This is a genomic window from Bradyrhizobium manausense (assembly GCF_018130615.1).
GTDB classification, from domain to species: domain Bacteria; phylum Pseudomonadota; class Alphaproteobacteria; order Rhizobiales; family Xanthobacteraceae; genus Bradyrhizobium; species Bradyrhizobium manausense_A.
This window is the reverse complement of record NZ_JAFCKB010000005.1, coordinates 227943-285613: the sequence shown is the minus strand read 5'-3', so window position 1 is coordinate 285613 and position 57671 is coordinate 227943. Positions and strand designations below refer to the sequence as shown.

The window sequence follows — 57671 nt, the reverse complement described above, 5'->3', positions numbered from 1 at the left end:
CCACATCCGCCTGTCGTTCAATCTCTCCGCCCATGACGTCTGCGCGGCCGAAGGCATCTTGCCGCTGATCGCCATCATCGAGAAGAGCGGCCTGCCGCCGCACCGGATCGATTTCGAGATCACCGAGACTGCCGTCACCTTCGATTTCGTACGCGCGCAACAATCAATCGCGACGCTGAAGGCCATGGGCTGTGGCATCTCGCTGGACGATTTTGGCACCGGCTATTCCTCGCTGAGCCACGTGCACCGGCTGCCGCTCGACAAGATCAAGGTCGACCGCAGCTTCGTCGCCGACATCAACGAAAACCCGGTCAGCCACAAGATCATCAAGTCGCTCGCAGGCCTCTGCGACGACATGGAGATCGCCTGTGTGGTCGAGGGCGTGGAGACGCGCGCCCAGCTCGATACCCTGCGCCGCCTCGGCTGCGACTTCATCCAAGGCTATTATTTCGCAAAGCCGATGCCAGGCAGCGCGATTGACGAGTATCTCGCCAAGGAACGCGAGCGCCTGGACGGCGACGCCGCACGCGCGGCCAAGGTGGTCGCCTGAGGCCGCGCTACTTCGAAAGGCTCGGCAGGTCGAGCCCCTTGTCACGGGCGCAGTCGATCGCGATGTCGTAGCCCGCGTCCGCGTGGCGCATGACGCCGCTGGCCGGATCGTTCCACAGCACGCGCTCGATCCGCTTGGCGGCCTCCGGCGTGCCGTCGGCGACGATCACCATGCCGGCGTGCTGGGAATAGCCGATGCCGACGCCGCCGCCGTGATGCAGCGAGACCCAGGTCGCGCCACTGGCGCAATTGAGCAGCGCGTTGAGCAAAGGCCAGTCGGACACCGCGTCCGATCCATCCTTCATCGCCTCGGTCTCGCGGTTCGGGCTCGCCACCGAGCCGCTGTCGAGATGATCGCGGCCGATCACGATCGGCGCTTTCAACTCGCCGCGCGCGACCATCTCGTTGAAGGCGAGGCCGAGCCGATGGCGATCGCCGAGGCCCACCCAGCAGATCCGCGCCGGCAGGCCCTGGAACTTGATCCGCTCCCTGGCCATGTCGAGCCAGTTGTGCAGATGCTTGTCGTCAGGCATCAGCTCCTTGACCTTGGCATCGGTCTTGAAGATGTCCTCGGGATCGCCCGACAGCGCGGCCCAGCGGAACGGTCCGACGCCGCGGCAGAACAAGGGGCGGATATAGGCGGGCACGAAGCCGGGGAAATCGAAGGCATTCTTCAGGCCCATGTCCTGCGCCATCTGGCGGATGTTGTTGCCGTAGTCGAGCGTCGGAATGCCCTGGGCATGGAAATTCAGCATGGCCTGGACGTGCTCGACCATCGACGTCTTTGACGCGCGCTCCACCGCCTTCGGATCGGAGGCGCGCTTGGCCTCCCAATCAGCCAGCGTCCAGCCCTTCGGCAGATAGCCGTTGATCGGATCATGCGCGCTGGTCTGGTCGGTGACGATGTCCGGCTTGACGCCGCGACGCACCAGCTCCGGGAAGATCTCCGCGGCGTTGCCGAGCAGGCCGACCGAGACGGCTTTCTTGGTCTTCGCGGCGTCCGCCATGATCGCGAGCGCTTCGTCGAGCGTTGCGGCTTGCCGGTCGAGATAGCCGGTGCGCAGCCGCATCTCGATGCGGCTCGGCTGGCATTCGACCGCAAGCATCGACGCACCAGCCATGGTCGCGGCCAGCGGCTGCGCGCCGCCCATGCCGCCGAGGCCCGCAGTGAGAATCCATTTTCCGGCGAGGCTGCCGCCATAATGGCGGCGGCCGACCTCGACGAAGGTTTCGTAGGTGCCCTGCACGATGCCCTGGCTACCGATATAGATCCACGAGCCCGCCGTCATCTGGCCATACATCATCAGGCCCTGGCGATCGAGCTCGTTGAAATGATCGAGCGTTGCCCAATGCGGCACGATGTTGGAGTTCGCGATCAGCACGCGTGGTGCATCCGCATGGGTGCGGAAGATACCGACCGGCTTGCCGGACTGAACCAATAGCGTCTGGTCGCTCTCGAGCTTGCGCAACGCGTTGGTGATGCGGTCGAAGCTCTCCCAATCACGCGCGGCGCGGCCGATGCCACCATAGACGACGAGCTCGCTCGGGCGCTCCGCGACGTCAGGGTCGAGATTGTTCATCAGCATGCGCAAGGGCGCTTCCGTCAGCCAGCTCTTGGCGCTGATGTCGCTGCCGCGCGGAGCACGGATGGTGCGGTCGTTGTCCAGTCGGCGGTTCATGAGAAAACCTCTTCAGGCAAGTCTGGTTCAGTCAAGTTTTGGAAACGGATCAGCCGGGAGCTTGGCGAGCGCCGCAGCCGGCAGCGCGTCGGCTTCGACCAGCGCCGCAGCCCTGCCGAGATCGCCGGCCATGTATCGATCGTCGCCGAGTGCGGGCACCTGTTCGCGAAGGGCCGCGATGACGGCGATGAGCGGCGCGCTGGTCGCATGCGGCGCGCGTAGCGTGATGCCTTGGGCTGCGACCAGAAGCTCGATGCCCAAGATGGCGGCGAGATTGTCGGCCATGTCCGAAAGGCGCCGCGCGGCATGCGCGGCCATCGAGACATGGTCCTCCTGGTTGGCGCTGGTCGGCGTCGAGTCGATTGAGCAGGCCGCAGCGCGCTGCTTGTTCTCGGCATAGAGCGCGGCCGCCGTCACCTCGGCGATCATGAAGCCGGAATTGATGCCGGGGTCCGGCGTCAGAAATGGCGGCAAGCCAAAATTGAGCGCGGGATCGACCAGCGTCGCGATGCGCCGCTCGCTGATCGCACCGACCTCTGACAATGCCAGCGCGATGGTATCGGCGGCGAAGGCCACCGGCTCGGCGTGAAAATTGCCGCCCGAGACGATCTCGCCACTCTCGACCAGCACCAACGGATTATCGGTGACGGCATTGGCCTCGACGATCAGCGTGCGCGCGGCTTGCGTGATCAGATCCAGCGCCGCGCCTGCGACCTGGGGCTGGCAACGCAGGCAATAAGGATCCTGCACGCGCTCGTCGCCTTCGAGATGCGACAGACGGATATCGCTGCCATCGAGCAGCGCAGTCAGCGTCGCGGCAGCTGCGACCTGCCCGGGTTGACCGCGCAGTGCCTGAATCTCGGGGCGGAACGGCGCAGTCGAGGCCATCGCGGCATCCACCGACAGTGCGCCGGTGACGAGCGCGGCGCGGGCGAGGCGAAATGCGCGCAACACGCCGGAAATGGCGTAGGCGGTCGAGAATTGCGTGCCGTTGATCAGCGCGAGGCCCTCTTTGGGGCCGAGCGTCAATGGCGCAAGGCCGGCCGCCGCCAACGCTTCGGCCCCGGACACGGTCTTGCCGTCGATGATAGCCTGCCCCTCGCCGATCATCACCGCCGTCATGTGCGCAAGCGGCGCGAGGTCACCGGAGGCGCCGACCGAGCCCTGCTGCGGCACCAGTGGATAGACGCCCTGCGCCAGCATGGCCTGCAACTGCTCGATCACCTCGCGGCGTACGCCCGAGGCCCCGCGCCCGAGCGAGATGATTTTCAATGCCATCATCAGCCGCACGATCGGCTCGGGCGTCGCCGGCCCAACGCCACAGCAATGCGAGACGATCAGGTTGCGCTGAAGCAGCGCGGTCTGGTCCGGCGGAATGCGCTTTGACGCCAGCTTTCCGAATCCGGTGTTGATGCCATAGACGGGTGCAGCAGCCTGAGCGGCCTTCGCGACGATCTCCGCGGCCGCCTCGACGCGCGGCCAGAACGCGGCATCGAGCACGACGGACGTGCCTTCGAGTACGCTGGCGAGATCGTCGAGGCTCACCGATCCCGGCTTGACGACGATCGCTGCGCCTGGCTCCGTCACTGGCCCCTCCAGACACGGCGGTGCAGCGGATTGAAGCCGATGCGGTAGACCAGTTCGGCGGGACGTTCGATGTCCCAGATCGCGAGATCGCACCATTTCCCGGCCTCCAGCGTGCCGGTCTCATCGAGCATGCCGAGCGCCCGCGCGCCTTCGCGGGTGATACCGGCGAGGCATTCGACGACAGTCATCCGGAACAGCGTCGCACCCATGTTCATGGCAAGCAGCAGCGAGGTCAGCGGCGAGCTGCCCGGATTGCAGTCGGTCGCGAGCGCCATGGGGACGCCGTGCTTGCGGAACGCCTCGACCGGTGGCTTTTGCGTCTCGCGAATGAAGTAAAACGCGCCGGGAAGCAGCACGGCGACCGTACCAGCTTTCGCCATTGCAGCCGCGCCGGCCTCGGCCGTGTGCTCGAGATGATCGGCGGAGAGCGCTGAAAATTTTGCGGCGAGCGCAGCGCCGCCGAGGTTCGAGAGCTGATCCGCATGGAGCTTGACCGGCAAGCCCAGCCCCCTCGCGGTTTCGAACACCCGCGCCGTCTGCTCGGCCGAGAACGCGATGCCCTCCATGAAGGCGTCGACGGCATCGGCAAGGCCGGCTTTCGCGACGGCGGGCAACATCTTGTTGCAGACGAGGTCGATATAGCGGTCCTTGTCGCCATCAGCCTCGACCGGCAACGCATGTGCGCCGAGAAAGGAGGTGCGGATCGCCACCGGCCGCTGACGAGCGAGGCTGCGCGCGGCGGAGAGCTGCCGCATCTCGGTCTCGGCATCGAGGCCATAGCCGGACTTGATCTCGATCGTGGTGGCGCCCTCGCCGATCAGCGCATCGAGCCGCGGCAGCGCACTTGCGACCAGTTCGGCCTCGCTCGCCTTGCGCGTTGCGGCGACCGTCGAGACGATGCCGCCGCCGGCACGCGCAATCTCCTCGTAGCTCGCGCCCTTCAGACGCAGCTCGAATTCATGCGCGCGGTTGCCGCCATAGACGAGATGGGTGTGGCAGTCGACGAGGCCCGGCGTGATCCAGCGCCCCTCGCAATCGATCCGCTCGATGGCATCGGCATCGACAGGAAAATCTGCCGCCGCACCGGCATAGACGATGTGGCCGCCGCGCATGGCGATCGCGCCATGCGCGATCTCGCCGAGATCGGGACGGTCGGCCCGCATCGTGGCGAGCCGGGCGTTATGCCAGATCCGGTCGAAGCGCTCTGCCATGCCAGTGTCCCTTCGCGAAGTCCCTGCGCCCTGGGATGCTTGACTTATATGTCTAGACATATAATCGTATGGCGGTTCTGTCCAGCCGGCGTGTCATCATGTCCCGACTGCATTTCGCCTCCGCGCTCCTGCCCTCGGGCTGGGCCAATGACGTGCAGGTGGTGATCACCGCCGGCGCGATCGCGGCGGTGACGCCGGGCGTGGCACCTGCCGCCGGCGACGAGCGCCACGCCATCGCGCTTCCCGGGCTTGCGAGCCTGCACAGCCACGCCTTTCAGCGCGGCATGGCGGGGCTCGCCGAGCTGCGCGGCGATTCGACCGACACATTCTGGACCTGGCGCGAGACGATGTATCGCTTCGCGCTGGCGATGACGCCGGACGATGTCGCCGCTGTCGCGACGCTGCTGTATGTCGAGATGCTGGAGCGGGGTTTTACCCGCGTCGGCGAGTTCCACTATCTGCATCACGATCGCGACGGCTCGCATTACGCCAACCTCGCTGAGATGGCCGCGCGCATTGCGCAGGCCGCCGAAGCCTCCCGCATTGGCCTGACGCTGCTGCCGAGTTTTTATGCGCATGGCTCCTTCGGCGGCGCCGCGCCGCACGACGGCCAGCGCCGCTTCATCTGCTCAGTCGATCAGTTCGCCGCGCTGGTGGCAGCGTCACGCAAGGCGATCGCTGCGCTTCCGGGCGCCAATATCGGCATCGCGCCGCACAGCCTACGCGCGGTCGCGCCGGACGAGCTCGCGGCGATCATTCCGCTCGCGGACGGCGGCCCGGTGCACATTCACGCCGCCGAGCAGGTGAAGGAAGTCGAGGATTGCCTCGCCTGGTCGGGGCGGCGTCCGGTGCAATGGCTGCTGGATCACGCGCCACTCGATCAGCGCTGGTGCCTCATTCACGCGACCCACACCACGGATGAGGAAGTCAGCGCATTCGCAAAGACCGGTGCGGTCGCCGGCCTCTGTCCCATCACCGAAGCGAGCCTCGGCGACGGCATCTTTCCGGCGCGCGAATTTCTCGCTGCCGGCGGCGCATTCGGCGTCGGCACCGATTCCAACGTGCTGGTCGGCGTCGCCGACGAGCTGCGCCAGCTCGAATACGGCCAACGACTGAAGCACCGCCAGCGCAACGTCCTCTCCAGCGGCGCCGGCCGCTCGACCGGGCGCGCGTTGTTCGACCACGCGCTCGCAGGCGGCGCGCGGGCGCTGGCGCAGCAGATTGCGGGGCTCGCCCCCGGTGCGCGCGCCGATATCGTCACGCTCGACGCCGCGCATCCGTCGCTGGCGGGACGTGCGGGCGATGCCGCGATCGACGGCTGGATCTTTGCGTCGGGCGGCAGCGCGATCGATTGCGTTTGGGCCGGCGGCAGCAAGGTCGTGGAAGGCGGACAACACAAATTGCGCCAGACCGCGCGCGAACGCTTCAACGCCGCGATGCGGAGGCTCGTTGCATGAGCCTCGCCACCGATGCAGCAGACAAGCCGACGCTCTACAAGCGCATCCGCGCCGACATCGAAAAACGAATCCTGACGGGCGAATGGCCGCCCGGCCATCGCATTCCCTTCGAGCACGAGCTGGTCGCACGCTACGGCTGCTCGCGCATGACGGTGAACAAGGCGCTGTCGGAGCTTGCACAGGCGGATTTGATCGAGCGGCGACGCCGCGCCGGCTCGTTCGTGCGGCGGCCGCAGCATCAGTCCGCGGTGCTCAAGATCGCGGATATCCGCGCAGAGATTATCGCGCTTGGGCGCACTTACGGCTATGAGCTGATCGGCCACAAGCTGCGCGCGGCGACGGCCGCCGACCGCGAACGTCTTGGCGTCAAGAAGGCCGGCAAGGTGATCGCGATCTCCTGCCGCCACAGCGCCGACAACGTCCCGTTTGCGGTCGAGGACCGGCTGATCGATCTGTCCTCCGTCCCGGACGCTGCGACCGCGGATTTCTCGCGCGAGCCGCCCGGCTCGTGGCTGCTTCATCATGTCCCTTGGACAGAGGCCGAGCACACGATCAGCGCCATTGTGGCGGATGATCGGACGGCGGCGGCGCTCGACATCGCAATCGGCGCGCCATGCCTCGTGATCGACCGCTATACTTGGCGCAGCGCACGCACGATCACAGCGGTGCGACTGCTTTATCCCGGTGACTCTCACCGCCTTGTCGCCCGATTCAAGGGAGGTTGAGACGATGATGTCGGCACAAATCGTGCAACGCTTCGGGCAACGGTCCGTAGGGGCCGACAGAGATCAACAGGACGTCAAACCATCGATCGGCAAGAGGACGACAATCATGCGTAGTTCGAAAGTATTTGCGACAATCATTGCTCTCGCGGCCTCCACCCCTGTGCTCGCCGACGACGTCAAGGTCGGCATCGGCATCTCCGGATGGACCGGCTTCGCGCCGCTGACGCTGGCGAAGGAAGCCGGCATCTTCAAGAAGAACGGCCTCGACGTCACCATCAAGAAGATCCCGCAGAAGGACCGCCACCTCGCCATCGCTTCCGGCGACGTGCAGTGCGCGGCGACCACGGTCGAGACCTGGATCTCCTGGAACGCCAACGGCGTCGCGACCAAGCAGATTTTCCAGCTCGACAAGAGCTTTGGCGCCGACGGTATGGCCGTGCGCAACGACGTCGCGTCGATCAAGGAGCTCAAGGGCAAGACGGTCGCGGCCTCGGCGCCCGGCACCTCGCCCTATTTCGCGCTGGCCTGGATGCTGAAGAAGAACGGGCTCACCGTGAAGGACGTCACCGTCGTGAACCTCGAGCCCGCCGCGGCCGCGCAGGCCTTCGTCTCCGGCCAGAACGACGCCGCGATGACCTATGAGCCGTATCTGTCGACCGTGCGCGCCGCGCCCGACAAGGGCAAGATCATCGCGACCACGTTGGATTATCCGATCGTGATGGACACGTTCGGCTGCACGCCGAAATTCCTGAGCGAGAATCCGAAGGCGGCGCAGGCGCTGGCCAACAGCTATTTCGAATCGCTCGACATGATCGCCAAGGACCAGGCCAAGTCCTATGAGATCATGGGCGCCGACGTGAAGCAGACCGGCGAGCAGTTCGGCAACTCGGCAAAATATCTGCGCTGGCAAGACAAGGCCGCGAACCAGAAGTTCTTTGCGGGCGACTTCCTCGCCTTCAACAAGGATGCGGCCGAACTCCTGCTCGAAATCGGCATCATCAAGGCTGCGCCGAAGGTCGAGGACCTCTACGACGCCAGCTTCATCAAGTAGATCCCCAACAGGCCACCGGTCCCGCCGTACGGCGGGACCGGTGCGAGATCGACCATTCGGATAGATAATTGATGCGTCCCCTGGATTCCGTGACATCGAAGCAGCGGGTGGCCTACGGCCTCGCGTTCTTCGTGCTGTTCGTCGCTCTCTGGTCCTGGGCGACCTTCGGCGGCCATGTGTCGAAAACCTTTCTCGCCAATCCGCTGACCATGGTGCAGGAGGGTTATGATCTCCTGGCCAAGCAGGGCTTCCTGTTCGACATCGGCATGACGATCTGGCGCGTCGTCGGCGGCTTTGCGCTCGCGGCGATCATCGCGGTGCCGCTCGGCCTGCTGATGGGCGCCTACAAGCCGGTCGAAGCCTTCCTCGAGCCGTTCGTCTCCTTTGCGCGCTATCTGCCCGCCTCCGCTTTCATTCCACTCTTGATCCTGTGGGCCGGCATCGGCGAATTACAGAAGCTGCTCGTCATCTTCATCGGCTCGGTGTTCCAGGTCATCCTGATGGTCGCGGTGACCGTCGGCGCGACGCGGCGCGACCTGGTGGAAGCCGCCTATACGCTCGGGGCCAGCGACCGCGGCATCATCCGCCGCGTGCTGCTGCCCTCGTCCGCGCCCGAGATCGCCGAGATTTTGCGGCTGGTGCTGGGCTGGGCCTGGACCTACGTCATCGTCGCCGAGCTGATCGGCTCGTCCTCCGGCATCGGCCACATGATCACCGACAGCCAGGCGCTGCTCAACACCGGCCAGATCATCTTCGGCATCATCGTGATCGGGTTGATCGGCCTGCTCTCGGACTTCATGTTCAAGGCGTTCAACGCCTGGCTGTTTCCGTGGAGGCTGGCATGACGATCCTCAAGATCGAGCAGGTCTCTCGCACATTTCCCGCGCGCCACGGCAACGCCCCCACGAGAGCGCTGGAGCCGACCGATCTCACCATCGGCAACAACGACTTCGTCACCATCCTCGGCCCCTCCGGCTGCGGCAAGTCCACGCTGCTGCGGATCGTTGCAGGCCTCGACCGTCCGACCAGCGGGCGCGTCACGCTCGACGGGCGCGAAGTCACCGGCCCCGGCGCCGATCGCGGCATGGTGTTCCAGTCGTACACGCTGTTTCCCTGGCTGACCGTGCGCGAGAACATCGCCTTTGGCCTGCGAGAGCGCGGCGTGGCGGAGGCGGAGCGCAACAAGGTTGCCGACGCCTTCATCCGCCAGGTCGGACTTGCCGGCTTCGAGAACCACTGGCCCAAGCAACTCTCCGGCGGCATGCAGCAGCGCACAGCGATCGCGCGGGCGCTCGCCAACGATCCGAAGATCCTGCTGCTCGACGAGCCCTTCGGCGCGCTGGATAACCAGACGCGCGCCCTGATGCAGGAGATGCTGCTCGGCATCTGGGAGCGTGACCAGAAGACCGTGCTGTTCGTCACCCACGACATCGAGGAAGCCATCTTCCTCGGCAGCCGTGTCATCGTGATGAGCGCCCGTCCCGGCCGGATCAAGGCCGAGATCTCTGTGGACCTGCCGCATCCGCGCTCCTACAAGATCAAGACCACACCGGAATTCGTCCAGTTGAAGGAACGGCTGGTCGAGGAGATCCGCACCGAGGCGCTGAAGGTTGCCGAACATGCCTGACACACAGCCGCGCGCCAATGGCGAGCGCGTTCTTGCCGATCTCAATGCACTCCGTGCCTTCGGCACCTACAAGACCGGCGTGCACAAGCCCACATTTTCCGAGGCGCACAGGCAATCACTGGACTGGTTGGTGCGGAAGTTGCCCGACGCGAGGCTTACCGGCGCGATCGATGGCATCGGCAATATCATCGGCACCAGCACGAAGGCTGGGCCGAAACTTCTCGCCGGCTCGCATCTGGAAAGCCAGAACTACGCCGGCTGGCTCGATGGCCCGCTGGGCGTCGTCTACGCTTTCGAAGCGGCACGCGTGCTCAACGCCGATCCCACCGTGAAGGGCGCGGTGGAAGTGGCCGCATGGTGCGACGAGGAGGGCCATTTCGGCAGCTTCCTCGGCTCGCGCTCCTATGTCGGGCAGGTCACCGAGGCCGAGATCGACGCGGCACGCGACCGCAGCAACGGGCGCACGATGCGCGATGCGCTCGCCGACATGGGCCTTGCCGGGCGCCCACGCGTCACCGCCGAGCCCGGACGGCATGTCGGCTACCTCGAGGCACATATCGAGCAGGGCGACACGCTCGAAAGCGGTAAGCTTGCGATCGGTGTCGTCACCTCCATCGTCGGCATCTGGCAGTACCGTATCAATTTCACCGGCGAGCAGAACCACGCCGGCACCACGCGCATGGCCGTGCGCAAGGATGCGGGCCTCGCGCTTGCCAAATTCTGCGTGGCGATCGACGAGCGCTTCCCGGCCGCGTGCGGTCCGCGCACGGTCTGGACAACAGGCCGCATCACGCTCGATCCGGGCGCACCGAGCATCATTCCCGGCAGCGCCGAGATGCTGTTTCAGATCCGCGACGATAACCCGGCCGTCATCGCGCAACTGGAGGAGTTGCTGCGAAGCATGGCGGCTGAGACCACCGCGAAGGGCCCCTGCACCGTCAACGTAGAGAAAATTCGCACCGGTGCGCCCGCCATGATGGATACCCGCTTCCAGGACGCGATCGACGTCGCAAGCAAGGCGCTCGCCGGTGGACGATCCATCCGCATGCCGAGCGGCGCCGGCCACGATGCGCAGATGCTCGCGACCATCATGCCCGCAGGCATGCTGTTCGTGCCATCGATCGGCGGTATCAGCCATCACTGGACCGAGAACACCGCCGATGCGGACATCGTCACCGGCGCGCAGGTCTACGTCGATGCCTGCCGACGGATACTCGGTGGCTAGAACGATGTTCCGCCGCCGAACCTGAACTCCTGGACCACGTCGTATTTGCCCTTCGTGAGCGGCACGGCGTAATCGAAGCGCAGCGGTCCGAACGGCGAGGCCCAGATCAGGCCAACGCCGACCGACGAGCGCACCACGCTGCTGTCGTCATATTGCAGTCCGCAGGTCGGGCATGCCTTGGTGTTGACCTCACCTGTGGCCGCCCACGAGGTCGGACCCTGGTAACCCCAGAGCGAGCCGGCATCGGCATAGACCGCACCCTTCAGGCCAACCTCCTTGGGCAGGAACCAGAACGGCATCTGCAACTCCATGGACGCGCCCCAGTACTTCGTGCCGCCGAGCGCATCGCCTGTGGCGCCGTACCCTGCATAGGTGATGTCGCGCGGACCGATGCCGTTGGGAGCGAAGCCGCGCACGAGGTTCGGGCCCATCTGGAAGTGGTCCAGCATGCGCAGATCGTCGTTACCGATCTTGCTGAGAACACCTCCCTGGAGATGGATCACGCTGATGAGATCGGACACCAGCGAGGTGTAGTATTTTGTGTCCAGCGCGGTCTTCAAATAGGTGACGTCGCCGCCCACGCCGGCGAAATCCTGCTTGAAGTCGACGAGCAGGCCGTCGGTCGGGTTCTTGGTGTTGTCGAGCGTGTTATAGGTCAGGGTGTAGCCCAACGCCGAGGTCAAGGTCTTGCCGTTAGCCAATTCCTTTCGGATCGGCAGGCTCGATTCGCCGTCGGCGTAGCAGCCATAGCCGTAGTATCCTGAGCTCGTCGAGTTTGTGGGATCCGCTCCGCCCAGCACGTTCTGGATGTAGGCCGGCGTCGGGTTGAAGGCCAGCGACGCATTGGCTGCGTTGTTGTTGCAATTGTTGTAAGCGCTGGGAAGCGTGATGCTCTGCTGATAGAGTGAATAACGGAGCTGGAGCGACAGGTCCTCGCGCAGCGCGAAGCCCAGGCGCGGCGAGAAGCCCAGCGTCGTCACCCCATAGCTCGTATAGCTGTTCGACAGATTCTCGCGCCAATAAGTGTCAAATCCGAGTGCGATCCGGTAATCGAGCAAATAGGGCTCGACGAACGACAGCGACACGCCGCGGGCGTACTGGCCGTAAGTCACCGAGGCCTTGGCAAAGAGCCCCTTGCCGAGCAGATTGCGCTCCGAGACCGAGACTTCGGCGAGCGCACCGTCGGTGGTCGAATAGCCGCCGGAGATCGAGAAATCGCCGGTCGACTTCTCCTCCATGTCGACGATCAGAATCACGCGGTCGCTGGAGGAGCCCGGCTCCGTGGTGATCTTGACGCTCTTGAAGTAATCGAGGTTCTTCAGCCGGCGCTCGGCGCGGTCGACCAGCGCGCGGTTGTAGGCATCGCCCTCGGAGATGTCGAATTCGCGGCGGATCACGTAGTCGCGCGTGCGGGTGTTGCCGCGCAGATTGATGCGCTCGATATAGGTGCGCGGCCCTTCGTCGATGTTGAAAACGACGGAGACGGTGTGCGCCTCGAAATTGCGGTCTCCGCTCGGCCGTACGACGGCGAAGGCATAGCCGCGGCGTGAGGCCTCGATCTGCATCTCCTCGGTCGATTTCTCGACCGATTCGACGTTGTAGAGCGAGCCGACATTGACGCGCGATAAGCTGCGCAGCGAGCTCGCGTCGAAATTGGCGATGCTGGAGCGGAACTCGACCGTGCCGACGCGATATTGCTGGCCTTCCTCGATCTTGAAGCTAACGAGAAAGCCCTTCTTGTCCGGATCATACTCGGTCAGCGCCGCCACCACCTGCGCATCGGCGAAACCGTTTTTGAGGTAGAAGCGGCGGATCAGGTCGCGGTCGGCCTCGACGCGGTCGGGATCGTAGATGTCACCGCTGCTGAGAAAGCTGAGCAGGTTGCTTTCATGGGTCTTGATCACGTCGCGCAGCCGAGCGGCGGAGAAGGCGCTGTTGCCGATGAACTCGATCGACTTGACGCCGGTCTTTGCGCCCTCCTCGATCGTGAAGACGAGATCGACGCGGTTGTTTGGCTGTTCGATGATTTCGGGGGTGACGCGCACATCGTAGCGGCCCGAACGGCGATAGATCTCGGCGATCCGCAGCGCGTCGGATTGCACCATCGCCCGCGAGAAGGTCCCGCGCGGCTTGGACTGGATTTCAGCCGTGAGTTGCTCGTCCTTGATCTTCTTGTTGCCCTCGAACGCGACGCGGCCGATCACGGCGTTTTCCACCACCGACACGACGATGTGGCCGCCGACCCTGTTGACCTTCACATCCTGGAACAGGCCGGTCTCGACCAGTGCCTTGAGCCCGTCGTCGACGGCAATCTGGTCAAACTGCCCGCCGGGGCCGGCCTTGAAGTAGGAACGGACCGTTTCAGCCTCGACGCGGCGATTGCCTTCGACGACGATCGCATCCGTAGTTTGCGCCGCGGCCGGCTGCGGCAGCAGCAGCGGAAGTGAGGTTGCCAACGACACGCCGGTCGCGACCACCGCGACAAGCCAGGCCCGCAAAAACGACATTCCACACCTCAAGAGCAGCTAACATGCTCTGAAACGGGAAAGCTGTGGCCACGGTGTGGCTTTGGTATTGCTGTACTGTTTCCAGGGATTGAGTTTGATTGAGCCGGCACCGCGCAAACCGCCTCGTGCGCGGCGTTTGCGCGCAGAGCCAGCAACATCGGGCAATGGGAGCTATTCGGCAGGCAAGGCGCGCATCAATCGCGAGCTCGAGATTACGGCAGATTGTCCCGCAGGAAAATGTCGATACGGATGCGCTCCTGATCAGGGCTGATCGGCTCTTCCATGCAATGCGCCAGCAGCACCCTGGCCGCGGAGCGCGCCTCGTGGCCGGGATCCTGGTTGATGATCGCATCGAGCGTGCCGCGCACCAGGAAGCGTCGCGTATGCTGGGTCAGCTCATGGGTGATCCAGACCACGTCGCGCGCGCGGCCGGAGGCCTCGAGCGCCTCGGCGATGCCGCGATTGCCGGCACCGCAGCAGTAGATGCCGCGCAGGTCCGCATGGCGCTTGAGCAGCGCGGCAGTGAGCTCCCGCGTGCGCTCGCTGTCGTCGCGGCCCTCGATCACCGGCAATGCGGTGAGGTTCGGATACTCGCTGGACAATATCTGGTGGAATCCGAACTGCCGCTCGGTGTGATCGCGCAACGACAACGATCCCGCGATCACGGCCACCTTCCCCTCCCCGCCTGCAAGGAAGCGACCCGTGAGCGTTGCCGCGGTTCGTCCCGCAGCCGGATTGTCGATACCGACATAGTGCAGACGGCGCGAGCTCGGTGCATCCGATACAAGGGTCACCACGGCGACCCCGCGCGCGGCGAGTTGGTCGATCGCATCGCGTACCCTGGGGTGGTCGAGCGCGACCACGGCGACTCCGTGATAGGCCGGCGACAGGTCTTCCAGCGCACCGGCGAGCACATCCGGATCGAAGACGTCGACATGGAGGAGATCGATGAAGCCACGCTGGCCGGTGAGCCAGTCTGCGGTGCGCTGGACCTGCTCGGTCAGGTTGGTCATGAAGCTGTTGCTGCCGGTTGGCAGCACGAAGGCAAAGCGGAACGTCTGCCCGCGGGCGAGCCGCGCGGCGGCGACGTCGGCACGATAGCCGAGCTTTGCCACTGCGGCCTCGACGCGTGCAATGGTCTTGGCGCGGACGCCTTCTCGCCGGTTGACGACGCGATCGACGGTGGCGAGCGAGACGCCCGCCGCGCGCGCGACGTCCTCCAGCGTCGCACGAACCGCCGGCTGGATCGCACCAGCCGTCATTCGCGCGCCGCCCACAGCATGCCGCGGGTCATCAACGTCCTGATCTCCGGCACGTCGAGCTCGTAGGCGCGGTGGCCGAGCGAGGAATAGAACACCCTGCCGGCGCCGTAGCGCTTCTTCCACACCACCGGCATCACCACGCCGTCGATCCAGGGCGCGTGCTCGCCGGTGAAGGTCGTCGTCGCCAACACCTCGTTGGCGGGGTCGACATGCATATAATACTGCTCTGAACGATGCTCGAAACTGCTTAAGCCCTTCACGATGGGATCATCCGGCTTGGTGACATCGACCTTGTAATCGATGATGTTGCCGGGATGCGCGACCCACTGCCCGCCGCACAAAAACTGATAGTCGACGGACTCGCGGAAAGCATCACACATACCGCCATGATGGCCGGCGAGCCCGACGCCACCGCTCACCGCGGCGCAGAGATTGAGCGCGTCCGCCTTCTCGATCTTCGACATGGTGTAGATCGGGATGATCAACGAGAGATCGTGGATCTTGGGATCGCCGAACGCCTCCGTCGTCGTTTCGATCCGGACCTCGAAGCCTTCGGCCTTGAGCCAGCCGCGGATCATCGAGGCACACAAATCGGGATCGTGTCCCGGCCAGCCACCCCATACAATCAATGCCTTGCGCATGGTCATTCCCTCAGTCGATCTGTCCGGTTTCGCGTCCGGCTGGCAGCATCGCCGGCCGCTCCACGCGGCTCTCGATCTTGACGCGGCGGCCCTCGTCGGCGGAGGTCTGGAACGCCTCCATCACCTCCAGCACGTGGAAGGCGAGCGCGCCGCTGGCGCGATGCGGCCGGTCATTCAGGATCGCAGCGGCCATGTCGGCGACGCCGATGGACCGGAATTCACCTTCCGCATGACCGTGTGTCAGCGGCATCGCCTCCCATTCGCCGCCGGTCTTCGCCACCTGCACCTCGCCGCCAAAGCGGTTCGGGTCCGGCACCAGCATGCTGCCCTTGTCGCCGTAGATCTCGATCGGTGCATGGCGGTGTTTCGGCACGTCGAAGCTCATCGCGATCGAGACGACCGCCCCGCTCTCGAATTCGAGCGTCCCCGCGACATGAGTCGCGACCTCGACCGGGATCATCGCACCGTTCATCGGCTGGCTGGTGACCAGCCGCTCGGATCGCGGACGGGCCGTCGAGCCCATCACGCCGGCGACCGGACCGAGCAACTGGACCAGATCGGTGATGTAGTACGGCCCCATGTCGAGCATCGGCCCGCCACCTCGCAGATAGTAGAAGCCTGGCGCCGGATGCCAGCGCTCATGGCCGGGACAGCCGAAGAAGGCGCTGCCGGCGACCGGCGTGCCGATCGCACCGTCATCGATCAGCTTGCGCGCAGTCTGGTGTCCGCCGCCGAGGAAGGTGTCGGGCGCGGAGCCGACGCGCAAATTCTTCTGCGCGGCGAGATCCATCACCTTGCGCGCTTCGGCGACGTTGATGCCGAGCGGCTTTTCGGAATGGACGTGCTTGCCGGCGTTGAGCACGGCGAGGCTGACGTCGGTGTGGGCCAGCGGCACCGTGAGATTGATGACGATCTCGACATCGTCGCGCTTCAGCAATTGATCGACCCGCATTGCCGGCAGGCCGAACGCTGCGCCCTGCCGCTCCGCGACATCGCTGCGCATGTCCGCCAGCGCCTTGACCTCCATGACCGGGAACCGCTGGGCCGCCTTGAGATAGGCAGTGCTGATCACACCGCAGCCGATGATTCCGATGCCGACTTTTCTCATTGTTATCTCCGTGAAGTCTTGCTCATCCCTTGACCGCGCCTGCGGTGAGGCCGGCGACGATGTGCTTCTGCGCCAGCAGGAACAGAATGATGGTCGGCAGGATGGTGAGCGTGATGAAGGCCAGGATCAGGTGCCATTCGGAGGAGTATTCGCCCTGATAGACCATGATACCGAGCGGCCAGGGATAGAGTGCGTCGGTGTTGAGCATCACCAGCGGCAGCAGATAAGCATTCCAGCTGTTGACGAAGGTGATGGTGCCGACGGTCGCGAGAATCGGCCGCGACAGCGGCAGTGTCACGTAGCGAAAGAACTTGATGTAGCTGCAGCCATCGACCAGGGCCGCTTCGAGCAGCTCGTGGGGAATGTCCTTGAAGAAGCGCCGCAGCAGCAACACGCTCATGGCAAGGCTGAAAGCCACCTGCGGCAGGGCGACGCCAAAGTAGGTGTCGAGCAGGCCGAGGTCGCGGACCCTGATGAACAGCGGAAGCACCGCGGTCGCGGCCGGAAACAGCAGCCCGAGTGTCAGGTAGCTCAGCAGCATCGAGCTGCCGTAGAACTTGACGTGCGCGAAGGTGAAGGCAGCCATCGAGGCGACGATCAGGGTCAGGGTGACCGTGAGCGTCGAGATGATCAGAGAGTTGCGCAGGAGCTGCCAGTAACGGCCGGAGAACAGGATGTCGGCATAATTCTGCCACTCCCAATGCCTGGGCAGGCCGAATGGATTGACACGCAGCTCGCCGAGGGACTTGAAGCCGCCGAGCAGTGTCGCAAGCAGCGGCACCAGCACGAAGATGGCGACGAGCGTAAGGAACAGCGCCTTGAACAGCATGGCGGGATCGTACGGTTGACGGGCGGTCTCGGTGTTATTCATCGCGCATGAACCAACGCTTGTAGGTGAAGGCAAAGGTCACGCAAATCGCGAACAGAATGACGCCAATCGCACTGCCATAGCCCACCCGCATGCGTGAGATGCCGTTGTTGTAGAGGAAGCTCACCATGGTGTTGGAGGAGTCTGCGGGGCCGCCGCGAGTGAGCGGCATGACGAGGTCGAACAGCTGCAGTGACCCGACGATGGCAAAGAATACGGAGAGACGGATGGTCGGATAGAGCAAGGGGATGACGACATGGCGCAGGGTCTGCGCCCGCGTCGCGCCGTCGATCCGTGCAGCCTCGATCAGGCTCTTGTCGAGGCTCTGGAGCGCTGCGATGAACAGCATCATGTGGAAGCCGAAATACTTCCACACGATCACGATCAGCACCGCCAGCATCGCAGTGTCGGTCGAGGCCAGCAAATGCGGCGGCTCGGCGCCGAACGTGCGCCAGATCGAGGCGACGAGGCCGTAATCACCGTCATAGACGAAGGAGAAGATCAGCCCGGTCGCGATTTCGGCCAGGATATAGGGCATGAAGAACAACATGCGCAGCGCCACCGCGCCACGAAACTTCTCGGCGAGCATCAGGGCCAGCGTCAGTGCAAGCGGCAGCTGCATCGCGAGCGAGACCGCGATGATCAGCCCGTTGTTGCGCAGCGCGAGCCAGAAGGCGCGCGTTTCCAGCACGAAGCGGTAGTTGTCGAAGCCGATCCAGTTGGTTGGCTTGCCGAAGCCATTCCAGTTGAAGCCCGAGTACCACGCCGCCTCACCGATTGGCAGCACCACAAACAACGTGAACAGCAGCAGGGCCGGCGGCAGGAACAGGATCAGGACCGTGAAACGGCCGTCCCAACCCGGGCCGCGAACCGCAACCTGAGGGGGCGCCTCGCCAGCAATGCTCACCGGCGAGGCGATCGCGATCCGCCGCGCCACCGTCAGTTGCCCTGCTTGTACGCTGCTTCGATCGCCTTCGCAGCGTCCTGCGGGCTCATGCTGCCACCGGCGATCTCCGCGGTGACGTCGTTCACGACGCGGCCGACCGACGGGCCGAGGCTCTGGTCATAGAAGTTCTGATGATAATTCGACTTCGCCAGATTGGCCGCGATCTGCTTCATGAAAGCACTGTTGAGGCCGGCCTCGCCGCCCTTGACGACGGGAACGATGAAGTTGCCGGCGGCGAGCCGCGCCTGCACGTCCTTGGAGATAAAGAACTTGAGGAAGTCGGTGGCCTCCTTGGGCGCCCCCTTGGTGATCAGCCAACCGGTGATGCCGCCGAGCGTGTCTGACGGCTCGCCCTTGCCGCCGGGTACGACCGGAAAATCGAACCAGCCGAGCTTGTCGTCGGCGAGACCGACCTTGTCAGCGGCAAGCGCGCGCTGGGTGTGATAGAAGGACGAGATGGCGAGGGTCATCGCGGCCTTGCCGTCACCGAAATAGCCGACGGCCTGCGGGTTCTTGAAGCCGAGGAAGCCGTTCTGGAACGGCTGCAGGTCGACGAGCTGCTTGAACAGCTCACCGGACTTCTGGAAGGTCTCGCCGGCGAAGCCGCCGTTCTCACCCTTCAGCGCTGCATCGAAGGCAGCCTTGCCGCCAATGCGCACTGCGAGATGCGTCCAGTAGAAGTGCAGCGGCCATTTGTCGGCGCCGCCAACCACAATCGGCGTAACACCCGCGGCCTTCAGCGTTTTCACCGCGCCGAGCAGATCGTCCCATGTCTTGATCTTGCTTGCATCGACGTGACCCTTGGCCATCAAATCCTTGTTGTAGAGGAAGCCGACCTGCGACAGTGCGATCGGAAGTCCAAAGACGTGGCCGTTCTGGGTGAAGGCGGCGAGCGCCGCCGGTGCGATCGTGTCGCTATAGCCGCCGCTCTTCACAGAATCGGTGATGTCTTCGAGAACACCGGCCTCGATCTGCGTCTTCAGGACGCCGCCGGCCCAACTATAGATGATGTGCGGCCGGTCCTTGGATTGCAGGATGGTCGGCAGCTTGGCCTTGTAGGCCTCGTTCTCGAGGAACTGCATCTCGACCTTGACGCCGGGATGCGACGCCTCATAGGCACGCGCGACCTCCTCCCAGACCTTCACCTGGGCCGGATTAACCTCGATGTGCAGCCATTTTACCGTGGTATCGGCTGCGGCGACGTTGGCGCCAAACAGGCATGCGGCAGCGGCGAGTCCCAGCTTCTTGAGCAGTCTCATCTCATCCTCCCAACAGGCTCTTATTCTTTGGCTGCAATCCTGCCTTCAATTTTTGAGGTACGCAACACAAATTCTGACCTATGCACCTCACGAAGGGAATGGATAAGGTCGGGAAAAGAGTCGGGGCGGCCCGTCGCGCCGCCCGCAACAAACTGGGAGTTGCCCATGGCTGCCATCTATTCCGACCTCGCCGGCAAGGTCGTGCTCGTCACCGGAGGCGCAGCGGGAATTGGCGCCGCAATCGTGCGGCACTTCGCGGAGCAGAAATCCAAGGTGGTGTTCTTCGACATCAAGGTCGAAGAGGGACAACGCCTGGCGCGCGAGCTATCCGATCGGGGACTGGCTGCGCATTTCCAGCGCGTCGACCTGACCGACATCCCCGCGCTGCGCGCCGGCGTGGCGGAGGCGCGCAAGGCGCACGGCGCGATCAACATCCTGATCAACAACGCCGCGCATGATGAACGGCACAAAACCGAGGAGATGACGCCGGACTATTGGGACGACCGCATCGCAGTGAATCTGAAGCACCAGTTCTTCGCCTCGCAAGCCGTGCTGCCGGACATGAAGGCGGCAAACGCCGGCGCCATCATCAATTTCGGCTCGGTGTCGTGGATCGCCGGACAAGGCGGCATGGCTGCCTACACCGCCAGCAAATCAGGCGTGATCGGTTTGACGCGCTCGCTGGCACGTGACTACGGTCCCTACAATATCCGCGTGAACGCGATCGCGCCGGGTTGGATCATGACCGAGCGTCAACTCGAGAAATGGATGACGCCGGCCGGCGAGATCGAACTGCAGCAGCGACAGTGCCTGAAGCGCAGGCTGGTCCCGGACGAGGTCGCGAAATTCACCGTCTTTCTTGCCTCCGAAGAGGCCTCCGCCTGTACGGCCCAGCATTACATCGTCGATGGTGGATGGGTGTGATGCCTTGAGGATGGCGGGCGCGCCAATTCCAAGCTGTGACGCGTCCGCGGGTTGACTTGCGGAAAGGTTCAGCGGCTATTCCGGCAAACGTCTCGTCGTACCGGCAACGTCCAAGGTGGCACCATGATCAAGCGCGTCCTACCCTATGAGGGATTGCTTCACGAAGTTGTCGAGCATAATGGCGTGCTCTACATCGGCGGGATTGTTCCTGAGGACACCAGCCTCGATATGGCGGGCCAGGCAAGTGATGTACTTGGCCAGTTGTCGCGCTTGCTGGAAACCCTGGGATCGGACCGCTCCCATGTCCTGCAGGTGACGATCTTCGTGACAAAACTCAGCGAGAAGGCCGCATTCAATACGGCCTGGAAAGCCTGCTTCGCGGAGGCGTCTCTGCCGGCGCGCGCAGTCATCGGGGTTGCCGACCTCGGCCCCGGCGTCAAGCTCGAGATGACAGCGATCGCGGCTCGACGCGCGTCGAGCTGACGGCGCGAAGCAACCTCTTCAATCGCCGGGCTTCAGGGCGACGGGGCCTTCGAGTGAGCCGATGGACAAGGGTTCCGTCACTCCCACCCCCTTCACCTGCAGCCGCTCGAAATCCGGCTGGAAGCTGCCCTGCGCCATTCCCGTCAGTTCCAGGCCGGTGGCGCTGCGACGAAGGTGGAAGGTCAGAACCAGCGCATCGGTGCGCCAGGCCGCCGTATCCCCATCGTCCTCATAGAGGTCGGCAGTGGAGTGCATCACCGGCGCACCGAATATCACGAGCGACCGGTCGCCCTGACGGCCGGTCGCGTCGATGTCAACGACCGGAATCATGCTGCCGCCGCGGACGAACAGAGGCAAGCGTCCCAAGGGCGCAGCGACCTGCACCATCTCACCGCCGGCGAAGCGCCGGCCGTCGTGCCAGTCGTACCAGCCGCCGTCGTGCGCGGGCAATCGAACGCAGCGTTCGAAAGCGCCCTCCTCGAGCACGGGAGCGACGAGCAGATCGGGGCCGAGCATGAAGGCATCCTCGACGCCCCGCACCGCTGCATCATCAGGGAAATCCCAGAACAGCGGGCGGATCGCGGGCTCATGGTCGCGGCTGGCGCGCCACATCTGCGTGTAGAGATAGGGCAACAACCGATGACGCAGCGCGATTGCCGCGCGCACCTGCGGCAGCGCATCCGCGTACATCCAGGGCAGGGTCACCGAGCCGTCATCGTTCCAGGAGTTCATCACCATGCGCGGCCAGAGTGCACAGAACTCGGCGAAACGGCAGAGCAACTCGGGACTTGGCTTCGGACCATGGAAGCCGCCGACATCATGCCCGATGCTGAACAGCCCGGAGAGGCTCATGTTGAGACCCTGGGTGAGATTGAAGCGCAGCGTCTTCCAGGCCGTTGCGTTGTCGCCCGACCAGGTCTGACCATAGCGCGCAAGCCCTGCCGGCCCGCCGCGGGTAATGACATAAGGCCGCCGCAACGGCGATCGCTCCGCCTGCGCCTGGAACGACAGCTTCGTCATTAACAATGGCTGCGCCGGCCGTCCCAGTGCCTGGGCAAAGGGGCGGCCGTCTCCGGCACAGATCGCGTCCTCATCCCAGATCTCGAACTCATTGTTGTCGTTCCACATGGAAACGACGCCGTGATCGAGCAGCGCATGCTCGATGCCCGCACGCCACCACCGGCGCCCATCGGGATTGGTGAAGTCGACATGAAAACCCACTCCGTCCCAGAACTGCGCGACCGCCGGAGCGCCCGTCACGCCATCCTTCACCAGGATGCCGGAGTCGATGGCCTCGTCGAGCCGCGGATGATCGTCGAGCAGGCACGGCTTGATGTTGGTCACCGGCTGCATGCCCGCTTCGACCAGCCGCGTCATGGTCGCCGATGGATCGGGAAACTTGTCGTAGTTCCAGTTGAACACGTAGCGGCGCGAGCCGATCGAGGTGTAGCCGGAGCCGAAATGGAAGCTGTCGCAACGGATGGCGTGGCGGCGGCAGTCGGCGATGAAGTCCGTCACCCGCCGATCGGCGTCGGGCGCATCCGCAATCGCCATCGATGTAACACCGAAGCCGTAGGACCAGCGCGGTGCGAAGGCCTGGCCGCCGGTGAGCCAGGAGAAACGGCGCGTGACTTCGTGCAGCGTTGGCCCCGCGAGCACGTAGAAATCGAGGTCGCCATCGTCGGCATGATAGGACCTGAACGTGCCGTGATAATTGTCGATCGTGCAGCCGAGATCGACAGATCCGGTGGCAAGATTGTCATAGAAGATGCCATGCGCACCCTGCGGCCCGTCGACGATGACGAACGGCAGCATCTTATAGAGGGGATCGCTCAGTTCGGCATCGAAACCACAAGGATCCACCGCGTCGATGGCAAAGCGCCGTCCCGTACGATCCAGCGGGCCGGCCTTGTCGCCAAGGCCATAATGTCTCTCGTCAGGATGCCGCGCCATCATATGGGCGATGGCCGGAGTCTTGTTGGAGATGAAATAGGCTTGGGTCGGCCGGTCGCGCAGAAACGGCTGGGCATCGCCGGCGCGGCGCCAGGCAATGCCGAACGGGCGGAGCCTAACCTCGGCGGTCAGCCCGGCTGCCGCAACAGTGACGATGCCGTCGCCCGGCGTGACCGTTACCGCCGGATTGGCGAAGCCCGACAAATCGTCGCGGTTGCGTCCCTCATAAGGCGGCTCGATGCCACCAGGCGCCAACGACCAGCCCCGATCCAGCCGAAAGCCGCCAGCACGGCGCAGCGTCACCCGGCCGAGATCACCCTCGAGAATGCGGACCGCGATGGTGACGCCCTCCCCAACCTCGAACACCGCGGCTCCGCCCTCGTAACCGCGATAGCGGCCCTCAACCAGGGCTTTCATGTCTCATCACTCCATTATTGATCGCTGGTCGTTATGGACCTGCGTGATTCAGACACCGGGCCGTACCGCGGCCCCTTCGGCATCGAACAGATGAAGGTGGGCCGGCTCGAAGCGAACCGGGAGAGTCTCGCCGCGCCCCCGCAGCGCCTGCCCGTTCTGTCGCACCGTGATCTGCGGCAGACCGGGCGCGCTCGCATAGAAATACGTATCGCCGCCGAGCTGTTCGACGATGTCGATGGTGGTTGTCAGATCGGCCGCGCCGTCGGCGAGCGTGATATGCTCGGGGCGTACACCGAGCGTCGCAGACGCGCCCGTAGCGAGCGGTCCCGTCGCAACCTTGATCGGCTCACCGGCCTCGCCGACGCGCACCAGGCCCGGCGACACCACCTGCACCGGCAGCAGGTTCATGCGCGGCGAACCGATGAAGCCTGCGACAAAGAGATTGTCGGGCCGATTGTACAGATCGAGCGGCGTACCCACCTGCTCGATGCGGCCGCCGCGCAGCACCACGATACGGTCGGCCATGGTCATCGCTTCGACCTGATCATGGGTCACGTAGATCATGGTCCCACCGATCTCGGCGTGCAGCGCCGCGAGTTCCTTGCGGGTCGCGACTCGAAGCTCGGCATCGAGGTTGGAGAGCGGCTCGTCGAGCAGGAAGATCTTCGGATCGCGCACGATGGCCCGGCCGATGGCCACCCGCTGGCGCTGGCCACCCGACAGCGCCTTCGGCTTGCGCTCGAGATAGTCGGAGAGACGCAGCATCCCGGCCGCGCGCCGCACCCGGGCGTCGATCTCGGCGCGCGCCAGACCCATGTTCTCGAGGGCGAAGGCCATGTTCTGGTAGACCGTCATATGCGGATAGAGCGCGTAGGACTGGAAAACCATGGCAAGACCGCGATCCGAGGCCGGCACGCGCGTGACGTCGTGGCCATCGATCGCAATCTCGCCGCCGGTGACATCTTCGAGCCCGGCGATGATGCGCAGCAGGGTCGACTTTCCGCAGCCGGACGGGCCGACGAAGACGATGAACTCGCCATCCGCGATCGCGAGATCAACCCCGTGGATCACGGCGACCGTCCCGTAAGCCTTGCGGACGTCCCGAAGAGTCAAGCCAGCCATGACGACACCCTCGCCATCATTTCATCCCCGTATTGGCTATGCCGGTGGCGATGAAGCGTTGCAGAAAAACGAAGACGAGAGCCACCGGGACCAGCGACACCACCGTCATCGCCAAGAGATAATTCCACTGCGTCTGCAGCTCGCCCTGGAAGGCGTTGAGCCCGATCTGCAGCGTGAAGGATTCGGACCGGGTCAGCACTGCGAGCGGCCACAGAAACTCGTTCCACCGCCACATGATGGAGAAGATGGCGAGCACCGCCAGAGCGGGAGCCGCCAACGGCATCACGATGCGCCAGTAGATCTGCCACTCGCTCGCTTTGTCCATGCGCGCCGCCTCGATGAGGTCGCGCGGCAGCGTCAGCATGTACTGCCGCAACAGGAATACCCCCGTAGGCGTTGCAGCCCCCGGAAGAATGACAGCCCAGAGCGAATTGACGAGACCCAGCTTGGTGATGACGAGATAAACCGGCACGAGGATGATGGTGATCGGGATCATGAGCGTCCCGATCACCATCAGCATGGCGATCGTCTTGCCCCTGAATTCATAGATGGAGAGAGCATAGGCTGCCATCGAATTGATGAGCAGCGTGATCAGCGTTGCGATCGTCGTGACGAACACCGAGTTCCACAGATAGCGAGTGAAGGCGAATTTCTGAAGCGGCTCGGTATAGTTCGAAGTCACGAAACTCAGGTGCCGAACCGGCGCGAGCCTGGCCGTCGGCACGCGATATTGCCGTTTTGGGTCGGCAGGATCGACCATCTGGGCGATCAGCCCGATGCGCCTGATCTGCGCGAGCTCGCGACGCTCGCCGTTGTCGAGGGTGGCTGCAAAGAGCGGCAACGGCTGCGGAAAGCCCTCGACGCGCACCTCCTGCTGGGACAGCGGCAGCAGCGAGGGCGGAAATTCCAGGAGGCTTGCCTGAGTCTTGAACGAGGACAGCACCAGCCACATGACAGGCCCGAACATCAGCACGACGCCGAGCCCGAGATAGGCGTAGGCGGCGATGTCGGTCCAATGCCAATGCCCGTTCCGACGGCGAGCGCGCAGCAGCTGAATTGGCTTCATGACGCGCTCCGGGTACGCGACAATTGCGCCAGCGTGAGCAGGAACAGCACGACACCAAGCACGATCGACGCCGCCGCGGCGAGGCCGAAATTCTGCACCTGGCTCGCAAACGCGGTCTCATAGATGTACTGCACGATCATGAGGGTTGCGGTGCCTGGTCCGCCACCGGTCAGCACGAACACCTCATCAAACGTCTGCACGCCGCGGATCATCGCCAGCACGATCACCACGATGAGGTTCGGCCAGAGCAGCGGCAGCGTGATCCGAACGAGCACACGCCAGCGCGGCGTGGCGTCCATTTGAGCCGCCTCGTAGAGATCGGCGGGAATGGCCTGCAACCCCGCGAGCAGGATGAGCGTATAGAAACCCATGTGCGCCCAGACCGAGACGAACACCGACCAGAACATCGCCCAGCCGGGGTCGACAAAGAACAAGATCTTCTGACCGCCGATCATGGTGAGCCCCGCGTTCAGCAACCCGTCGCGTTGCAGGATCCATTTCCAGACCAGCGCAACAACGACCGGCGACAACAGGACCGGAAAGAAATAGACGGCGCGGAAGAAGCCGCGGCCGCGAATCCGCATATTCAGGACCAGCGCGGTGACGAGCGAGAACGTCACCATGGAGACGAGCTGGAAGACGGTGAAGCGCATCGTGTTGGCAACACCGCGCCAAAAATGATCGACCCGGCACGAGGCGGGATCGAAGAATGATCCGCAATCGAACAGATAGGCGTACTGCTCGGTCCCGACATAGGGGCGTTGCGAAGGAAACAGCGACTCACCGCCGGTCAACGAATAGGCAAGATCGATCGCAAGCGGAACGAAGACGAAAAGCGAAAAGAAGGCGAGGTTCGGCAGCAGAAAGACATAGACCATTCGCCGCTCGCCGATCAGCCGCTGCAACAAGCCCATCGGACGGTCGATGAGACGCAACACGGCGCCGAGGATCGTCGCGCCGCTCCGGCGCAAGCGCGCGAGACGAGAGGCCGTCGGTACGGCCTGTAGTCCGATGCCATCTGGCAAATCGATCATGCCGCGGCGCGCCCGGCCTACTTCTTGTTGCGTTCGGCGAGCTGTTGCTCGATGTCGCCCGCGATACGCTTGTAGGAGTCGTCAAGGGTAATCTCACCGGAGACCGCCTGTCCCAGTCGGCTGATCACCGCGTTGAGGATCACACGGCTCGCCGGATAACCCTGCAACTGATTGGCCGCCGGGGCGAGCTGGTTGACGCCATCGCTGAACACCTTGAGCGCGGCATTCGCCACCGGCGAGGCGTCCTTGTAATCGAGGCCCTTGCGGGCGAGACCAAGATGGCCCGGCACGAACAGCGAACGCGCGTAGAACTCGGCAACGACGTCCTCGCTCGCGAGGTAATCGAGCACGCGCGCGACCTCTTCGGGGTGCTTGGTCGACTTGATGCCGACCAGCGCGGCGCCGCCGGGCATGCCGGAGCAATTCGCCGGCCCGCAAGGTGTCGGCACCGCCACCCAGTCGAAGGCCGCTCCAATCGTCTTGTCGAACTGGCTGATCTGCCAGGAGCCCGATTCATACATGACGACCTGGGCATTCTTGAATTCCTCGTTGGCGCCGCGGTAGGTCGCTCCCGCGACCGAACCCCACAGCTCCTTCGACATCACGCCGCTGTTGTGCCAGTCAAAGATCAACTTGGCCGCGCGCTTGAACCCATCGTCGATCACGGCCGGATTTCCCTTGTCGTCAAACACGGCGGCGCCTTCCGAAATCGCCATACCGAAGAAGCGATGGCCGGAACGGTCGAACGCGATCGGAAACGGCGCCTGCACCTTGGCCGCCACCTCTTTCGTCGCTTTCGCCCAGTTCTCCCAGGTCGCTTTCGGCCCCGGCATCGCCACGCCTGCCTGCTCGAACAGCGTCTTGTTGACGAAGGGACCGGTTACGGTGAGCTGAGTCATGAAGCCGGGGATCGATGATGTGTCGCCCGGCACCCGCATCCATTGCAGGAAAGGACCGTAATTCGCCTCCCAATAGGCGGCGTCCTTCAGATAGGGACGCAGGTCGAGCATATAGCGGGCCAGCCCGCCCATGTCGGCGACGCGGGCGATATCAGGGCCCTGACCGGAGGCGAGTTGCACGGGAAGATTCTCGTTGATGGCTTTGAAGGGCACCTGGTCGAGAACAACGTGGATGTCCGGGTGCTTATCCTCGAAGCGGCGCAAAAGGTCCGCCATCACCTCGCCTTCGTTGCCATCGGAATACCAGGTCATCCGAAGCGTCGTCTGCGCTGCGGCGACGCCAATGCCGAGGCTGGCCGTCAGCGCCAAAAGACAAGCCGTCAACAAGGACGCGCCGATAGCCCGTCGGATAACTGCCCGCATTGCGCTCTCCCTGCGATCTCTGAGATCTTGGATTCAAGCTTGGCAAACGTTTGCCTAACCTGTCAATCTCTATATTGTCTGACATCAATGGAACACACCGAGCCAGACCCATGACACGCAAGCAACGCTCCACCCCAGCCTCGCTCGCGACCGTTGCCGCAGCCGCCGGAGTCTCGATCGCCACGGTGTCGCGCATCGTCAACGGCGAAACGCGCCGGGCCTCGGCCGAGACCATCGCGCGCGTCCGCAAGGCCATAGCCGTCGTCGGCTACCAGCCCAACCACGCCGGCCGGACACTGCGCCGGCGAGAAAGCCGCCTCGTCGCGATGCTCGCCCCCAACCTGGAGAATCCCGTGATGGCCGCCATTGCCGCCTCCACCGAAGCCGCGCTGCGCGCCGCCGGTTACGTGATGATTCTCTGTGACACCCACGATCGCCCCGACCTGCAGGACGAATATCTCAACGCGATGCGTTCGCAGGTGGTGCGCGGCTATATCATGGTCGCCAGCGTGCCGAGCCCAGTGCTGAAGGACTTCGTCGCTGACGGCGCGCCAATCGTCTTCGTGAACCGCCGCCCACCCTCCGGGCGGGGCGCCTTCGTCGGCATCGACAATATCAAGGCCGGCGCCGACGCCGCCGACATGCTGTGGTCAGCGGGATTACGACGCTGCGGCGTGCTGACGCCCGCCCAAGGATCCTCCGTGACGCGGGATCGCCTGAAGGGATTCTGCGACCGCCTGCGCGCTCTTGGGACCGAGGACGTCTACAAGGCCGAGGCCACTGGCCGTTCTCATCTCGAAATCGGATATGAAGCCGTACAGCGGCTCACAGCGCGCGACGGCTGGCCTGAGGGGCTGATGTGCGTCAGCGACCAAATCGCTTACGGCGCCTATCGCTTTGCCCGCGAGAGCGACGTCGTCATCCCGGAACGCTGCATGCTCGTCGGCATCGACGGCAATCCCCTTAATCGTTGGATCGCGCCGTGGCTGCGGTCCATCGAAATCATGTACGAGGAATTTGGCCAGCCGATCGTGGAGCTACTGGATCAAGTTTGGCGCGGCGGCGGCAATGCGGAGCGCATCATGCCGCACAGCGTCGCATGAAAGCGCTTTGGACACGGCGGGACAATGTTGCGCGCCTCGAGCTGCCGGCACCGGCGCCAGGCAATCACAGCCCCGCGTGACCGGCAATCGCAGCAATGGCGATGTCAATCCGGAGATCGAAACGCAATCGTCAAGTGGTCACCGGGATCCGCTCGCGCTCGAAGGCGAAGTCACGATACCCCGCCCGGGCGGCAGCGGCGCAATACTCCCGGTACCTTGGAAATCCGCCCGTGAAGAGCGTGAGCCCAAGAGGCTTGTCCTTGACGTTGGCGCCGAGGTACCAGGTCTTCGCCTTGTTGAGGAGCGAATGCTGCGCGGTCCTTGCGACGAGCTCCATCCAGCCGTCTTCCACCGCTTTGGTCGGCTCCACGGTCGCTAGGCCGTGATCGTCCATATGCGTGATTAGGCTCGCGATCCAGTCGACGTCGTTCTCGCTGATCCTGACGATATTGGCGAGCGCCGCCGGCCCGTTCGGCCCCGTCGTCATGAACAGGTTCGGGAACCCTTCCATCATCAGGCCGAGATAGGAACGCGCGCCGTGCTTCCACTTGTCGCTCACCTTGCCGCCGTGGCGGCCGACGATGTCGAATGCGGTCAGCGCACCGGTAAGCCCGTCATAGCCCGTCGCGAGGATCAGCATGTCGAGCTCGGTCTCTCCCGATTCGGTTCGCACGCCCTTCTCCGTGATCTCGAGAATCGGATCGGTGGTGCAGTCCATCAGATGGACATTGGGCAGATTGAACGTCTCGTAATATTCGGTGTCGAGGCACGGCCGGCGGGCAAAAATAGGATAACCGCGCGGCTTGAGCTTCTCCGCAGTGACTGGATCCTTGACAACCTCGTCGACCTTGCCGCGCACGAATTCGGCGACATGCTCGTTGGCCTCTTCGTTGCTCAGCAGATCGGTGAAAGTCCCGAGCATTGCAAGGCCGCCGAGCTTCCAGGCATCCTCCAGGAGCTCGCGTCGTCGAGCCGGCGTCACGCTGAAGAAAGCGCGGGTGGTCCACGGGCGTACACCACCGTTCGGACTGTTGCGCGCGGTCTCTCGAAGGCCTGCATAGTTGCGCTTGACCTCAGCAACGTAGTCCGGCTCCAGCTTCTGGTTGCGCATCGGCATGGTGAAGCTTGGCGTACGCTGAAAGACGAAGAGCTCTCCGGCCTTCCGACCGACCTCCTGCACGATCTGGATGCCGCTCGACCCCGTGCCGATCACCCCGACCCGCTTGCCGGCGAAGCTGACCGGATGGTGCGGCCACTTGCCGGCACGCAGCAGCTCGCCCTTGTAGCGCGCGATGCCCGGAATCTGGGGATCCATAGGGACTGAGAGCGGGCCTGTAGCCATCACGCAATAAGTCGCCTCGACCGTCTCGCCGCGATCGGTCGTCACCCTCCAGAGCCTGCGCGTCTCGTCCCAAACGGCGCTGGCGACGCGCGTATTGAACTTGTAGTGCTTGCGAAGATCGAGCCGGTCGGCCACGAAATTGAAGTAGGCGAGAAGTTCGGGCTGGGACGCGAACTCCTCCGACCAGGTCCATTCCTGCTCGATCTCGGAGGAAAACGAATAGCTGTAATCAATGCTCGGCAGGTCGACCCGCGCGCCGGGATAGCGATTCCAATACCACACGCCCCCGACATCGCCGCCCGCCTCGAACGCAGCGAGCTTGAGGCCCATCTCCCGGAATTTATACACGGCGTACAACCCGCCGAAACCGGCGCCCACGACGACCATGTCCAGGCGTTGTGCACCCATCTCAGAGCTGCTCATCTCGGGCATTTCCTCGCTTGCGTCGTTGACGTGGGTTGGAGCGGCGCTTGACGATGTGCCGCATGCGAAACCGCCTGCGTTGGGCCGCAGCCTCGCGTCAAAAACCATCTCATGAGTTCTGCAGCACCACTACCGCTTTGACGGCGCGTGGCTTCAATTTCACATCTATGAAAGAGACCAAGAACGTCACGAAGCCCGTACGAGGCGCGAAAGATCACGCCCTGCCCAATGGCTTCAGCAATCGTTGCATACGGACCTTCCATCAAACGTTCGCAGAGCTCGCATCGCCGGCGTTTCCGAACGACGTCCAGCCACCGTCGACATAAAGGATCGACCCGTTGATGTAGGACGCCTCCGGCGAGGCCAGGAAATAGGCAGCATCAGCGACCTCCATCGGCTCGCCAAAGCGGCCAAGCGGGACGCGGCGCCGAATCGCTGCGCCGTCGATGCGACCTTGCGCTTCCAGAGCGGCGACGCCCGGCGTGCGGATATAGCCCGGCGCGATGGTCGCGGTACGTACGCCGTTGGGACCGAGTTCGGCCGCCATGCATCGCGTCAGCATGTCGATGGCCGCCTTCGAGGCGCCATAAGCGTGGCGAGGCGCAAATGGCAAGAACGTGTTGATCGAGCCGAGATTGAGAACGACGCCGCCGCCACTCATCAGCTTGATCGCTTCGCGGGCGCAGAGAAATGCGCCGACAAGGTTCACTTCGAGAATCTCGTCGAAATCTGCGGCCGACTGCGCAACTGCCGGCACGAAACTATCGGCCACCGCGGCATCATTGACCAGGACATCGACCCGACCAAAGCGCTGCTTGATCGTATCGAAAAGCGCGAGCACGTCTTGCTCCACGGAGACGTTGAGGGCGTAGGCCAGGTGCTTTGTGCCGAGCCCGCGCACCAGATCGGCGGCGCGATCACCATCCTTGTCCGCGACGATGACGATGTCACCCGCGATGGCGAATCGTTGGACGATTGCTTCTCCGATGCCGTTGGCGCCGCCGGTCACGACCACGACGCGCTCCTTCGGTGCCTGCTCAGGCCGCGCTAGCTCTGCGGCCGGCGCTCCGACGACTGGCGGGTGGGCATGGCCCGGCTGATTGAAAGACTGCCAACCGCCATCGACGGCAAGGACCGCACCGGTCACATAGCCTGCCGCCGGCGAGGCCAGGAAGTGCACAGCAGCAGCGATTTCATCCGGCCGCCCCATGCGCCCCAGAGGAATGCGGCGCCGGACCAGGTCCAGGTTCGCGGTCCCGGAACGCTCGAGTTGCGCGACCATGGGCGTGTGGATATATCCGGGCGCCACCGCCGCGACGCGAATGCCATGCTGTGCCCATTCGCAGGCCAGTGAACGGGTCGCCGAGATCAAACCCGCCTTGGAGGCCGCGTAGGCGTTGCGCTTCGGATTGGCGAGCACTCCGGCAAGCGATGCGACGTTGACGATGACGCCTCCCCGCCCGATCATACGCTTTGCGGCTTCGCGGGCCAGCACGAAGGGACCGCGCAAGTTGACGTTCAACGCGTGGCGAAACGATCCGACATCCGTATCGACCGTCGCCGCCATGGTCGGCCCGAGCGCCGCGTTGTTGATCAGCACGTCAACGCGACCAAATCGCTGCTCGACCTCGGCGATCAGACTGACGACCTGCTCTTCCGACGCCACGTCGCAGAGGAATCCCGCGTGCTCGGGTCCCAGCGCGGCCGTGATAGCGACGACATCGGTGCCTGGCAGGTCGACGGCCACAATCACGTCCCCGTCTCGATGGAATGTATCGAGCAAGGCTCGGCCGACGCCTCCGGCCGCCCCCGTAATGACCACCACCCGCCTTGGCTTTTCCATTCCTCGTCTCCTCGCCGCGTTCCTCGCTCCCCGGCGCAAGCGTTACGCGCCGCGCGCCTCGGCCAGAATCTCCTGGATCGGATCGTCGGGAAGCGGCGCGCCGATCGGCATGCGCGGCCCAAAGCGCACCTCCTCGCTTTCGGTCGGCGGCACCTGCTCCTCGACCCAGTCGAACGCCACGATGCGTCGGGCGACGCGCCACTCGGTGCCACGCTTCTCGAAGAGGTCGCAATAGCGTCCGGCAATGAAAAACTGCCGGACGACGCCGTCCTTGGCCGGCCCGCGCTGCAATGCCTGGAAATAGGACTCGACTGCGGCCCGCGTCGGGCCGGCGAATTCGATCAGGATATTGCCGACGTGATGGATGTTCCGCGCACCGCTCGTGAACACGTCTCGCGCCCAGAGGAAGAAGCCCTCAACCGGCCCGGAATAGATACCGTGCCGATCGGTGGCATCGGGCCAATAGGAGCTGCGCAGCGTCGCTTCGTCAGCCCGGTCGACACCGCGGCAGTACCGGTAGATGCAATCGCGGATCGCCTCCCGGTCCAGGAGCTCGGTCAGCCTTGCTTCATTGATCGCCATATGGCTTCCCTCCTCAATGATCCGCCGCTGACCGGCTCGCGACCAGCAGCGCGTCGAGCGGCAACACGCCTTCGCCGCGAGGCATCACAAGGACCGGATTCAAGTCGATGCTTTCGATCACGTCGGCATTGTCAGCGGCGAATTGCGAAAGCCTCGACAGCATCGCTGCCAGCGCATCGATGTCAGCAGGCGGTGCTCCGCGCACGCCTTCCAGCACGGCAAAGCCGCGGATCTCACGGATCATCCGCTCGGCCTCTGTGGCATCAAACGGCGCGGCCCGGAAGGTCACATCCTTCAGCACCTCCACGAAAATGCCGCCGAGCCCGAACATGACCACCGGACCGAACGTCGCGTCCTGCACAACGCCGACGATGGTCTCCACGCCACCCGTGATCATCCGGGAAACAATGACACCATCGGTCCGCGCATCCGGCCGTTTCTCATGTGCACGGGATAGAATGGTGCGGGCGGCGTCGCGAGCCTCGGCTTCGCTGCGCGAGCCGACGATCACTCCGCCGATCTCGGTCTTGTGCGGGATATCAGGTGAGCAGACCTTCACCACCACCGGAAAGCCGATGGCAGCCGCAGCTGCGCCGACATCCTCGTCTGACCGCACCAGCACCTCCTCGGGAAAGACAATGCCGGCGGCGCGCAGCAATGCCTTGGCCTCATGCTCGCTGAGCACGCCATCTGGCGGTGCGATGCGCGTCGTGGAGAGCGCCTCTTTGCGCGCCTGCTTCGCTACGTCGAAGCTGCGGCGAAACCAGACCAGCGCCGCCAGGGCGTTCGCCAGCGCCGAACCATCCTCGAAGATCAGGAAGCCGTCGGCCTCGTAAGAGCGAACGATCTCTGGAGGCGCCGACATGGACAGCGCCAGAATCCGCCCCTGATGTCCGGCCGTCGCCTCGCGCAACGCCTTGCGCAGCGAGGCGGAGAAAGTGGGGCTGGCCGGTCCGCTGCCGAAAATGCCAGCGAAAAGGTCATAACCGCCCTTCTCCAGCATCGCAGCAATGTAGCTCGTCATCAGCGGCAGGTCGGTCAAAGCCTGCGCGGTCGCATCCACCGGATTGCGCGGCGATGCGTATGGTAGCATCGCCTTCAGTTCTTCCTGCGCGGCGTCAGGCATCGGCGCAACGTCGAGTCCACAGGCGGAAGCGTCGTCTGCCATCTGAATGCCGAAGCCACCGGAGAGGGTGAAGATGCCGAACCTGTTGCCGACCGGATAAAGCCCACGCGCGCAGGCATACGCGACATCAAGATGCTCGGCCGTGGTGCGCGCGCGATAGGCGCCGAATTGCCGGAGCACGGCGTCGAACACGGCATCGGATCCCGCCAGCGCCGCGGTGTGCGAGCTCACCGCCTGAGCGCCGACGTCGGAACGGCCGACCTTCAGGAAAACGACGGCCTTTTCCCTGGCCCGCGCCACCTCCAGCGCTTCGATGAACGTATCGCGATCGCGGATGCCTTCCGCATAGGCCATCACGACCTTGACGTCTGGCTGGTCGATGACCCAGCGTAGCGCCTCGGCGACATCGATGTCGCACTCGTTTCCAGTGGTAATCCACTGTCCAATGCCAAGGCCGCGCTGTCGCGCCAAATGAGCGATATGGGAGCCATACGCCCCACTTTGCGAGACAACCGCGATCGAACCAGGCTCCACGAACGCGGCATCCAGAATTGCGGAGAATGTCCCGTAATAGCCTATCTCGGCGTTGAACAAGCCAAGGCAATTCGGGCCGAGTACGCGCATGCCGCTCTCGCGCGCAATGCCCGCGATCTGGTCCTGCACGCGGCGTCCCTGTTCGCCTGCTTCGGCAAAGCCGGCCGAAAACACCACGGCGGCCTTGACCTTGCGATCCGCGCAGTCCCTGAGCGCTTGCACGGTGCCTTGCGCGGGCACCGCCAGAATGGCGACGTCAGGCGTTTCGGGCAACGAAGCAACCGATTGGTAGGACCTGGCGCCCTGGACGGTATCTCGCTTCGGATTGATCGGGTAGACCGCCCCCTTGAAGCCGCCTTCGCGGAGATAGCGCAGAGGACGCCCGCCGATGCGCGCAACATCGTCCGATGCGCCAATCAGGGCAACGGATCGCGGCTTGAACAATGGATCGAGCGAGGCTGGGTGATGACGCATCAAGGTGAATCTCAACTGGAAGAATGGAGTTCGAATTGTGCTTCCGCCAAGCCGGTGACGCCTAGGCCGTCGATCGCAAATAGGAAGCCGCCGTCCGGATGTTGCGACACGGCGCGTCCCGATCCTGAATCCCTGATCGACGTCACGTAGAGCGTCGACAGCGACGGGCCGCCAAAGGCAACGGATGACGGCAGGTCCGTGGGCGCGTCGATGAGCCGATCGAGCCTGCCTTGTGGGGTGAACCGCGCGATCTTGCCGACCTGCACGAGTGCGACCCAAAGACAGCCGTCACTGTCGACCGTTGCGCCGTCGGGCCCCGACTGATACGGCGCGGTGTCGATGACAATCCGTGGCTCCGGATCGAACTCGTCGCCCGGTCCGTAGCGGTAGGCGCGGATCGCGCGATCAAGGCTGTCCGCGAAGTACATGGTTCGGCCATCAGGACTGAAGCAAATCGCGTTCGAGATACGAATATTGTGGGCGAGAGCCTTGGGCGGGGCGGCCGCGTGGAAGCAGAAGAGCTGGCCCAGCGGCTCGGCATGAACACCCATGGTACCGCAAACGAACCGCCCCCAGCGATCGACCTTGCCGTCATTGAAGCGAACGCGTGGATCAAGTGGAGCAGGCTGAAAAAGAGGCGTTAGTTCGCCGGTATCGAGATCGAGCAGGTAGATGCCGTCTGCGAGCGCCACGACGAGATGGTCATCCTCGCAAAGACCAACCGAGCCCACCATGGACGGCACGTCCCAGTGCCGCGCGGTTCCGCGCTCGGGCTCATAAGAGCTGATCCGGCGTGACACGCCGTCAACCCAGTAGAGCCGTTGCCGCGCAACATCCCAGAGGGGACTTTCGCCAAGCTGCGCGGCCGTCGTCGACACCCTGCTCACCTGCAACGCCATCAAGGGTTTCCCGTCGCGCTTACCTCGCGTCATCTCGCCGCCGCCAAGGGCACGCGAGGACGGTAAGGGGGCTATCCCACCGGCCCGTCTCGGAACTCACTGCGTCTTCAAGAGTTCGCAGACGCTTTCCGACGCCGGTCGCCAGGCATCATCGGCCGAAATAGTCCCGGTGATCTCATAGTAGTCGTAGGGATATTTGGATTCAGCCGGTGTCTTGATGCGAGCGGCATAGAGCGGCCGCATCACCTGGCCGTCGGCGCGGATGCTGACATTCTTCATTTCGAAATCATTGACGGGCGTGGCCTTCATCTGCCGCATCACCGCCTCGCCTTCATCGGTCTGCGTCGCGGCGATCGCCTTGAGATAGTGTGTCACGGCGCTGTAAGTGCTCGCCTGCGCTTCGTTCGGGATCCGGCCGCTGAATGCCGCCTGATAGCGCTTGGCGAAGGCCCGCGTTTCGTCCGTCATGTCCCAGTAGAAAGGCGTGCTCAGGCGCACGTTCTGCAGCGGCTGCAGGCCGATGCTATGCGTCTGATTGATCATTAGTCCCAATGGTGCGAGCTGCTGCTTCTCCGTCAGCCCGAATTCCTGTGCCTGCTTCATGGCGTTGGCAAAGTCCGATCCGGAATTCGCCAACGCAATGACCTTCGCTCCGCTCGATTGTGCAGTGAGCAGGAACGAGGACAAATCCGGCGAATTGAGCGGATGCAGTACCGAACCTACGACCTTGCCACCATCGGCCGTGATGAATTTGGTTGTATCGGCCTGCCAGGCCTTGCCGAACGAATAGTCGACGGTGACGAAGAACCAGGTGTCGAGCCCTCGCGCCAGGAGCGACTTCACCGTCGCCTTCGGCAGCGCATAAGTGTCCATCGCCCATTGCGTCGTCATCGGCGAGCATTTCTCGTTGGTGAAGACCGAAGCCGCCGTTCCCGCCAGAAGATATGGCTTCTTCCTATTCTTCATGACGTCTTGCACGCCGAGCGCGATCGAAGATGCCGAGCAGCCGACAATCGCATCCACGCCCTCGTTATCGAGCCAGCGCAACGCTATGGAAACACCAATATCCGGCTTGTTCTGGTCGTCGGCCACGACGAGCTCGATCTTCTTGCCACCAATGGCGCCGCCAAAGTCGCTGACGGCAAGCCGCGCGGCTGCAACCGAACCTGGTCCGCAATTGTCGGAATAGGGACCAGTCTGGTCGTTCATGACGCCGATCTTGATGACGTCCCCGGAAATTCCCTGTGCCATGACCGGTGCTGCGGCGATCGATATTGCACTCGAGAAGATCGCCATAGCGGCGACAAAGGCAGCCGATAGTCTCATTTGCTTCTTCCTCCCCATGGTCCGCGGGTTTCGCCCATGTTTTTGTTGTGGCGGGCGGACAAAATCAGTCATTGCGCGCTCAAGAAAACGCGTAGGTAATCCCTCCGTCGACGAACAGCATGTCGCCGGTGATGAAGCTCGCTTCGTCGCTTGCAAGAAATACGGCCGCATTCGCTACGTCCCGCGGCTCACCGAGACGGCCGATCGGGACGCGCGCGCGACGTCGCTCCCATGCCTCCGCGCTGACGACGCGGTTCGCGCCATCCGTCCGCGTCGGCCCCGGCGCGATAGCATTGACACGAATCCTACGCGGCCCAAACTCAGCCGCCGCGGAGCGCGTTGCGCCCGCCACAGCGGCCTTCACCGCGCTGTACATCACGCCATTCGCCATCGCGAGCACCGCCGATGGCGATCCGATATTCACGATCGCTCCGCCGCCGGCTGCCGTCATTGGCTCCAGCACCGCCTGATAGCCCCAGATCACGCCCTTCAGGCCGACATCGATCATCCGGCTGATCATGTCCTCGGTCTGCTGCTCGAGCGGACCGTACCGATTCCACATTGCGTTGTTCACCAGAATGGTGGGCGGCCCGAAGGCCGAAACAAGGCGGTCGACCGCAGCAAAGACGTCGGCTCGCGCTCCCGCATTGCCGACGATCGCCAGCGCCCGACCGCCAGCCGCGACGATGTCGCGCGCCGCGGCTTCCGCCACCTCCGCCTTCAGGTCAAGCACTCCGACCGCCGCGCCCTCGCCGGCAAAAGCTTCCGCGATAGCGCGGCCGATACCACCGCCTCCGCCCGTGACGAGCGCCACCCGCCCCTTCAACCTGCCGCCTTCCAAGACGCCCTCCACCGCGGCCAGTCTCTGTTGGCCTTGACTGAAGGCACCTTGTCATGTGCAGTTGGCGCAAACCAAATATAATTCATGCGAGACGCGGAATTTCACATTCGTGAATTTACGAACGGGGCGAGGAACGCAAGTCATGCGGGCGACGGTGCCGAAATCCGCAGCGATACCGGGCAGACCATCAACCGTGAAATCAGCGCTTCGTGCGCTGGAAATCCTTCAGTACTTCATGAATGTTCGACAGCCGCGCGCGATGTCGGAAATCGGGCTCGCACTCGGATATCCGCCATCGAGCACGACTGTCCTGCTCAAGACCCTCGTCACCATGGGTTACCTGAACTACGACCGGCGCATGCGCGTGTATTTTCCAACGCCAAAGGTGACGACGCTCGGTGACTGGATTCCGCGAGCCCTGTTCGGCAACAGCCGGGCGCTCGAGGCGATGCATGACGTCCATGCCGCGACCGGTGAGACGGTTTCCATCGGCACGACCAACGACGTCTATCTGCAATACGTCAAGATCATCCAGTCGGTTCATCCTCTTCGTTTCCACGTCGATGAGGGAACGCTCCGGCCGCTAACTCAATCGGCGCTCGGCTGGTTGCTGATGTCGACCATGTCGGACGAGAAAGTCGACAACATCATTCGGCGCGCGAACATTGCCACGCCCAACGCATCGGATCGCGTGAAGCTACCCGACATGATGGATCGCATACGCCAGCTCCGCGGCAAGAGCTATTGCTCGACCGAGAACATACCCATCCTCGGCGGAGCCACGATCTGCGTCCTGCTCCCCGTGCTGATCCAGAACCAGCCCGCAGTCCTGGGGCTTGGCGGCGCTGCAGAGCGCATCCGCCAGAATTCCAGCCGCTATCTTGCTGTGCTGCAGCGCGCTGCGCGGTCGCTCAAGGCAGACGACGGCACCGATCGGCCAGTCGGCACCGACACCTGACACGGTGCTCAGCCCGGAAGCTGCAACACCGCCTTGGCAAGAATGTTGCGCTGGATTTCGTTAGAACCACCGAAAATCGCGGGCGAACGGGAGTCGAGGAAGAGATTCATCGCGTCGATCTCGACGTCACCTGCGGCGAGATCGTCAGCAAATCGCGCCTCCTCTCCGGCAACGGCGAGCATTTCCTCGGTGATCCGCTGGTAGAGTTCGGTTGTGAACACCTTGAGAGCCGAGACGTCGGCTCCGAGCTCCCCACCGGCCCGGAGGACCTTGGCATAACGCTCGAAAGCGGAGCCGAGATCGTACAGGTCGAGCCGCAGCCGCGCGAAGCGCGACACAAACGCAGGATCCTCGAACGCTCCGCGCGCGTCGGCCAACCGCTGCAGGCGAGCAATCGCATATTCCGGCCGCGTCGGCGCACCCAGGAAGATCCGTTCGTGGCCGAGCACGGACTTGGCGACGGTCCAGCCTTCGTTGACCTTGCCGACGAGATTCTTCATCGGAACGCGCACTTGGTCGAAGAAGACTTCGCAGAAATCCGCTTCGCCACGCAGGTTCTCGATCGGCCTGACCCGCACGCCGGGCGAGGTCAGGTCGAGCAGCAGAACAGTGATGCCCTTCTGTCGCACCTTCGCGTCACGCTCGGTGCGGACCAGGACGAAGATCCAGTTGGCGCAGTGGGCAAGCGTCGTCCAGATCTTCTGGCCATTGACGACGAACTCGTCGCCGTCCAGCACAGCCGACGTTGTCAGGCTTGCGAGGTCCGATCCCGCATTCGGTTCGGAATAGCCCTGGCACCAGACGTGTTCACCCGATAGGATGCGCGGCAGATAATGAGCCTTTTGCTCCTCGGTCCCGTGCTGGATGAGCAGCGGCCCGACCAGCCCAATCCCATGATCAGGGATGCGCGGGCAGCCTAGCCGCCCCCATTCCTCGACATAGATCATGTGTTTGGCGGCCGAGAGACCCATGCCGCCATATTGCCGCGGCCAGGTTGGCGCGAGCCAACCCTTGGCAGCCAGCGCATGATACCACTCGGCGACCTCGTTGAAGAGCGGACGCTGCTTGCGCATATAGCGCAGCTGCGCCGGGCAGTTCTGGTCGACCCATTCGCGAAAGGTCGACCTGAACTCCTCGTCGGGAATGTCGTTCCAGTCGGATGCCATCAAACGGCATCCTTGAAGACGGGATCGCGCTTCTCCATGAAGGCTCGCATCGCTTCCTTGGAGTCCTCGTGCTGGGTCATCTCCACGGTCAGGTTCTGCTCGAAGCGATAGCCGTCCTTCAAGCCCATCGTCTCGACCGTATTGATCGCACGCTTGGCGAGCTTCAACGCCATCGGGCTCTTCTTGGCGATCTCCGCCGCCATCTTCATGGCCGCGGGCATCAGTTCTTCGCGAGGCACGCAGTCCTCGATGATGCCGCGGCGATAGAGCTCCGCCGCCGGCACGCGGTAGCCCGTCAGCACCATCCGGCGCGCAAGCGTGTGGGGGATAATCCGCATCGTATGTCGAACTCCGCCCATCAGCCCGACGTCAATTTCCGGAAGACCGAACACCGCGTTCTCGGAAGCCAGGATGATGTCCGAGCAGAGCGCGAGGCCAAGGCCTGCCCCAAGCGCGGGTCCGTTCACCGCTGCGATCACCGGCTTGTTGCATTCGACGATGCAGAAACCAACCTCGCGCGCCCGGCGCAGATGGCGATAAGTGTCGCCCGGCACCGCCCCGACCTTGCCGCGCGACTTGATGTCCGCACCGGCGGAGAAGGTCTTGCCGGCCCCCGTCAGCACGATCACCTTGACCGTCGGCGTCTCGTTCAGCTCATCGAAGGTCGAGATAAACTCCTCGACAAATTCCTTGGATTGCGCGTTCACCGGCGGCGCATCCATCGTCACGACGGCGATGTGATTGCTGATTTCGGTCTTGATCAGATTGTTATCCATAGGTCCTCCCGCGGCCGACGCCGCTTTCGCGTTCGACGAATTCCAGGCGCAGTTGTTCAGGCTGGCCCAGCATGGCATTGAGATTGATCGCGCGTTTCAGATAGAGCCCGACGTCGCACTCGTCGGTGTAGCCCATGGCCCCGTGCAGATGCACCGCGCGCCGACAGATCGAGAAGGCAGCATCTCCAGCCCGTGCCTTGGCCGCCAACACGGCAAGCTGCGCGGCCTCGCTGTCATCCGACTGGAGGGCTTCCACCGCATTGCCTACCGCGGCGGCGGCCAAATCCGCCTCGATCCACATGTCGACCAGCCGGTGCTGGATCGCCTGGAAGCTGGCGATCGGCTTGCCGAACTGCACGCGGTCGCTGGTATAGGCGATCGTGAGCTCGAGCGCTTTTGAGGCCAGCCCGGACAGCTCGGCCGCAAGCGCCAGCCGCGTATGCAGAATGGCTTGACGGAGCAGATCCTCGGAGCTGTTTGCACGTGACAGCACGCGATCCGTCGGCACCTTGCAATCGGAAAACGAGACGGTCGCAATGGCACCGCCATCAATACCGGCGCGCTCCGACATGGTCATACCGTCCAAGTCGGCAGGAACGCTCAGCAGCATGCCGCCCTGGGCGTCCTGCGCGACCACAAGGAAGTCCGTTGCCACACGCGCCGCATCGACGAAGCGCGCTTCGCCTGATAGTGCGAGATTGTCGCTGACGGCATGCACGACGAGCGGCTTTGCACCAGATATCCAGGCCGGCACGGCGACGACGTCGCCGCTCACGATTCCGGCGGCCAGACGACTGCGTTCGGCGCCCGGCGTGGCTCCGCCAATCAGCGTTGCAGCGAAGACGGATGCCGAGCCAATCGGCTCGGACACCAGGGCCCGTCCAAGTGCCTCGCTGAGAACGGCCTGCTCGCGCAAGCCGAGCCCCGCGCCGCCGCATTCCTCCGGCAACAACAGCCCGATCCAGCCAGCCTCCGCCATCGCTGACCAGATCAGCGGGTCCGTCGCGCCGCCCAGCCCGCGCTTCTCGCGCATTGCCTTGGCGCCCGGAAAGCGCTCCGCAAAGCCCGCGACGCTGTCGCGCAGCATGACAAGTGTACCGTCGGGATCATCGAGCATCAATTCGGGCATGGTCTTTGCTTTCCGCCGGCGCCAACATCAGGTCGGCAACGCATGGTCCTTGAACAATTCGCGCAGCTTGGTCTTCTGCAACTTTCCCGTCGCGGTATGCGGCAGCTCATTCACGAACACGACGTCATCGGGCAGCCACCATTTGGCGATGCGACCGGACATGTAGTCCAGGATGTCCTCGCGCGCGGGATCGGTATCCGGCTTGCGGACCACGACCAGGAGCGGCCGCTCCTGCCATTTCGGATGTGGCAGGCCGATGACGGCCGCTTCCTGCACGGCCGGATGGGCGACCGCCACGTTCTCGAGGTCGATCGAGGAAATCCATTCGCCCCCGGATTTGATGACATCCTTCGAGCGGTCGGTGATCTGGATGTAACCGTCGGGGTCGATGGTCGCGACGTCGCCGGTTGTAAACCAGCCTGCCTCGTCCAGGGCGGCGCCGCCCTCTCCCTTGAAATAGCCCGATGCAACCCAGGGCCCACGCACTTTCAGGTCGCCGGCACTTGCGCCGTCGTGGGCAAGCGGCTTTCCGTCCTCGCCGACAATCCTGAGCTCGACGCCATAGATGGCGCGCCCCTGCTTGCATTGGATAGACACCTGGTCGGCGACGGGCAGATCGCGATGACCTGGCAGTAAATTGCCAATCGAACCCAGTGGGCTCGTCTCGCTCATGCCCCAGGCGTGGATGACGAAAGCACCGAACGTTTCTCGGAACTTCTCGATGATGCTGCGCGGTGCGGCCGACCCTCCGACTACCACGCGATCGAGCTTGATTGCGGAGAGATCAAGCGCGGGGTTTTCCTCGATGTACTTGAAGAAACCCAACCACACGGTCGGCACGCCGAGCGAGAAGTTGCAGCTTTCCTGCGCCGCCAGATCAAAGATGCTCCTGCCGTCCAGGGCCGGACCGGGGAGCACGATCTTGGCCCCGCACATAGCGGCAGCATAGGGAATTCCCCACGCGTTCACGTGAAACAGTGGCACGACGAGAAGAACGCTGTCGCTGCTGGACAGCTTGAGACCGTCGTTGGCGCAAGCAACAAACGAATGCAGCACGGTCGAACGATGGCTATAGAGCACCCCCTTGGGGTTACCGGTCGTGCCGGAGGTGTAGCAGAGCGACGACGCGGTGCGCTCGTCGAACATCGGCCAGGCCAGGACGTCGTCCTCCGCTTCGATGAGCGCCTCGTAACAGAGGCAGTCCGAAACTTGGGACGGCAGGTGAGCGCTGTCCGTCATCGCCACCACGCTCTCGACGGTGACGAGATTCGGCTGCAGCTTCCGAACCAGGTCGGCGAAGGTGATGTCGAACAGCAGAACCCTGTTTTCAGCATGATTGACGATGTAGTCGATCTGCTCAGGAAACAGGCGCGGATTGACGGTGTGCAACACCGCGCCAATGCCGGACACGGCGAAATAGAGTTCCATGTGACGATGCGTATTCCACGCGAGCGTCGCAACGCGATCGCCCGGCTTGATGCCGAGCTTGATCAGCGCCTTCGCGAGCTTCGCCGCACGAGACCGCAGCTCGGCATAGTTGCTACGATGAAGCGTTCCCTCGCAGGTCTTGCTGACAATCTCCGCTTTGGGATGATAGCGAGCGGCATACTCGATGAGACTTGAAATCAGTAGCGGCCGATCCTGCATCAAGCCAAACACCGGTGCTTCCTCCGTAGCTCTTGCGCGCAGGCAGCCCTTGTTTGATCTTGCTCGCCGCCACGCCTGGACATTTCTTGGTGGAGGCGCGCACTGTCAAACGAAACGATCGACGCGAGGTGAATTTCACATCCTTGAAAATGCACGAGCGGCGACCACATTGCCTCTTCGGCGGCGGCGTGCCTTGCAGCATGAGGTCGCTTGCGGCGATCGCTCCCGAGGTCCGCGGATTGTCGCACGCGAGGCCCGGGCTAGAATTAACGCCTTGCGGTCGCAGGGCTTCGACACGCGCCTTCTAAACGTGCCGGGACTGGCGCGCAGGTCGACTATGTCTTTCGTTCTGGCCTAAGAGAATGCATTCTGTTGACCAGCCACGCGCAACGATCCCCCCGCTATCGCCGATCGGAGATGGTTTCCCGCGGGCGAGGCATGCAACCGGGCTTGTCCGGAAAGGAAGGAGCTCCACGACCGCGTTAGCCAGAAGTTCGAGCCGAGGGAGGAAGGGCACGCGTCCCGACTCATGCCGCACGTATCCTCGACAGGAAGCCTTGCACCTCACCGTCCAGGTGACTGCCCTCTCCGGAGAGAGCCTGCGCGGATGACAACAACTGGGCGGTCGCAGCCTCGACCTCGGCAGCACCGTTGTTGACATCGACAAAGCTCGCGGCCACCTCCTGCGTGCCCTGCGCGGCTTGATGCACGTTGCGCGATATTTCCCGGGTCGCCGCTCCTTGTTCCTCGACCGCTGCCGCGATCGCCGTGGAAATCTCCGAGATGTTGCCGATCGTCGCGCCGATCTCCTTGAGCGCCGCAACCGAATCGTTCGTCGCTGCCTGCATGGCGACGATCTGCACACCGACCTCCTCGGTCGCCTTGGACGTCTGAGCCGCCAACGCCTTCACCTCGGACGCGACGATGGCGAAGCCTCGCCCGGCCTCCCCTGCTTTCGCGGCCTCGATCGTGGCATTGAGCGCCAGCAAATTGGTCCGCTCGGCGATCGAAGTGATCAGCCTGACCACGTCGCCAACCCGCTCCGCTGCTTGGGAGAGTTCGTTGATACGAGCATCGGTCTTCGATGCGTGGTCCACTGCCGCGGTCGCAATTGCGTTCGCTGCATGCACCTGCCGTCCGATCTCCTCCACCGAGCTCGCGAGCTCCTCGGCAGCCGCGGCAACCGCCTGGACGCTCTCCGAGACGTGCTCGAACGTTGAAGCCACTTCGCCCGACCGACGCTGGGTGTCCCCGGCCGTTGCCGCCAGCGATGAGGCAGACACTTCCAGCTCACTCGCCGATGACGACACGATCGTCGCAGTTCCGCCGATTGCCTCATCGAAATCGTCGGCCAGTCGCTGCAACGTCTCTCCACGCCCGCGCCGGCGGGCCTCCATGTAGACGGAAATGGCCATGCTCATGTCGAACGTCGCGACCTTGATGATGGCCCTCTGCAGATCCGCCTTCCTCTGCTTGGCATGCCGGTCGAATACTCCAGACATGCCGCCAGCCAAGGCTTGCAACATCCCCGAGAGCACCAGGCCGTACCCGGCGATGTACCAGCACAGTTCGAAGCCCATTCTGGCATAGAGCAACTCGCCGATCCGGGTGACCGAGGCTTCGTAGGCCTCATCGAAGGTCCCGTCGAGCATGATCGACCAATGCTCCACGTACATCGCCTTGCTATCCTTGATCTGATCGGGGCTCGCGATCAAATGGGCGGTCCGCTCAAATCCGGCGTAATGAACGAAGTATGTGTCGAGCTGCGCCTGCAGATGCCGCAGGATCAGATCCTTCGACTGCCGCAGGTCCGCCAAGGCACGCTCATCGATCTGACTGAATGCGAGCCGCTGTCTGGTCTCTTCCTGTTTCATTCTGCTTTCCCGTTCATTCTGGCCAGAGCGCCACTACAAGAACATGTCGTCCAGATCTTCGGAATTCTGGTCAGCCGAAGCCGGCGCGCTCGATTCGATCGAAAAGAACTCGTCGTAAGTTCTCCGCTCGTCTTCCATCGTGTAGACCGATCGCAACTCCTCCCTGAGCCCCTGCTCGACCGCATCCGGATCTGGATTGTCGGAAGCGGTGGCCATGAACTGCTCCAGCTTGGAGTGGGCGAGGCGCCAGCCATTGCTGATGCGCTGCCGGTCCGAAACGCGTTGCGATGTCATTCCGAGCAACCATACGGTTCGCCGCCCGACGGTCTTGATCCTCTCTGTGCTCGCGCGCAAACGACCCGCAACGCGCTCGAATACGCCGATCGCAGCCGCGGCACCTTCCCTTACTGCGTCGATCTGTTGCGAATCCAGCGCGTTTCGCTCGTTCATGAGGACCTGTGTCTGGTCATCCGCACACTTCAGGCCCGCCATGATCGCACTGGCCGCCGCGACGGTCTGATTGGACAGCTCGCGCAATTGCTGGGCAACGGCACCAAGACCGCGCCCCTCCTCGCCGTCATCCACGCTGCAACACTGGATCGTGGCGTTGAAGCTCAGCATTCGAATCTGCTGCTCGATCGCCCGTATCGATTGCAGGTGCCCGACCATCTCCGCCACGGAGCGAGTGACGTCGTCAACGATTCGCTCTTGCTCCACGCGCGCGCGCTCGAACTCGCCGAGCAGAGAGCATATATGGCGCAGCTCGCCCGCTATTCGCGACAGCGATTCACTGCCGGCCGACAGCAAGGTTTGCGCCTCGTTGCTTCCGTCATTCAGAACCGCAACCGCATTCTTCGACAGGCCATTGATGTTTTCGGCAAGATCGGCGACCTCGCCTTCGAAGCGGCCGATCGCCTGGTCGAGCTGTACGAGTTGCAGACGGCCGATCGCGGCCATGGCCTCCTGCGAAGCCTGAACGTGCGATCGGTCGCGGAGCAACCCGCAAGCCTTCTCCACATGCTCGATCCGCTGCCGGGTAATATCCCCGATCTGCAGGGCGAAAATGGCCCTTCCGATCCCGCTACGGATCTGGCTCGTCGTAGCGGCCCGTTCGTCCGCGATTGATTCTACCTGCTTCCGAAACACCGCAATGGTCTCGAGTTCGGATTCGAGGGTTTTCGCGATCTGAGCGATTGTGTTGCCGTGACGGGCCACGAATGTGCTGTTCGTGAGTCGTGCAGCAGTGAGCCGCTTCGAGAGCCGTTCGTAGCCGAGTGAAAACGCATCGACGGCCTCGTTGACCTTCTGCGCCAGGGACGCCATGTCCGACGTGAACGCGGTCACGTCTTGGTTGCTCGCGCCGAACCCAGCCGCCACGATGCGGGCATTGGTCGAGATCTGTCCGATAGCACGAACGGTCGCCCGAAGATCGGACATCGGCTGCTCGACCCGCGCCGTCATTTCAGCCAGCAAGCCGACGTGGTCTTTTTCGTCGGCATGCGACACGGCGATCGCATTCACATGATCACGGATGTCGACCAGCGTCTGCGCCGCCGTCGAGAACTCGGCGCTCGAGAGCTCGACCGGCAACGCTTCGTGGGCGGCAGAGAGGAGTTCGAGCAGCTTGACACAGTTGCCGAGACCGTCACCCATCTGCAGGAACGATTGCTCGATCGCCTGGCGAGGCCGGGCGAGTTCGTTGGCGACGCCCCTGAGCAAGAGGTCCTGATAGCGCAGTGCAGCGCCGCCACGAACCGGCGGACGGGTCGCCTCCCGTCCGCGCGGCTCGGCGGCGTTGCCGCGATCGGAAACGGCAGGCGCACCCTGGTTCATCACGCCGCCCCCTTTCCGCGGCGCGCGTCATGAACCATCTCGGCGGCGATGCGATCAAGCGGAAGAACCTTGTCGGCGGCACCGCGCTGGATCGCTTCCTTCGGCATCCCGAATACGATGCAGCTTTCCTCGTTCTGCGCGATCGTCCTCGCGCCAGCCGCTTTCATCTCGAGCAATCCACGAGCCCCATCGTCACCCATGCCGGTGAGGATGACGCCGACGGCGTTCGGCCCGGCGGCCTGGGCCGCGGAGCGGAACAGCACGTCGACGGAGGGGCGGTGGCGCGACACCGGAGGCCCGTCCTTGATGGTCACGCGATATTGGCGGCCGGCGCGCTCCAGCAGCATGTGATGGTTGCCTGGTGCGATCAGTACCCTGCCGGGCAGGACGGCATCCCCTTCTGCAGCTTCCTTAATCGACATGGCACACAACGAATCCAGCCGCCTCGCGAACGCCGCAGTGAACTTTTCCGGCATGTGCTGGACGATGACGATACCTGGCGTCGCCGCCGGAAGCGCAACGAGGACGTCACGCAGGGCCTCGGTGCCCCCGGTCGACGCGCCGATGCAGACGATCGGGTCGGTCGGCGGCGTCGTGCGCCCCGGGCTGACTGCAGGAAGGATGACGTCGGCGGTGTGCCTCGCCTCGACCCGAACTGGCGCCACGACCCGCCCTCGGGGCGACCGACGCGAATGTGCCGCAGCACGGAGCACATCGCAGATTCGCATGCGCGACTCCTGCAGGAACTCCGCAGTATTGACTCGCGGCTTCGACACAACGTCCACCGCTCCAGCCTCAAGGGCCTTGATGGTCGTCTCCGAACCTTCCTCCGTCAGCGAAGAGCAGATCACCACCGGTATGGGCCGCTGCGCCATGATCTTGCGCATGAACGTCAGCCCATCCATTCGCGGCATCTCGATGTCCAGCAGGATGACGTCGGGAATCTCCTGGCGGATGCGTTCGGCGGCAATATAGGGATCCGACGCCGTCGCCATGACTTCCAGATCGGCGTCGCTCGCAATGATGTCACAGAGCGCTCTCCGCACGGAGGCGGAATCGTCGACGACCAGGACGCGAATCTTTCGTCGCGCGAAAGAGCGATCTGCTGCGTCGGTCTGCGTACTGCCCATGATCGCCTCAGACACGCTGGAATACCGCCGGCGCACACTGGCGCAGCGGCAGGCTCGAGCCGATCACCGATTCCGAGTGACCAAAGATCAGGAAGCCGCCGGGGCGCAGGTGGCTGGCCAGACGGCCCGCGACCGCCTCTTGTGTCGGCTTGTCGAAATAGATGAGGACATTGCGCACGAAGATGACATCCATCTCGCAATCGAAGGGGTACCGCTCGTCCATCAGATTGAGACGGGCAAATCGTACCTTGCGCCGCAATTCGGGGACGATACGAACCTCAGCCTGGCGCGACGACACGCTGCCAAACATGACGTAGCGATCCCGCATCGACGGGGGCACCGGAGCAATCATGTCCTTCGGATAGATCGCCAGTCTCGCCTGGGTGAGCACCTCCGTCGAAATGTCCGTGCCCAGAATTTCGAAACTGAGTCCCGTGATCCGCTCGGCGACGTCAGCCATGACCATCGCCATCGTGTAGGCTTCAGCCCCAGTCGAGCTCGCCGCGCTCCAGAGCTTGATCGTCGGCCGCTCGCCGGGCCTGCGCAGCTTCAGAAGCTTCGGCATGATTTCATGTTCGAGACATGAAAAATGCTCGGCTTCACGGAAGAAATCGGTCTTGTTAGTGGTCACCGCATCGATAAGGTAAGTGAATTCCTCCCTGAGCCCTCCCTGATCGAACAGGTACGCGCAATAGGCCGAGAGACTGCCGTGACCGAGATGTCGCGTGCGCCGACGCAGCCGTCCCTCGACCATCGTCCGCTTCGCCGGCGGCAACTTGATGCCGACGTGGTCGGTCACCAGACGAGCAATTTGCGCGAACTCCCTGTCCGTCAGGCGATCCGCCGAGGGCGGTTCATATGCGGGCTCAATACGACGAACGACTTGTGACATTGGCAATCGGGTTCACACTTCTTGCGCATTCGGAGGGCCATCCGGCAGCCCACACGTGATTTTCTCTCACCAATACAACGACGCTGCGGCTCTCAGGCTGCCCGCTCCACGACGGCAATGTCGGAAGCGGCGAACAGGCAGCCCAAGTCAAACACGGTCACGAATGCGCCGTTGCGCCGCCCGATGCCGGTAATGCACTTGGCGCTCCAGCTCGTTCCGATCTCGGGCGGCGGCTCGAGATGATTGCCGTCGAGTTCCGTGACCTCGAAGACCCGGTCCGTCTTGAGTCCGAGCGTGAGCTCACGCCCTCCGACCGTGACCTGCAGCACGATGATGCGCGTGGTCTCGGTATCCTCGCCGCTCTCGAAGCCCAGCTTCAGCCGCAGATCGACCACTGGGACCCCTTGGCCTCGCACATCGATCATGCCGAGAAAGCACGCCGGAGCGTTGGGCATCCGTGCAATCGGCTGCATCTGAAGGATCTCCCGCACCCTCTCCACCGGCAGGGCGAAGCGTTCATCGCCAACGCCCAGCGTGACGTATTGTGCACTTTCTGCCATTGCAATTCTCCATTCAGGTCGCCCGGCCGAGACCAACTTCCCCGTGCCCTACCCCTACAGCCGGCACCGTGGTATCCACCCGACTCGGGAAGAGAGACGCGGACGAGAGCGTCCGCGTCAGTCTTGCATCGAAGTTCAGGTCACGCCGCGCCCGACCGCTTGAACTCTGCATCGAGTTCGTCAGCCTCGCCGCCCATATCGAACGAGAAGCCGCCACCGCCGCCCGTTTTGCTCTTGCGCCTGACGATGCCCGGCGCGGCACTTGCCACCCGCTCCTGCATGCCGGCAACTGCGTTCCTCGCAGGCGCCTTCTGCGCAACATTCGCCGCGGCGGGCGCAGAGCGGCGCTGAACCGCCGGCACTTCGGCACGAGCACCTTGTTCGTCGAGGCGGAAGTAGCTGATGGTTGCCTGCAGCTGCTCGGCCTGGCTGGCAAGCTCCTCGGCGGTCGAGGACATTTCCTCTGCCGCTGAGGTGTTCTGCTGCGTCACCTTGTCGAGCTGCTGGATCGCCGTGTTGATCTGGCTGGCGCCGGCGTTTTGCTCGTTCGTCGCCGACGAGATCTCCGCAACGAGGCCTGCGGTCTTCTGGATGTCCGGCACCAGCCTCTTGAGCATTTCGCCGGCCTGTTCGGCGGCCTTCACGGTGTCCATCGATAGGGTCGAGATTTCGGCCGCTGCCGTCTGGCTGCGCTCGGCGAGCTTGCGCACCTCCGAAGCCACCACAGCGAAGCCACGGCCATGTTCGCCAGCACGGGCGGCTTCGACCGCCGCGTTGAGGGCAAGCAAGTCGGTCTGCCGCGCGATCTCCTGCACGATCAGGATCTTCTCGGCAATCGTCTGCATCGCCGTCACCGCATTGCCGACCGCCTCGCCGCTGGCGTTTGCATCGTCGGCCGATTGGCGGGCGGTCTGCTCGGTCTGGACCGCATTGTCGGCATTTTGCTTGATGTTCGCGGCCATCTCTTCCATGGACGACGATGCTTCCTCGGTCGATGAGGCCTGCTCGGTCGCCCCCTGGGAAAGCTGCTCGGCGGCCGCGGACATCTCCTGGCTGCCGGCCGTGACGTTGTGCGTCGCCGTCATCACCTCGGAGACGACCTGCTTCAGCTTCGACACCATGGTGTTTAGCGCATCGATCAGGTCCTTGATCTCGTCGTTGGATTTGACCGTCGCTGTCGCGTTGAGATCGCCGGCTGCGACGGCATTGGCGAGGCCGAGTGCGCTCGCGATCGCACGACTGATGTTCAGGACGATCCAGGTCGCGGCGGCGACCGCCAGCAGCAACGAGCTGACCAGCAACGAGATCAGCAGCAGGCGCGATTGCTCGTACTGCGCCCGCGAGTCGCGCGCGGTCTGCTCCATGGCCGACTTGGCCCGGGCCGAAACGGCGTCAAGCGCAGCCTGCATCTTCAACCAGATCGGCCGGCTCTCGGCCTTCAGGAGCGCGAGTGCTTCGCTCTTCTGATTGTTGCGGCTGAGCTCGAGCACGCGGTTGTTGATGGACGCGCTTTGCTCCGAGACGGTCTGCACCGTATCAAGCAGGCGATTGCCTTCCGCATCAGCCAAGCGGCGCGCGTTCTCCAGGGCCGCCTTGGATCCGTCTCGCGCCTTGGCCAGATTTTCTTCGGCGGCCTTGACGTCAGCCGGATCGCTGTTCAGGAGGTGATAGCGAAGCTCGCGCTGAATGCGGAGCTGGTCAGCGCTCAAACTTTGAACGGCATCCCTGAGCGGCGCGGTCCGCGCGACAATTTCCGTCAGCCGATCGTCGATGCCGGCGAGGGCATTGATCCCCATCGCCATGCCGACACCGGTCATGACCAGGATGGCGGCAAACGTCACCCCCAGCTTTGCCTTCAGCGTAAATCTCATAGTCAACCCCTTTTCTGAGAAACGGACGGCCCAGCGTCGCCCGTTGCGAAAATTCTCCCCATCTCGGGGATGATAATGAACTCGTCACCACGCTTACCGATGCCGTGAACGTATTTCGGCCGCCAGCGCATGCCGATCTTCGGCGCCTGCTCGATCGTAGCTGCTTCGATCTCGCTCACGTCGTGCACGCGGTCGGCAAGAACGGCAACAATCGTCGGCTCGCCGTCGAGATCGATTTCGATCACGACGATCCTCGTATTCACGTCCGGCGGCGGCCGGTCCATGCCGAACAACAGGCGCAGATCGGCGAGCGGAACGATGCGGCCCCGCACGTTGATCAACCCGCCGACGAACGCGTTGGCATTCGGGACTTCCGTGATCGGCACCACGTCAAGGATCTCGCGCACGCTTTCGGCGTCGATCGCGAACACCTCATCCTGCAGGCGGAGCGTCAGCGCCGTCATCGCCCGGCCGGCATGACCGGGATGAATACCAGTTCTCATGCCGCCCTCCCGATCCGCTCATCGCGCAGGCGGCTCTCGAACTCCTGACCGAAGCTCACGAGATGAGCGACGTCGAGGATCAGGGCCACCGTGCCGTCTCCAAGGATGGTCGCGCCCGAGAAGTTTTCGACGTCGGCGTGAAGCTTGGAAAGCGACTTGATCACCGTCTGGCTGTTGCCGATCACCTGGTCGACCACCAACCCGACCCGGGATTCGCCGGCCGACACGATCACCACCTTTTGGTGCGGCTCGATCGCGGTCCTGGTCTTGAACAATTCACGCAGGCGAAGGAACGGCACCAAATGGCCGCGGATATTGAGGAAGTTGCGGCCGCTATTGCCAGCTTCCGCGTCCCTCGGCAGCTCCACGCACTCTTCCACCGCCGACAGTGGAATCGAGTAGCGGCCCTGCCCGACCCGCACCAGCATGCCCTCGATGATGGCAAGCGTCAGCGGCAGTCGCAACGTCACCGTCGTTCCGCCACTTGGTCTCGAGCCGAGATCGATGCGGCCGCGCAAGCCCTCGATAGTGCGCTTGACCACGTCCATGCCGACGCCTCGACCGGACAAAGCCGTGATCTCCTTCGCGGTCGAAAATCCGGGATGGAAGACCATTTGAAAAAGATCGTGGTCGGCAAGCTTTGCGTCGGGCGCGATCAGGCCGGCCTCTTCGGCCTTGGCGCGGATTCGATCGGCGTCGAGGCCCGCGCCGTCGTCGACGATCGAGATCGCCACCTCCGAGCCGGTGTGCACGGCGGACAGGCGCACCTGCCCGCGCGCGGCCTTGCCCGCGGCAATCCGTCGGCTCGGAACCTCCAGCCCATGGTCGATCGAATTGCGGATCAGATGAACCAGCGGGTCGGCCAGACGCTCGATTACCGTCTTGTCGAGCTCGGTGTCCTCGCCGGCGGTCACGAAGTCGACCTCCTTGTCGAGATCGTGCGAGAGATCGTGGACGAGACGGCGAAAGCGACCGAACAACGAGCCGATCGGCACCATGCGGATTCCCATGGTGGTGTCGCGCAGGCTCGAAGCCAGGCGCTCCATCTCCTCCGCAACATTCTTCAGATTGCCATCGTCCGAGGCGACGGCAAGCTGAGACAGCCTTGCTTGGGCAATGACCAGCTCGCCAACGCGATCCATCAGCTCGTCGAGCCGCTCCGCGGCAACGCGCACCGAGGTGCCACCCTTTGCGCCCGCGCCGGTGGAGTCGCGCGGCTTGTCGACGTCGACCGCCTTGGTCGTCGCAGCCTTGTCGTCGCGCGGCGATTCAGCGACGGTCCCGGCTAGCGTTTCGATCGACAGCTCCATCCCGTCGGCAATAAAGATGAATACGTCATCGATCGCTTGGCGCGGGCGATCTGTGCTGACGACGACCTCCCAATCCAGGTAGCAGACCTCCGAATCGATCGATTCCAGCGGAGGCACCGCATCGACCGCGACGCTCACCTCGCAAGGCCCGAGCTCGCGCAGCTCATTGAGCAGCAGAACCGGGTTGGCACCGAGCACGAGCGCGTTTTCGGCCAGACGAAACTTGACCCGCCATGTTTGGAGCGGGCTCTGGACTCGTGACGGTTCGGCTGCGCTCGCCTGGGCATCCGCGGGTGCGAAGCTGTCGGAGCGACCGCTGTCCTCGTCGCTCGAAACGATCGCACGCAGCTTTTTCAGGATCGTCTCGCCATCCGCAGCGTGTAGGCCGGGCTCGGCGATCAGCCGGGCGATGTGGTCCTTTGCGGCGAGCGCCACCTGGACCAGTGGCGGACTGACCGCCACCGAGCCCTTCCGCACGCGGTCGAACGCGGTCTCGAACTCATGGACGAAGCCTGCCACCTCGTCGAAGCCGAACATTGCGCCCGACCCCTTGATAGTGTGCAGCGCCCGAAACGCGCAATCGACGAGATCGCGATCGTCTGAGGACGTGCCGAGATCGAGCAGCGCCTCCTCGAGCTGGTCGAGAAGCTCTCGCGCTTCCTGATGGAAGACGTCCCGGGGATCCATCACCGTCATGGGCCGGCGACCTTCTTGATGACGGCCAGCAGCTGGTCCTGCTTGAATGGCTTCACCATCCAGGCCGTCGCGCCCGCCTCCTTTGCCTGACGCTTCATGTCCTCGTCCGATTCCGTCGTGAGAAAGATAATCGGCACGCCGGTGCTGGATGGATGCGCGCGAAACTTGCGGATGAATTCGATCCCGTTCATCCTGGGCATGTTGAGATCGGTCACCACCGCGCGAATCGGGTTGGCCGTTGCCTTGGCGTAACCGTCCTCGCCGTCGATAGCTTCGAGCGTGGCGTAGCCCGCTCCCGACAGTGTCAGCGACACCATCTGCCGAATCGAGGCGGAATCGTCGACCACCAGAACGCTCTTGCTCATGCTCCAATCTCCGCCTTCTGCAACTCGCCACCGGCCCAGAATTCTTCGTCGACGCGACGACAGGAGCCGTCGTCACCGAGAAATCCCGTCTTCGCCAGCGTGGCCCTGAACGCGCCGCTAGATCCCGCTGCAAGCGTCAGCTTGCGCCCACGCTGCTCGGCACTCTTACGCGCGCTCACGATCAACTGAATGATGCTGACATCGATGCTGCTGACGTCGCTGACATCGATTTCGATTTCGCGGGAGGCGCTGATGGCGTCCAACAGCAATCCCTGCGCCTGCTTTGCGTCGCGCAGGGTGAGACTCCCCTGCAACCGCACGCGGCCTTCCGAATCCCCAACCGAGATCTTCATGAAGCCTTCGGTCCCCTCCTCACACCGCGAAACGATCGCGACCACACTGCTTGTGATTTCGACGTGTTCGCCAACTTGAGGTGGGGGAGTTAAATCAAATCTTACTATCGCGTCTCACTTGCGTGATGCGGATAGGATTTGCGGAAAGCGGATGCGAAGACCGTGTTTTTGCGGAGCTGCTTGCGCTCGCGTTCGCGTTGTCCTCGCTCTCTCTATGCGCAACCGAGATACGCACTCGTGTCGCGGTCCCTCCGCATGCATGAATTTGCTTCGCGACCAATGCGCGATCCGGATGTCGCGTTCGTAATCCGGATAGCTCGCGCATGGGTTTGGCGTTGGAAGGCGCGCTTGCTCAGTGAACTGTTAACCCGGAATCTGCAGATATGGCGAGGTGGGCTCGTCGCTTCGCCGGAGCAGCCTTCAGTGCAGTTGCGTTTTCCTTGCGTCCCGTTTCTCCAACCAATGGAAGGCACATATGGCACTTCAACCCATGCACACGATCGTATTGGCGACTCAAAAGGGAGGCAGCGGCAAGAGCACGCTCGCCATCAGCCTGGCGCTGGCCGCGAAGGAGGCCGGTCACAATGTTCGGCTGATCGACGCCGACCCGCAGGGAACGCTCGCAAGCTGGCGCAGGCGCCGTGCCGGTGCGGAGCCAATTGTCGAGACCGTCCACACCGTCCAGGAGATTGAGCCACGCCTGCGCGCGTTCAGGGACTGCGGCGTGACGCTGACCATCATCGATGCGGCGGGCGGTGTCAGCTCGGCAAGGACGGCGGCGATTCGCCATGCCGACCTATGCCTGATCCCGACCAGACCGACCACGGCCGATATCGAAGCAACGGCATCGACGCTCAGCCTTGTTCGGGCCTGGAATAAGCCATTTGCATTCGTTCTAAACCAGGTGCCCAGCCGCGGCCGCCGCACCGACGACGCCGCCGAAACGCTTGCGGACGAGGCGGCGGTCGACCTCGGTGACGTGCTCGCGCGTCCCTTCATCGTCACGCGCAATGATCACCAGGATGCGTTGAGTGCCGGACTGGCGGTCAGCGAGTACGCGCCGAAGAGCAAATCCTCAGACGAGATCCATCGCCTGTGGCACTGGATCGAGGCCCGGCTTGGCGCCGTCGTATCGGCCGATACGGGTGCGACCTCGCCCTTTGCAGAACTGCCTCTGCCGATTCGCGCAGAACCCGCTGCCTTCATCTTCTGACCCCGGCACGGAGCTAGGCGATACACCGCACCCCGGCACGCAGATTGCTTGCCGGATTGCGGGATACGGCCACTCTTTTCGGATATCGGATATCGTGAGGCGATATTTTCGGAACTGCGAGCGCTCATCACTCAATCCTCGGTTGAGTGCAACAGATCCAATCGGAATCCGAGTGAGATGGCGGGATAACCTTCGTAGGACTTGAACGTTCGTGCGTGCTCGTGCTTGCATCTGCTTGCCGGGATCTCTTTCTTGACGAGTTACGACTTGCCAAAGGATCCACTTCGCGAAACTCCAGTCGTTCAAGGTTCGAATTTCGAAGATCTCCTCGCCTACTACCGATCGCGCCTGCTGCCCCTGAAAATTACCCCGCCGAATCCGCGTGCCGGATTCCGGTGGTGGTCGGATTTTGCGGCGGGAGCGGGCGTGAGCGTCGTTCGCGCAGCGTATTCGAGCAGCTGGTCCTACGGTTCGGACAACGATACCGAGAACCTAAACCTATGCTTTCTCAATGCCGGCGGCTCCGAACTGACGATCGGCTCGAGAACCTTTGAGCAGACCACCTCGCGCCTGGCCATCTACGCGCAGCCGATGCTGCGACGGCAGGCCGTATTTGTTCGCAACGAAGGTCTCACCGGAGCGACGATGCGCTTCGACGCGGGCACCGTGGCCCGGCTGCTGGTCGACATGTTCGATGGAGCGCCGCTGACCAGCCTCAATCTCACGCCCACCATCGATCTCTCGAGCCATTTGGGAAGAACCCTGCAGTCGATTGCCTGTGCACTGGCGAGCGGCATGCGCGACGAACAGTTGCTCCTGCGGTCACCCAAGGCCATGACCTTGCTGACGGAGGCCGCCCTCCGATTGATTCTCGAAGAG

The 57671-nt window shown here is 63.6% G+C and carries 49 protein-coding genes and 1 pseudogene (2 of these 50 cut by a window edge); 13 read left to right on the top strand and 37 right to left on the bottom strand.

All coding sequences use genetic code 11. The annotated features are described in order from the left end of the window. Window positions 1-550 carry the 3' portion of a putative bifunctional diguanylate cyclase/phosphodiesterase gene (locus tag JQ587_RS12580; protein WP_212425489.1) on the top strand. The gene continues 1466 nt to the left of window position 1, outside the view, so the window shows 550 of its 2016 coding nt (coding positions 1467-2016); its start codon lies off the left edge, out of view; it ends in the stop codon at window positions 548-550. A gap of 7 nt (window positions 551-557) precedes the next feature. On the opposite strand, the gene hutU is transcribed toward JQ587_RS12580, so the two are convergent. The 3 genes from hutU to hutI are packed head-to-tail and all read right to left on the bottom strand — an operon-like array spanning window position 558 to window position 5026. Next, on the bottom strand, window positions 558-2228 hold the full coding sequence (gene hutU / locus JQ587_RS12575) for a urocanate hydratase (protein WP_212298708.1): 1671 nt from the start codon (window positions 2226-2228) through the stop codon (window positions 558-560). A 27-nt stretch (window positions 2229-2255) separates the two neighbouring features. Continuing rightward, the gene (hutH, locus tag JQ587_RS12570) at window positions 2256-3815 is read right to left on the bottom strand and encodes a histidine ammonia-lyase (RefSeq protein WP_212425488.1); all 1560 of its coding nucleotides are present in this window, start codon (window positions 3813-3815) and stop codon (window positions 2256-2258) included. Then, window positions 3812-5026: an imidazolonepropionase gene (gene hutI / locus JQ587_RS12565; protein ID WP_212425487.1), complete on the bottom strand. Its 1215-nt coding sequence runs from the start codon at window positions 5024-5026 to the stop codon at window positions 3812-3814. The genes hutH and hutI overlap by 4 nt, the downstream gene beginning before the upstream one ends. A 98-nt stretch (window positions 5027-5124) precedes the next feature. On the opposite strand from hutI, the gene JQ587_RS12560 reads away from it, so the two are divergent. The 6 genes from JQ587_RS12560 (at window position 5125) to JQ587_RS12535 (ending at window position 11111) form a co-directional block, all read left to right on the top strand. Continuing rightward, window positions 5125-6483, top strand: coding sequence for a formimidoylglutamate deiminase (locus tag JQ587_RS12560; protein ID WP_212425486.1), 1359 nt, complete (start codon window positions 5125-5127; stop codon window positions 6481-6483). Continuing rightward, complete coding sequence (hutC, locus tag JQ587_RS12555; RefSeq protein ID WP_212425485.1) at window positions 6480-7208, top strand: histidine utilization transcriptional repressor HutC; 729 nt, start codon at window positions 6480-6482, stop codon at window positions 7206-7208. Before JQ587_RS12560 ends, hutC begins: the two co-directional genes overlap by 4 nt. Window positions 7209-7314: 106 nt before the next feature. Continuing rightward, the gene (locus tag JQ587_RS12550; RefSeq protein ID WP_212298713.1) at window positions 7315-8259 is read left to right on the top strand and encodes an ABC transporter substrate-binding protein; all 945 of its coding nucleotides are present in this window, start codon (window positions 7315-7317) and stop codon (window positions 8257-8259) included. Window positions 8260-8330: 71 nt separating this feature from the next. Next, window positions 8331-9104: an ABC transporter permease gene (locus JQ587_RS12545; protein WP_212425567.1), complete on the top strand. Its 774-nt coding sequence runs from the start codon at window positions 8331-8333 to the stop codon at window positions 9102-9104. Then, window positions 9101-9886 (top strand): ABC transporter ATP-binding protein, encoded by a 786-nt coding sequence (locus JQ587_RS12540; protein WP_212425484.1) that lies wholly within the window; start codon window positions 9101-9103, stop codon window positions 9884-9886. Before JQ587_RS12545 ends, JQ587_RS12540 begins: the two co-directional genes overlap by 4 nt. Next, window positions 9879-11111 (top strand): Zn-dependent hydrolase, encoded by a 1233-nt coding sequence (locus JQ587_RS12535; RefSeq protein ID WP_212425483.1) that lies wholly within the window; start codon window positions 9879-9881, stop codon window positions 11109-11111. Before JQ587_RS12540 ends, JQ587_RS12535 begins: the two co-directional genes overlap by 8 nt. Here JQ587_RS12535 and bamA read toward each other — a convergent pair. From bamA to JQ587_RS12500, 7 genes are all read right to left on the bottom strand, one after another. Further along, a complete protein-coding gene (gene bamA / locus JQ587_RS12530) occupies window positions 11108-13618 on the bottom strand; it encodes an outer membrane protein assembly factor BamA (RefSeq protein ID WP_212425482.1) in 2511 nt (836 codons plus the stop codon). The two genes, JQ587_RS12535 and bamA, sit on opposite strands and share 4 nt — an antisense overlap. A gap of 212 nt (window positions 13619-13830) precedes the next feature. Then, a complete protein-coding gene (locus tag JQ587_RS12525; protein ID WP_212425481.1) occupies window positions 13831-14880 on the bottom strand; it encodes a LacI family DNA-binding transcriptional regulator in 1050 nt (349 codons plus the stop codon). Beyond that, window positions 14877-15521, bottom strand: a complete 645-nt coding sequence (locus JQ587_RS12520; protein ID WP_212425480.1) for a ThuA domain-containing protein — start codon at window positions 15519-15521, stop codon at window positions 14877-14879. Before JQ587_RS12520 ends, JQ587_RS12525 begins: the two co-directional genes overlap by 4 nt. Before the next feature lie 10 nt (window positions 15522-15531). After that, window positions 15532-16629 carry a Gfo/Idh/MocA family protein gene (locus JQ587_RS12515; protein ID WP_212425479.1) on the bottom strand — a complete coding sequence of 366 codons (1098 nt, stop codon included), beginning with the start codon at window positions 16627-16629 and terminating at the stop codon, window positions 15532-15534. Between the two features lie 22 nt (window positions 16630-16651). Beyond that, window positions 16652-17500 carry a carbohydrate ABC transporter permease gene (locus JQ587_RS12510; RefSeq protein WP_212298720.1) on the bottom strand — a complete coding sequence of 283 codons (849 nt, stop codon included), beginning with the start codon at window positions 17498-17500 and terminating at the stop codon, window positions 16652-16654. Continuing rightward, window positions 17493-18434, bottom strand: coding sequence for a carbohydrate ABC transporter permease (locus JQ587_RS12505; RefSeq protein WP_212425478.1), 942 nt, complete (start codon window positions 18432-18434; stop codon window positions 17493-17495). Before JQ587_RS12505 ends, JQ587_RS12510 begins: the two co-directional genes overlap by 8 nt. A gap of 2 nt (window positions 18435-18436) precedes the next feature. Beyond that, a complete protein-coding gene (locus tag JQ587_RS12500; protein WP_212425477.1) occupies window positions 18437-19702 on the bottom strand; it encodes an extracellular solute-binding protein in 1266 nt (421 codons plus the stop codon). A gap of 165 nt (window positions 19703-19867) precedes the next feature. On the opposite strand from JQ587_RS12500, the gene JQ587_RS12495 reads away from it, so the two are divergent. Together JQ587_RS12495 and JQ587_RS12490 are read left to right on the top strand one after the other, a co-directional pair. Beyond that, window positions 19868-20626, top strand: coding sequence for an SDR family NAD(P)-dependent oxidoreductase (locus tag JQ587_RS12495; RefSeq protein ID WP_212425476.1), 759 nt, complete (start codon window positions 19868-19870; stop codon window positions 20624-20626). Window positions 20627-20749: 123 nt separating this feature from the next. After that, entirely contained in the window at window positions 20750-21109 is a 360-nt protein-coding gene (locus JQ587_RS12490; RefSeq protein WP_212298724.1) for a RidA family protein, read from the top strand. A gap of 18 nt (window positions 21110-21127) precedes the next feature. Here the strand turns inward: JQ587_RS12490 and JQ587_RS12485 are convergent, their stop codons facing one another. The 5 genes from JQ587_RS12485 to JQ587_RS12465 form a co-directional block, all read right to left on the bottom strand. Next, window positions 21128-23479, bottom strand: a complete 2352-nt coding sequence (locus JQ587_RS12485; RefSeq protein WP_212425475.1) for a glycoside hydrolase family 31 protein — start codon at window positions 23477-23479, stop codon at window positions 21128-21130. 48 nt (window positions 23480-23527) lie between these two features. Beyond that, on the bottom strand, window positions 23528-24601 hold the full coding sequence (locus tag JQ587_RS12480) for an ABC transporter ATP-binding protein (protein ID WP_212298726.1): 1074 nt from the start codon (window positions 24599-24601) through the stop codon (window positions 23528-23530). 16 nt (window positions 24602-24617) lie between these two features. Further along, window positions 24618-25667: a carbohydrate ABC transporter permease gene (locus JQ587_RS12475; protein WP_212298727.1), complete on the bottom strand. Its 1050-nt coding sequence runs from the start codon at window positions 25665-25667 to the stop codon at window positions 24618-24620. Then, a complete protein-coding gene (locus JQ587_RS12470; protein ID WP_249154295.1) occupies window positions 25664-26581 on the bottom strand; it encodes a carbohydrate ABC transporter permease in 918 nt (305 codons plus the stop codon). The genes JQ587_RS12475 and JQ587_RS12470 overlap by 4 nt, the downstream gene beginning before the upstream one ends. 137 nt (window positions 26582-26718) lie before the next feature. After that, window positions 26719-28023: an ABC transporter substrate-binding protein gene (locus JQ587_RS12465; RefSeq protein ID WP_212425473.1), complete on the bottom strand. Its 1305-nt coding sequence runs from the start codon at window positions 28021-28023 to the stop codon at window positions 26719-26721. Between the two features lie 110 nt (window positions 28024-28133). Between JQ587_RS12465 and JQ587_RS12460 the strand changes: the two genes are divergently transcribed. Next, window positions 28134-29126 carry a LacI family DNA-binding transcriptional regulator gene (locus JQ587_RS12460; protein ID WP_212298730.1) on the top strand — a complete coding sequence of 331 codons (993 nt, stop codon included), beginning with the start codon at window positions 28134-28136 and terminating at the stop codon, window positions 29124-29126. Window positions 29127-29256: 130 nt separating this feature from the next. Here JQ587_RS12460 and JQ587_RS12455 read toward each other — a convergent pair whose 3' ends face one another. The 8 genes and pseudogenes from JQ587_RS12455 to JQ587_RS12425 form a co-directional block, all read right to left on the bottom strand. Beyond that, a complete protein-coding gene (locus tag JQ587_RS12455; protein WP_212425472.1) occupies window positions 29257-30891 on the bottom strand; it encodes a flavin-containing monooxygenase in 1635 nt (544 codons plus the stop codon). Window positions 30892-31153: 262 nt separating this feature from the next. Continuing rightward, window positions 31154-32734 carry an SDR family oxidoreductase gene (locus tag JQ587_RS12450; RefSeq protein ID WP_212425471.1) on the bottom strand — a complete coding sequence of 527 codons (1581 nt, stop codon included), beginning with the start codon at window positions 32732-32734 and terminating at the stop codon, window positions 31154-31156. A 42-nt stretch (window positions 32735-32776) separates the two neighbouring features. Next, window positions 32777-33316, bottom strand: coding sequence for a nuclear transport factor 2 family protein (locus tag JQ587_RS12445; RefSeq protein ID WP_249148948.1), 540 nt, complete (start codon window positions 33314-33316; stop codon window positions 32777-32779). 13 nt (window positions 33317-33329) lie between these two features. Then, on the bottom strand, window positions 33330-35036 hold the full coding sequence (locus tag JQ587_RS12440; protein WP_249154280.1) for an acetate--CoA ligase family protein: 1707 nt from the start codon (window positions 35034-35036) through the stop codon (window positions 33330-33332). Window positions 35037-35045: 9 nt separating this feature from the next. After that, window positions 35046-35450 (bottom strand): annotated as a pseudogene (locus JQ587_RS37165) (CoA-binding protein); the annotation flags it as partial. Window positions 35451-35461: 11 nt separating this feature from the next. Further along, a complete protein-coding gene (locus JQ587_RS12435) occupies window positions 35462-36349 on the bottom strand; it encodes an SMP-30/gluconolactonase/LRE family protein (protein ID WP_212425469.1) in 888 nt (295 codons plus the stop codon). A gap of 96 nt (window positions 36350-36445) precedes the next feature. Further along, a complete protein-coding gene (locus JQ587_RS12430; protein WP_249154279.1) occupies window positions 36446-37675 on the bottom strand; it encodes an ABC transporter substrate-binding protein in 1230 nt (409 codons plus the stop codon). Window positions 37676-37754: 79 nt separating this feature from the next. Continuing rightward, the gene (locus tag JQ587_RS12425; RefSeq protein WP_212298735.1) at window positions 37755-38516 is read right to left on the bottom strand and encodes an SDR family NAD(P)-dependent oxidoreductase; all 762 of its coding nucleotides are present in this window, start codon (window positions 38514-38516) and stop codon (window positions 37755-37757) included. 193 nt (window positions 38517-38709) lie between these two features. Between JQ587_RS12425 and JQ587_RS12420 the strand changes: the two genes are divergently transcribed. Next, window positions 38710-39474: an IclR family transcriptional regulator gene (locus JQ587_RS12420; protein ID WP_212425468.1), complete on the top strand. Its 765-nt coding sequence runs from the start codon at window positions 38710-38712 to the stop codon at window positions 39472-39474. Between the two features lie 8 nt (window positions 39475-39482). Here JQ587_RS12420 and JQ587_RS12415 read toward each other — a convergent pair whose 3' ends face one another. From JQ587_RS12415 to JQ587_RS12350, 14 genes are all read right to left on the bottom strand, one after another. Beyond that, a complete protein-coding gene (locus tag JQ587_RS12415) occupies window positions 39483-40640 on the bottom strand; it encodes an acyl-CoA dehydrogenase family protein (protein WP_212298737.1) in 1158 nt (385 codons plus the stop codon). Further along, window positions 40640-41416, bottom strand: coding sequence for an enoyl-CoA hydratase/isomerase family protein (locus JQ587_RS12410; protein WP_212298738.1), 777 nt, complete (start codon window positions 41414-41416; stop codon window positions 40640-40642). Before JQ587_RS12410 ends, JQ587_RS12415 begins: the two co-directional genes overlap by 1 nt. After that, window positions 41409-42503, bottom strand: a complete 1095-nt coding sequence (locus JQ587_RS12405) for an acyl-CoA dehydrogenase family protein (RefSeq protein ID WP_283815623.1) — start codon at window positions 42501-42503, stop codon at window positions 41409-41411. The genes JQ587_RS12410 and JQ587_RS12405 overlap by 8 nt, the downstream gene beginning before the upstream one ends. A gap of 69 nt (window positions 42504-42572) precedes the next feature. Next, a complete protein-coding gene (locus tag JQ587_RS12400) occupies window positions 42573-44204 on the bottom strand; it encodes a 3-(methylthio)propionyl-CoA ligase (RefSeq protein ID WP_349629497.1) in 1632 nt (543 codons plus the stop codon). A 515-nt stretch (window positions 44205-44719) separates the two neighbouring features. Next, window positions 44720-46066: a methyl-accepting chemotaxis protein gene (locus JQ587_RS12395; protein WP_249154277.1), complete on the bottom strand. Its 1347-nt coding sequence runs from the start codon at window positions 46064-46066 to the stop codon at window positions 44720-44722. Window positions 46067-46099: 33 nt separating this feature from the next. Continuing rightward, window positions 46100-47899, bottom strand: a complete 1800-nt coding sequence (locus tag JQ587_RS12390; protein WP_212425466.1) for a methyl-accepting chemotaxis protein — start codon at window positions 47897-47899, stop codon at window positions 46100-46102. Continuing rightward, on the bottom strand, window positions 47899-49029 hold the full coding sequence (locus JQ587_RS12385) for a protein-glutamate methylesterase/protein-glutamine glutaminase (RefSeq protein WP_212299185.1): 1131 nt from the start codon (window positions 49027-49029) through the stop codon (window positions 47899-47901). The genes JQ587_RS12390 and JQ587_RS12385 overlap by 1 nt, the downstream gene beginning before the upstream one ends. 7 nt (window positions 49030-49036) lie before the next feature. Continuing rightward, complete coding sequence (locus JQ587_RS12380) at window positions 49037-49921, bottom strand: CheR family methyltransferase (protein WP_212298741.1); 885 nt, start codon at window positions 49919-49921, stop codon at window positions 49037-49039. Between the two features lie 92 nt (window positions 49922-50013). Then, window positions 50014-50481 (bottom strand): chemotaxis protein CheW, encoded by a 468-nt coding sequence (locus JQ587_RS12375; protein ID WP_212298742.1) that lies wholly within the window; start codon window positions 50479-50481, stop codon window positions 50014-50016. Between the two features lie 140 nt (window positions 50482-50621). Beyond that, window positions 50622-52352 carry a methyl-accepting chemotaxis protein gene (locus JQ587_RS12370; RefSeq protein ID WP_212425465.1) on the bottom strand — a complete coding sequence of 577 codons (1731 nt, stop codon included), beginning with the start codon at window positions 52350-52352 and terminating at the stop codon, window positions 50622-50624. 2 nt (window positions 52353-52354) lie between these two features. Then, the gene (locus tag JQ587_RS12365; protein WP_212425464.1) at window positions 52355-52816 is read right to left on the bottom strand and encodes a chemotaxis protein CheW; all 462 of its coding nucleotides are present in this window, start codon (window positions 52814-52816) and stop codon (window positions 52355-52357) included. 35 nt (window positions 52817-52851) lie between these two features. Beyond that, window positions 52852-54861: a chemotaxis protein CheA gene (locus tag JQ587_RS12360; protein WP_212425463.1), complete on the bottom strand. Its 2010-nt coding sequence runs from the start codon at window positions 54859-54861 to the stop codon at window positions 52852-52854. Beyond that, window positions 54858-55226, bottom strand: coding sequence for a response regulator (locus tag JQ587_RS12355; protein ID WP_212425462.1), 369 nt, complete (start codon window positions 55224-55226; stop codon window positions 54858-54860). The genes JQ587_RS12360 and JQ587_RS12355 overlap by 4 nt, the downstream gene beginning before the upstream one ends. Next, complete coding sequence (locus JQ587_RS12350) at window positions 55223-55624, bottom strand: STAS domain-containing protein (protein ID WP_212425461.1); 402 nt, start codon at window positions 55622-55624, stop codon at window positions 55223-55225. The genes JQ587_RS12355 and JQ587_RS12350 overlap by 4 nt, the downstream gene beginning before the upstream one ends. 445 nt (window positions 55625-56069) lie before the next feature. Here JQ587_RS12350 and JQ587_RS12345 point away from each other — a divergent pair, with 445 nt between their 5' ends. Next, window positions 56070-56792, top strand: a complete 723-nt coding sequence (locus JQ587_RS12345) for a ParA family protein (RefSeq protein WP_212425564.1) — start codon at window positions 56070-56072, stop codon at window positions 56790-56792. Window positions 56793-57044: 252 nt separating this feature from the next. Continuing rightward, window positions 57045-57671, top strand: partial view of a helix-turn-helix transcriptional regulator gene (locus tag JQ587_RS12340; protein WP_249154276.1) — the 5' portion only. Its footprint extends 402 nt past the window's final position; 627 of the gene's 1029 nt are visible here — the first part of the coding sequence; its start codon is at window positions 57045-57047; the stop codon falls past the right edge of the window.

Excerpts from the sequence above, each read along its gene's own strand:
- hutU (WP_212298708.1), bottom strand. The coding sequence starts at position 2,228 with ATGAACCGCCGACTGGACAACGACCGCACCATCCGTGCTCCGCGCGGC.
- hutI (WP_212425487.1), bottom strand. The coding sequence starts at position 5,026 with ATGGCAGAGCGCTTCGACCGGATCTGGCATAACGCCCGGCTCGCCACG.
- JQ587_RS12560 (WP_212425486.1), top strand. The coding sequence starts at position 5,125 with ATGTCCCGACTGCATTTCGCCTCCGCGCTCCTGCCCTCGGGCTGGGCC.
- hutC (WP_212425485.1), top strand. The coding sequence starts at position 6,480 with ATGAGCCTCGCCACCGATGCAGCAGACAAGCCGACGCTCTACAAGCGC.
- JQ587_RS12550 (WP_212298713.1), top strand. The coding sequence starts at position 7,315 with ATGCGTAGTTCGAAAGTATTTGCGACAATCATTGCTCTCGCGGCCTCC.
- JQ587_RS12545 (WP_212425567.1), top strand. The coding sequence starts at position 8,331 with ATGCGTCCCCTGGATTCCGTGACATCGAAGCAGCGGGTGGCCTACGGC.
- JQ587_RS12540 (WP_212425484.1), top strand. The coding sequence starts at position 9,101 with ATGACGATCCTCAAGATCGAGCAGGTCTCTCGCACATTTCCCGCGCGC.
- JQ587_RS12535 (WP_212425483.1), top strand. The coding sequence starts at position 9,879 with ATGCCTGACACACAGCCGCGCGCCAATGGCGAGCGCGTTCTTGCCGAT.
- bamA (WP_212425482.1), bottom strand. The coding sequence starts at position 13,618 with ATGTCGTTTTTGCGGGCCTGGCTTGTCGCGGTGGTCGCGACCGGCGTG.
- JQ587_RS12525 (WP_212425481.1), bottom strand. The coding sequence starts at position 14,880 with ATGACGGCTGGTGCGATCCAGCCGGCGGTTCGTGCGACGCTGGAGGAC.
- JQ587_RS12520 (WP_212425480.1), bottom strand. The coding sequence starts at position 15,521 with ATGCGCAAGGCATTGATTGTATGGGGTGGCTGGCCGGGACACGATCCC.
- JQ587_RS12515 (WP_212425479.1), bottom strand. The coding sequence starts at position 16,629 with ATGAGAAAAGTCGGCATCGGAATCATCGGCTGCGGTGTGATCAGCACT.
- JQ587_RS12510 (WP_212298720.1), bottom strand. The coding sequence starts at position 17,500 with ATGAATAACACCGAGACCGCCCGTCAACCGTACGATCCCGCCATGCTG.
- JQ587_RS12500 (WP_212425477.1), bottom strand. The coding sequence starts at position 19,702 with ATGAGACTGCTCAAGAAGCTGGGACTCGCCGCTGCCGCATGCCTGTTT.
- JQ587_RS12495 (WP_212425476.1), top strand. The coding sequence starts at position 19,868 with ATGGCTGCCATCTATTCCGACCTCGCCGGCAAGGTCGTGCTCGTCACC.
- JQ587_RS12490 (WP_212298724.1), top strand. The coding sequence starts at position 20,750 with ATGATCAAGCGCGTCCTACCCTATGAGGGATTGCTTCACGAAGTTGTC.
- JQ587_RS12485 (WP_212425475.1), bottom strand. The coding sequence starts at position 23,479 with ATGAAAGCCCTGGTTGAGGGCCGCTATCGCGGTTACGAGGGCGGAGCC.
- JQ587_RS12480 (WP_212298726.1), bottom strand. The coding sequence starts at position 24,601 with ATGGCTGGCTTGACTCTTCGGGACGTCCGCAAGGCTTACGGGACGGTC.
- JQ587_RS12475 (WP_212298727.1), bottom strand. The coding sequence starts at position 25,667 with ATGAAGCCAATTCAGCTGCTGCGCGCTCGCCGTCGGAACGGGCATTGG.
- JQ587_RS12470 (WP_249154295.1), bottom strand. The coding sequence starts at position 26,581 with ATGGGCTTGTTGCAGCGGCTGATCGGCGAGCGGCGAATGGTCTATGTC.
- JQ587_RS12465 (WP_212425473.1), bottom strand. The coding sequence starts at position 28,023 with ATGCGGGCAGTTATCCGACGGGCTATCGGCGCGTCCTTGTTGACGGCT.
- JQ587_RS12460 (WP_212298730.1), top strand. The coding sequence starts at position 28,134 with ATGACACGCAAGCAACGCTCCACCCCAGCCTCGCTCGCGACCGTTGCC.
- JQ587_RS12455 (WP_212425472.1), bottom strand. The coding sequence starts at position 30,891 with ATGAGCAGCTCTGAGATGGGTGCACAACGCCTGGACATGGTCGTCGTG.
- JQ587_RS12450 (WP_212425471.1), bottom strand. The coding sequence starts at position 32,734 with ATGGAAAAGCCAAGGCGGGTGGTGGTCATTACGGGGGCGGCCGGAGGC.
- JQ587_RS12445 (WP_249148948.1), bottom strand. The coding sequence starts at position 33,316 with ATGGCGATCAATGAAGCAAGGCTGACCGAGCTCCTGGACCGGGAGGCG.
- JQ587_RS12435 (WP_212425469.1), bottom strand. The coding sequence starts at position 36,349 with ATGGCGTTGCAGGTGAGCAGGGTGTCGACGACGGCCGCGCAGCTTGGC.
- JQ587_RS12430 (WP_249154279.1), bottom strand. The coding sequence starts at position 37,675 with ATGAGACTATCGGCTGCCTTTGTCGCCGCTATGGCGATCTTCTCGAGT.
- JQ587_RS12415 (WP_212298737.1), bottom strand. The coding sequence starts at position 40,640 with ATGGCATCCGACTGGAACGACATTCCCGACGAGGAGTTCAGGTCGACC.
- JQ587_RS12410 (WP_212298738.1), bottom strand. The coding sequence starts at position 41,416 with ATGGATAACAATCTGATCAAGACCGAAATCAGCAATCACATCGCCGTC.
- JQ587_RS12405 (WP_283815623.1), bottom strand. The coding sequence starts at position 42,503 with ATGCTGCGCGACAGCGTCGCGGGCTTTGCGGAGCGCTTTCCGGGCGCC.
- JQ587_RS12395 (WP_249154277.1), bottom strand. The coding sequence starts at position 46,066 with ATGAAACAGGAAGAGACCAGACAGCGGCTCGCATTCAGTCAGATCGAT.
- JQ587_RS12390 (WP_212425466.1), bottom strand. The coding sequence starts at position 47,899 with ATGAACCAGGGTGCGCCTGCCGTTTCCGATCGCGGCAACGCCGCCGAG.
- JQ587_RS12385 (WP_212299185.1), bottom strand. The coding sequence starts at position 49,029 with ATGGGCAGTACGCAGACCGACGCAGCAGATCGCTCTTTCGCGCGACGA.
- JQ587_RS12380 (WP_212298741.1), bottom strand. The coding sequence starts at position 49,921 with ATGTCACAAGTCGTTCGTCGTATTGAGCCCGCATATGAACCGCCCTCG.
- JQ587_RS12375 (WP_212298742.1), bottom strand. The coding sequence starts at position 50,481 with ATGGCAGAAAGTGCACAATACGTCACGCTGGGCGTTGGCGATGAACGC.
- JQ587_RS12370 (WP_212425465.1), bottom strand. The coding sequence starts at position 52,352 with ATGAGATTTACGCTGAAGGCAAAGCTGGGGGTGACGTTTGCCGCCATC.
- JQ587_RS12365 (WP_212425464.1), bottom strand. The coding sequence starts at position 52,816 with ATGACGGCGCTGACGCTCCGCCTGCAGGATGAGGTGTTCGCGATCGAC.
- JQ587_RS12360 (WP_212425463.1), bottom strand. The coding sequence starts at position 54,861 with ATGACGGTGATGGATCCCCGGGACGTCTTCCATCAGGAAGCGCGAGAG.
- JQ587_RS12355 (WP_212425462.1), bottom strand. The coding sequence starts at position 55,226 with ATGAGCAAGAGCGTTCTGGTGGTCGACGATTCCGCCTCGATTCGGCAG.
- JQ587_RS12345 (WP_212425564.1), top strand. The coding sequence starts at position 56,070 with ATGCACACGATCGTATTGGCGACTCAAAAGGGAGGCAGCGGCAAGAGC.